The sequence below is a fragment of the Blastococcus saxobsidens genome (genome assembly GCF_010682065.1).
Classification (GTDB): Bacteria; Actinomycetota; Actinomycetes; order Mycobacteriales; family Geodermatophilaceae; genus Blastococcus; species Blastococcus saxobsidens_B.
Map to the genome: position 1 here is coordinate 340,000 of NZ_JAAGWG010000002.1, position 55,525 is coordinate 395,524.

Genomic DNA, 55,525 nt, shown 5'->3' on the forward strand with positions numbered 1-55,525 from the left:
GGCGCTCAAGGAGGTCACCTTCTCGCTGCACGTCACCGAGGAGGAGCGCGCCGTCCTCCGCGAGCGCACGATGCGCGAGGCGCGGGCCGCCGGCCGGCTGGAGCACCCGCACGTCACCACGGTCTACGACGTGGTCGAGGAGAGCGGCAAGCCCTGGCTCGTCATGAAGCACGTCGACGCCCGCAGCCTGCAGGAGATCCTGGAGGAGCAGGGGCCGCTGCCGCCCGCCGCAGCTGCCCGCATCGGGCTGGACGTGCTCGACGCGCTGGAGGCCGCGCACGAGATCGGCATCGTGCACCGGGACGTCAAGCCGGCCAACGTGCTGGTGGGCGAGGACGGCTCCGGCTGCCTCACCGACTTCGGGATCGCCACCACCACCGGGGACTCCAGCCTGACCACCCACGGCGCGCTGATCGGTTCGCCGTCCTACATGGCACCGGAACGCGCCTACGGCGACGAGCCGCGCCCGCCCGTCGACCTGTGGTCGCTGGGCGCCACGCTCTACGCCGCGGTGGAGGGCCGCCCACCCTTCGACCGGGGCGAGGCCATGGCCACGCTGATGAGCGTCGTGTCCGAGCACCCGGCCCCGATGCTCCGGGCCGGGCCCCTGGAGCCGGCCCTCCAGGGGCTGCTCACCAAGGACCCCGCCCAGCGGAGCACCGCCGCCACCGCCCGGTCGCAGCTCGCCGCGGTGGCCAGGGGGCGGGCGCCCGCAGCCGCGCCGTCGTCCCCGCCGTCCTCCCCACCGCCGTCGGCACCGTCGTCCCCGCCCCCGCCGGCACCGCCCGGACCGGTCCGGGGCAACTCGGTGGAGCGCATCGACGCGGCGGACCTCCTGGCGCTGGCGTCCGCCTCCCGCGCCCTCCTCGGCTCCGTGGCCCGCGACGCCCGTGATCAGGCCCGGCACATGGCCGACCGCCGGCGCGAACGCAAGGGCGGCCCGCCCCCGGTGGCCGAGCCGCGCCCCGCGCCTCCCCCGGCCCGCCGCAGGAGGCGGTTCAAGCGCCGCTGGGTGGTCGTGCCGGTCCTCACCACCGTGCTGGTCCTGCTGGTCCTGCTCATCGGCGCGGCGCTCGCCCTCGGCGCCTTCATCGACCTGTGACCGCCCGCGCGGATCGCCGCGGACTGCGGCAGGGTGGAGGCATGACCGAGACGCCGCAGCCCCGCGACATCGCGCTCGAGCAGGAGACGCCGGAGATGGCCGCCGACCTCGAGGCGCAGAGCGACACCTCCCAGGCACCGCAGGGCGACGAGGCGGACGTCGAGGGCCACCCCTCCTAGGCTCCGGCGTTCCTGGGCCCGGCTCGCCGAGGGCTCGGCCCGGCTCGTCAGCGCCCGGCGAGCTGCCTGGCGGGGATCCGCTGCCCGGCGACGTAGTAGAGCGTCGAGCCCTCCGGCACCGGGGTGTCCCAGGCCGGGCTGACCCGCAGGCCGTCGGGCCCCCGCAGCGCCAGCACGGTGGCACCGAAGGTCTGCCCGAACCAGATCTGGCAGTCACCGAAGGTGCGGTGCGCGAAACCGGCCGGCACGGTCGAGGAGTAGGTGTTGCCGTGCCCGTGGCTGCTCATCAGGTCCGCGTAGACCTGGGTGATGCCCGGGTCGGTCGCCTCCTCGGTGAGCAGGAACGGCATGTGCCACTGCACCGCCTGCACGCCGGGGCTGACGTAGCGCAGCGTGTCCCGCCGCTCCAGGTCGCGCAGCGCCGCCACGAGGTGCACCCCCGGGTGCGCGTGGTCGACGGCGACCGCCACCGCGAGCGTCTCGTTGTCGTCCCGGACATCGATCACCACGGTGCGCGCGGACGGCACGCACGCCCGCTCCATGACGTCCACGTCGGTGAGGTCGCCGCGGACGAAGTGCACCGCCGGCTGGTCGGGCATCGGGTTCTCCAGGACGTCGTCCCAGGCGCACAGCGCCACCTCGGCGCGGCCCTCCGCGGTGAGCTCGGCGACGATCCGCTCGGTGCGCCCGGGCCAGTAGCCCAGCAGCACGACGTGGTCGGACAGGTCCAGGGGAACCACACCTCTCAGGCGCCGGCCCCGCAGTGACTGCAGGGCGTCGGACAGCCGGCTGAACAGCAGGGTCAGGGTGACGATGCCGCCCACGATCACGTAGGCGCCGACGACCCGTCCGCCGACCGAGCCGGGGAACACGTCGCCGTAGCCGACGGTCGCGGCCGTGACCAGGAAGTACCACCAGTAGGTGCCCACGGCGACGATGTCGCTGCCGGCCGGCTCCACCAGGGTCATCGCCAGCCAGCTGGTCAGGTAGACGAAGACGGCCACCGCCAGGGGCAGCCGCCAGCCGGTCAGGCGCCGCCGGAAGAACCGCGAGAAGCGGTGGAGCAGGAAGGGCAACGGACCTCCTGGGGCGGGATCGGGACGACGCAAGCTACCGCGGGCGGGCGGGCGGTGCAGCCATGATCACGCGCTCGGCGAGGTCCGCGAGCACCGCTGCGGGCTCGGCCAGGCACCGGTCGAGGTCGGGTTCCACGTCGGTGAGCGCGGAGGCGGCGGCGAAACCGGCCGCCTCCAGCCGGTCGGCAGGCAGCCGCACGGCACCGGCCAGCGCCACGCAGCGGACGCCGGCTGCCGCGGCCCGCCGCGCCACCTCGGCCGGCGCCTTGCCCCGCAGCGTCTGCTCGTCGAGCGTGCCCTCACCGGTGAGCACCAGGTCGGCGCCGCCCAGGGCCTCGTCCAGACGGATCAGGTCGCAGACCAGCTCGGCGCCGGAGACGACCCGGGCGCCGAGCAGCGCCATGGCCCCGGCGGCCGTGCCGCCCGCCGCCCCGGCCCCCGGACGGCGTTCCACCCACGCGCCGCTGGTGCGGGCCAGCAGCGACGCGTACCGGGCCAGGGCGGCGTCGAGGAGCTCGACGTCGTCCGGCGTCGCACCCTTCTGCGGGCCGAACACCGCCGCCGCCCCGGCCGGGCCGGTCAGCGGGTTGTCCACGTCGGTGGCGACGACGACCTCGGTCTCCCGGAGCCGGGGGTCGAGCCCGGCCGCGTCGATCCGCACCAGCGTCGCCAGCCCTCCGCCGCCGGGGCCGATCTCCGCGCCGGCGCCGTCCAGCAGCCGCGCCCCCAGGGCCTGCAACATCCCGGCGCCGCCGTCCGTGGTGGCGCTGCCGCCCAGACCGAGCACGATCCGCCGTGCGCCGTCGTCCAGGGCGGCGAGCACCAGCTCGCCCACTCCGCGGGTGCCGGCGGTGAGCGGCGCGGGCCGGGGAAGCAGGCCCAGCCCCGCCGCCGAGGCGAGCTCGAGCACCGCCGTCCCGCCGTCCACGGCGAACGTGGCCTCGACCCTCCGCCCGTCCGGTCCGCCGACCTGCGCCGTCCGGGGGTGCCAGCCGGCCCGCAGGGCGGCCGCCACCGTGCCCTCTCCCCCGTCGGCCACCGGACGCAGCACCAGCTCCGCGCCGGGCAGCACGCGACGGATGCCGGCGGCGATGGCTGCGGCGGCCTCGTCGGCCGGCAGGCTGCCCTTGAAGGAGTCCGGGGCGATGACGATGCGCACGCCGCGCAGCATGCCCCTCGTCGTCGTACTTTCGGGTGCGTGACTGCCGAGAGCCCAGACTTCTACGCCTTCGAGGACCTGCTCGAGCCCGCCGAGATCGAGATCCGCGACCGGGTGCGCGCCTTCGGCGAGAAGGAGGTCGTGCCCCGCATCAACGAGTACTGGGAGCGGGCGGAGTTCCCGTTCGAACTGGTGCCCCTGCTGGCCGAGACCGGCATCGTCGGCGGCACGATCGAGGGCTACGGCTGCCCGGGCATGAGCAACGTCGCCGCCGGGCTCGTCGCCGCCGAGCTGGCCCGCGCCGACGGCAGCGTCGGCACGTTCAACGGCGTGCACAGCTTCCTCGCCATGCAGTCGATCGCGCTGCTGGGCGACGAGGAGCAGCGCGAGCGGTTCCTGCCGCCCATGGCGCGGCTGGAGAAGATCGGCGCCTTCGGTCTCACCGAGCCCCAGCACGGGTCCGACGCCGTCGGCCTGGAGACCTCGGCCCGCCAGGACGGCGACTCCTTCGTCCTCAACGGTCAGAAGAAGTGGATCGGCAACGGCTCCATCGCCGACTTCGTGATCATCTGGGCGCGCGGTGAGGACGGCAAGGTCGGCGGCTACATCGTGGAGAAGGGGACGCCCGGCTACGAGGCCACCGTGATGACCGGCAAGACGGCGCTGCGCGCGGTGTGGCAGGCCGAGATCACGCTGACCGACGTCCGGGTGCCGGCGGAGAACAGGCTGGCCAACTGCCACTCGTTCAAGGACGTCTCCCAGGTGCTCGACCGCACCCGGTACACCGTGGCCTGGCGGGCCCTGGGGCTGGCGACCGCCTCCTACGAGCTGGCCCTGGCCCACGCGCTGGAGCGCGAGCAGTTCGGTCAGCCGATCGCCGGCTTCCAGCTGGTGCAGGACAAGCTCGCGCGGATGCTGGCCGAGATCACCTCGATGCAGCTGATGTGCTGGCGGCTGTCCAAGCTCGCCGACGAGGGCCGGATGACCGCGGCGATGGCCTCGCTGGCCAAGATGAACCACGCGGCCAAGGCGCGGGCCATCGTCGCCGACGCTCGCGACATCCTGGGCGGCGACGGGATCCTGATCGACCACCACGTCGCCCGGCACTTCGCCGACATGGAGGCGGTCTTCACGTTCGAGGGCACCGACTCGGTGCAGGCGCTGATCGTGGGGCGCGCGATCACCGGGCTGTCGGCGATCAGCGGGCGCAAGCCCGAGCAGCGCTGAACGTCATGGCGGTGGGGCCGGGGGCTCCACCGCCGTGACGCTCGGAGCGACGGTCAGCGGGCGCTGGTGAGCCGGTTGTCGACGGCGGTGATGCGGGCGCACTCCGGGCAGCCGGTGCGGCCGATGCCGACCCGCTCCCACTTCTGCGAGCCCCACACCTGCACGATCGCCCCGCACACGGCCAGCTCCACCTCGCCGTCCAGCTCCACCGGCGGACGGTGTGCCTCGACGGCGTGCCACGGGTAGGTCTGCTGGGCCTTCTCCGTGCCCGACCAGCGGTCGGGCCGGGCGAACCCCACGGCGTACGTGTTCACGGACACATCCATGCCCGCGCGCCCCGCCGGCCAATCCCCACGATCGGGCGAACACCCACGACCCGGACGCCGGACACCCGCCACGCTCCGCAGTCGGGATCGCCGCCGGGGGCCGGGCCGCCACCCGACCGGTGGAGCGCCCGGGCGCGCTACCGTCGAGGGCCGGAGGTGCATGCGGATGGATCCGGTCAGCCTGCTGGTGGGCGCCGCCCTGCTCGGCGCCGGCTTCGTCGCCGGGCGGCTGGGCCGCGGTCGGCGCACGTCCCCACCGCCACAGGTGACGCCGTTGTGCGGGTGCGGCCACACGCTGAGCCAGCACGACACGGAGAGCAACACCTGCTACGCCGAGCTCCGCCGCGACACCTACGACAAGCGTGGCCGCTGGTCGGGCCACAGCTGGGTGCCGTGCACGTGCCGGCGGTACGTCGGACCGCGGCCGATCGACGAGGTGTTCGTCCCGCGGGTGCTGCCGCCGGCCGACTGAGCCCACGACTGATCCGCAGCCCGCGCGGGCATCGAGAGCACGTGAGCCCTCGCCCCGCACCGCCCCGCGGCGCCCGCGCCGACAACCTGCTGGCCGTCACCGAGCCCGCCCGCGCCCTGGTCAGCGCCGGTGCGCTCGCCGCCGGCCTCCCGCTGCTGCGGCTGGCTCCCCGGGGTGACGGGCACCCGGTGCTGGTGCTCCCGGGCTGGCTGGCGTCCGACGCCTCCACCCGCACGCTGCGCCGCTGGCTCGGCGGCCTCGGCCATCCCACCGTGGGCTGGGACCTCGGCCGCAACCGGGGCCCACGACCGGAGGTGGTCGACGGCGTGCGGACCCTCGTCGAGCGGCTGGCCGACCGGCACGGCACCCGGGTGAGCATCGTGGGCCAGAGCCTGGGCGGGGTCTTCGCCCGCCGGCTGGCCGAGCGCAGCCCGCACCTGGTCCGCCAGGTCGTCTCGCTCGGCTCCCCGTTCGCCGGGGTCGCGCCCCGGAAGCGGCCGCCGTCGGGCGCCGGGATGTACCAGGCCTACCGCGAGCTGCGCGCCGTCGAGAAGGTGCGCCCGGCGCGGCCGCTCCCGGTGCCCAGCACCTCGGTCTACTCCCGGTGGGACGGGGTCGTCGACTGGCGGACCTGCCTGCAGCAGGAGGGGCCGACCAGCGAGAACGTGGCCGTGCACGCCAGCCACCTCGGCATGGGCATCGACCCGGCCGTGCTCTGGGTCGTCGCCGACCGGCTCGCCCAGCCCGAGGACGCCTGGCGCCCGTTCCGGCGCCCCACCCGCTTCGGCCTGCGCTCCCTCTTCCCGGAGGAGTGACCGCCCGCAGTCAGGTCCAGGTGGTCCCGGCGGCGAGCACGACGAGGGCCACGGTCGTCCCCGTCTCGACCACTGCACCGAAGACGTCGCCGTTCACGCCACCCAGCCGACGGGCCGCGTGCGCCGTGAGCGCCGCCGCGGCGGCCAGTGCGAGCAGCACCGCGGCGACGGCCCACCCGGCGTCGGCCGCCGAACCGCCGGCCAGCAGCCGCAGCCCGGCCGCCGCGACGACCAGCAGCACGGTGGCGGTCCAGCGCACCCCCGGCGAGCCGGCCCCGGCCACGAGCACCCCCAGCGAGGAGCCGGCCGCGGGCGGGCGCGCCGCGGCGTGCAGCACCGCGACCCGGCCGGTGGTCGTCGCCAGCAGCACGACGACGAGCCCCGCTCCCGGGGAGGACTCCCCGAGCACGGCCGCCAGCGCCCCGCCCTGCACGAGCAGACCGCAGACCAGCGCCGCGACCCCGAACGCGCCCACGTCGGGCCGCCGCATGATCGCCAGCGCCTGCTCGGCGGGACGTCCGCTGCCCAGCCCGTCGGCGAGGTCGGCCGCGCCGTCGAGGTGCAGGCCCCGGGTGAGCAGGGCGAGCGCGCCGACCACGAGCGCGGCGGCCAGCAGCGGCGCTCCCTGCTCCGCTCCCCGCCAGACGGCGAGCGCCGGCACGAACGCGAGCGCACCGAGGACGACCCCCACCACCGGCAGCCAGCGGAGCACCCCGGGGCCGGGCGTGCGGGCGGAGGCCGGCACCGGCAGCACGCTGAACACGCCGAGCGCCGCGAGCAGGCCGGTCACCGCAGCCGCTGCGGCAGTCCGGCGGTGAGCAGCCAGACGCGCTGCGAGGCCGCGGCGATGCGCGCGTTGAGGATGCCGAGCTCGTCGCGGTAGCGGCGTCCGGACGCGGTGGCCGGCACGACGCCGGAGCCCACCTCGTTGCTCACCGCCACGACCCTGCGCCGGGTGTCCACCCAGGCGGCGACGACGTCGTCGACGGCCCGCGCCAGCCGGGCGTCGGCGCCCTCGGCGTCGGTCCAGACGCCGCAGTCGTCCATGACCCGGGCCAGCCAGGTGGACAGGCAGTCGACCAGCACCGGCGGGCCGGCCTCACCGAGCACGCGCACCAGGTCGACGGTCTCCACGGTCCGCCAGTCCTCGGGCCGGCGGTCGCGGTGCAGCGCCACCCGCGCCGCCCACTCCGGGTCGCCGTCGTCCGCGGGCAGGCCGCAGGCGACGTAGTCGACCCGCCCCCGGGCCAGCAGTTGCTCGGCGTACCGCGACTTGCCCGAGCGAGCGCCACCGAGCACCAGGGTGCGGCGCGGACGGCGCAGGTTCACGACACCCGCCCGGCGGTGCGGCGGGCGCGCAGCGCGGTGAGCAGCAGCTGGGCGGCCAGCGCCGCGCCGACGCCCTCACCGGCGCGCAGCCGCAGGTCCAGCAGCGGCTCCAGCCCCAGCTCGGTGAGCACCTCGGCGTGCGCGCGCTCCCGGCTCCGCTGCCCGGCGACCAGCGCCGTCTGCGCGGCCGGTTCCAGCCGGACGGCGACGGCGGCCGCCACGGAGGTCACCAGGCCGTCGAGCACCACCGGCACGCCCGCCGCGGCGGCGCCGAGCGTGACGCCGGCCAGCACCGCGATCTCGGGGCCGCCCAGGGCGGCGAGGACGGTCAGCGGCTCGGCCAGCGCCGCACCGTGCTCACCGCGCGCACGGTCCAGGGCGGAGCGCACCACGGCGCGCTTGCGCTCCAGCATCGCGGCGTCGGCCCCGGCGCCGAGGCCGACGGCGTCGTCGGGGCGCAGGTCCAGCAGCCCGCAGGCCAGCGCGGCAGCCACCGTGGTGTTGCCGATGCCGACCTCGCCCAGACAGACCAGCCCGTGCCCGGCGAGCTCCCGGCCGAGCATCCGGCCCTCCTCCACCAGCGCCGCGGCAGCGGCGGGGGTGAGCGCGTCGGCGGTGACGAGGTCGCCCTGCGGATCGGGTGAGACGGCGGCGTGCGCCAGCACCCGCAGGCCGGCCTGGCGCGCGGTGGACGCCCCGAGGGACTCCCCCGTGCCGGTGGCGGCGAGGACGTCGGCGGTGACCGAGGCCGGATAGGCCGAGACGGCGTGCGCCGCGGCGACGGGATGGTCACCGGCGACCACGAGCAGCGTGCCACCGGCGGGCTCGGCGCCCGGCAGTGCGAGCACCCGGTCGACGGCGCGGTCCAGCACGCCCAGCGATCCCGGTACGGCCAGCAGGTCGTCACCGGTGTCGCGCGCCGCCACCACGGCCTCGGGCTGCGGGCCGGCCAGGTGCGACACGGGCGCCTCGGGGCTCCCGTCGGCCGGCCAGCGCTCGGCGAGCACGACGTCCTCCAGCGGCGCGCGGCTGGACCACCCGTGCCGCATCAGCCCCGGCTCCGGCGGGCGCTCGTCCGGCCAGCCCAGGCACAGCCAGCCGAGGGTCTCCACGCCCTCGGGCAGGTGCAGCAGCTCGGCGAGGTCGGCCGGCTGGAACAGCGTCACCCAGCCCATACCCAGGCCCGAGGCGCGGGCGGCCAGCCACATGTTCTGGATCGCGCAGGCGCAGCTCCACAGGTCCGCGTCCGGGAACGTCGCCCGGCCGAGCACGCCAGTGGCGTGCGTGCGGCGGTCGCAGGCGACGACGACGCCGACCGGGGCCTCGCGGATGCCCTCGAGCTGGAGGTCGAGCAGCCGGGCCCGCCGGTCGGGGGTGAGCTGCTCGGCCTGGCGCAGCCGTTCCCGGTCCGCGAGCACCGCGGCGCGGTCGCGGGTCTCCTGCCCGGTGACGACGACGAACCGCCACGGCTGCGAGTGCCCCACCGACGGTGCGCGGTGACCGGCCTCCAGGACGCCGCGCAGCACCTCGGGCGGCACCGGGTCGGGCCGGTAGCGGCGGATGTCGCGGCGGGCGCCGATCACGGTGTGCAGCGCCTCGACCGTCGCCGGGTCGAACGCCCAGCCCGACGGGTCGGCGGCCCGCTGGGCGGCGTGGGTCTGGTCACCGATCACCGGGACCGGCCGGGGCCAGGTCATGCCACCTCCTCGTCGCGTCTGGCGGAAACCCTCGCACGGCGGGCCGCGCGTGCGGGTGCCGGTTCCCCCCGCAGTGGAGGGTTCCACCCCCGCCGAGTGCGGCAGCAACGGTCCCGCGGCGCCGTGCCGCCATGCGGGTCGAGCCGCGCCACCGGACGTCGAGCCGCGCCGTGACGCGGCCTCAGGGCCGGTGGCGCGGCTCCACCTCCCGGTGTCTCCCGCCCCGGGCGCCGGGCCCTGGCTCCCCTGGGGGGAGGTGAGCTCCGTGCGCAACACCTCGGTGCCGGGCTCAGCCCTCGGTGCCGCCGAGCTCGGTCAGGGCCTGGCGCAGCGCCGCCACCCGGTCGGCACCGAGCGTGGCGGCCAGCGCCGACTCGTGCGCGCGCACCAGCCCCTCCCACCGCCGCAGCCGGTGCCGGCCGGGGTCGGACAGGTGGACGACGACCTTGCGGCCGTCGTCGGCGTGCGGCAGCCGGTAGGCCAGCGTCTGGTCGACGGCGGCGTCGACGAGCCGGGTGCAGGTGGGGGCCGGCAGGTGCAGCGCGGCGACCAGCTCCCCCATGGTGCGGCCGCCACCGGCCAGCGCCCGGAGCAGCCGGTAGCCGTCGAGCGTGGCGCCGTCCTCGGCGAGCGCGGCGGCGACCCCGCCGGCCACCCGGCGCTGGGTGACCGTCAGCAGCTCGACCAGGTCGTCGGTGACGTGCTCCGCGCGCGCCCCGGCGGCGCCGCGACCTCCCGGAAACATGGGGGCACCATACTTCTCTGCGTGTCCGGCTCCCCCCGCCCGCTGGACCCGTGGGAGCTCCTGCTCACGGGTCCCGAGACCGGCGTGCTGCACGTCGGGCTCGCGGTGCCGCTGTCGGGGCCGCTGGCGCTCACCGCGCCCTCGGCCCTGGACCTCGCGGGCCTGGCTGTCGACGAGGTGAACGCCGTCGGCGGGGTGGACGGCCGCGAGGTGCGGCTGGTGGCCGTCGACTCCGGTCGCGCGCCGGCGGTCGTGGCGGCCGAGGCGGCGGCGCTGTTCGAGGCGGGCGCCTTCGACGTCCTGGTCGGCTTCCACACCAGCGACGTCCACCGGGCCCTGGAACGGGTGCTGCCGCCCGGTGCCCGCTACGTCTACACCCCGCCGCACGAGGGCGGGCGGCAGCGGCCCGGGGTGCTCCGCACCGGCACCTCGCCGGGCGAGCAGCACGCCGCCGCGCTGGACTGGCTGGTGCGCCATCGCCGGGCCCGGCGCTGGGTGCTCCTGGGCACCGACTACGTCTGGCCGCGGGCCGTGCACCGGGCCGCGCACCGGGCGCTGGCCGGGACGGGAGCCGAGGTGGTCGGCGAGGCGCTGGTGCCCTTCGGGCCCACCGACATGGGGCCGCTGCTGGACCTCGTGCGGCGCACGCGTGCCGACGGCGTGCTGCTGAGCATGGTCGGGCGCGACCTGGTCACGTTCAACCGCGAGTTCGTCCGCGCCGGGCTCGACCGGCGGGTGGTGCGGCTGTCGGGCGCGCTGGAGGAGAACGGCCTCTACGCCGTGGGCGGCGACGGCACCGGCGAGCTCTACGCCTGCATGCCCTCGTTCGCCTCCGGCGGCGAGGGGCCCGACGAGGCGCAGCTGGCACTGGAGGAGCGGCACGCCACCCGCTCCGGGCCGAGCGCGCCGGTGGTCTGCGCCTACGCCCGCGGGCTCTACGACGGCGTCCGGCTGGCCGTCTCCCCCGGCGGCACGCGGCGCGGGTCGCGGCGCACCGCCCCCGCCCGGCTGGCCCTGGCCGAGGGTCTGACGCTGCGCGAGATCCCGGGTCTTCTCACCGCTTGAGACGGTACTTCCAGATGGAAGGAAACCGTCCTACTCTGCTGGCGCCCGGCACCGCACCGGGATGACACGGAGGAAACCGCGCATGAGCGAACCCCGCACCACCAACGGCCCCACCCTCGGCGGCGTGACGCCCGCCGCGAGCGAGCAGGGCGTGGAGTCCTTCGGCTACAAGCAGGAGCTGAAGCGCTCGCTGAGCTTCAGCGACCTGCTGGTCTACGGCCTGGTCTTCATGGTCCCGATCGCACCGTTCGGCATCTTCGGCGGCGTCTTCCAGGCCTCCGGCGGCATGGTGGCGCTGGCCTACGTCGTGGGCGGGCTGGCGATGGCCTTCACCGCCGCGTCCTACTCGCAGATGTCGCGCGCCTTCCCGATGGCCGGCTCCGTCTACACCTACGCCGGGCGCGGCATCGCCCGTCCGGTGGGCTTCATCGCCGGGTGGATGGTCCTGCTGGACTACCTGCTCATCCCTGGCCTGCTGTACCTGATCTCCGGCTTCGCGATGAACTCGATCGTGCCCGGGGTGCCGGTCTGGATCTGGGTCGTGGCGTTCGTCGTCCTGAACACGATCGTCAACTACTTCGGCATCGAGTTCACCGCCCGGGTGAACAAGATCGTGCTCGTCGCCGAGCTGGTCGTGCTGGCCGTCTTCCTCGTCCTCGGCGTCGTCGCGCTCTCCTCCGGCGAGGGGCGCGGGTGGGACCTCTCGCCGATCTACGACGCCGACACCTTCTCCCTGGAGCTGGTCTTCGGCGCGGTCTCCATCGCGGTGCTCAGCTTCCTGGGCTTCGACGCCATCTCCACCCTCGCCGAGGAGAACCGCGACTCCGCCCGCTCCCTCGGCAAGGCGATGATCGGCGCGCTGGTGCTCGCCGGGACGCTGTTCGTCGTCCAGACCTGGGTCGCCGCGCTGCTCGTGCCCGACCCGGACACCCTGATCGCCGAGGGCGACGCCGCCGGCACCGCCTTCTACGACGCCGCCGAGGTCGCCGGCGGCGCGTGGCTGGGCACGCTGACCGCCGTCGCCACCGCCATCGCGTGGGGCTTCGCCAACTCGCTGGTCGCCCAGGCCGCCACCTCGCGGCTGCTGTTCGCGATGGCCCGCGACCGCCAGCTGCCGAGCTTCCTCGCCACGGTGCACCCGGTCCGGCGCGTGCCGGTGAACGCCACGTTCCTGGTCGCCGCCATCTCCCTGGCGCTGGGCATCTACATGAGCACCCGCGACGACGGAATCACCCTGCTGTCCACGCTGGTCAACTTCGGCGCCCTGTCGGCCTTCCTGCTGCTGCACGTGTCGGTGGTGGTCCACTACGTCGGCCGGCTGGGCAGCCGGAACTGGTGGCTGCACCTGGTGGTGCCGGTCGTCGGGTTCGCGATCCTGGCCTACGTCGTCTACAACGCCCAGGTGGCCGCGCAGGAGCTCGGCTTCGTGTGGTTCGCCATCGGCATCGTGCTGCTGGTGTTCCTGCTGGCCACCGGACGCAAGCCCGAGCTCAAGACGGAGGAGAACCTGTGAGCCTGGAGGTCGTCGCCCTCGACCCGACCCCCGAGCAGTACCGCTACGTCTTCGGCGGTGCGCCGGAACCGCTGCTGCGGGTCCGGCCGGGCACGGTCGTCGAGCTGACCACCGAGGACTGCTTCGGCGGCCGGGTGACCAGCACCGGCGACCTGCCGAGTGCGGTCTGCGACTTCTCGCAGCTGAACCCGGTCACCGGCCCGATCCACGTCGAGGGCGCCGAGCCCGGCGACACGGTCGCGGTGCACTTCGTGGAGATCGCGCCGGCCCGCGACTGGGCGGTGTCCACGACGTTCCCGCACTTCGGGGCGCTCACCGCCACCCACAGCACGGCAATGCTGCACGACCCGCTCGAGGAGGTCGTGTGGGTCTACGAGGTGGACCGGGAGCGGGGCACCTGCCTCTTCCGGCCGCGCCGCGGCGGCCCGGAGGTCGAGCTGCCGCTCGACCCGATGCACGGCACCGTGGGCGTCGCGCCGGCCGGCGGCGAGGTGTTCGCCACCATCACCCCGGGGGCGCACGGCGGGAACATGGACACCCCGGAGCTGCGTGCGGGGGCGACGGCGTACTTCGGCGTCAACGTGCCCGGCGCACAGCTGGCCATCGGCGACGGGCACTGCCGGCAGGGCGAGGGCGAGGTGTGCGGCACCGCGGTCGAGGCGGCCATGCGCACCGTCGTCGTCGTCGACCTGATCAAGGGCACGGGCACCCCCTGGCCGCGGCTGGAGACCGACGACTTCATCATGTCGACCGGCTCCACCCGCCCGCTGGAGGACGCCTACCGGGTGAGCCAGCACGACCTGGTGACCTGGACCGCCGAGCTCACCGGATGGGACACGCTGGACGCCTACCAGCTGGTGAGCCAGGCCGGGCTCGCCCCGGTCGGCAACGTCGTGGACACGAACTACACGATGGTCGCGAAGCTGGCCAAGCAGTACCTGGGCCGCGAGGGCGTGACCGTCGCCGACGGCGTGCACGACCGGCTGCGGCAGACCGGGGCGGCCTACCTCGCCCAGCGCTGAGGCCGCCGGGGTCGTCGCCGTGTCGGCATGTCGACACGGCGACGACCCGACACGGCGACTCCTCGACAGGGCCGCCCCGCGCCCGGTCGTCAGCGACGCAGCGCGCGCAGCAGCTTCCCGACCCCGAGCGCGGCCGCACCCGCACCGGCCACCCACGGCCCGACCACGATCACCGGGTCCAGCAGGTGGTGGCGGGCGTCGGACCGCCCCTTCCGGGAGCCGACGCCGCCGCGGGTGAACTCGGCGCGCACCCCGGTCGCCGGCACGTCCGGACGCGTGGAGGCGAAGGACCGCAGGTGGCTGCCCCAGGCGTCCACCCGGTCGCCGGCGATGAGCAGCATCCAGTGCGCCAGCCGGCCCTCGCCGAAGCGGACGTAGGCGAGCCGGCGGATGGCGCCGGAGACTCCGTGCAGCGGCTGGGCGGTGCCGAAGACCGGGGTGACGAACGCGTGCTCGATGGAACGCTCGCGCCCCTCGGCACCGGGCTGCCGCTCGGGGAAGTCCCAGTGCGCGCCGGAGGTGCCCGGGGCGTACTGCAGCTTGGGGTTCGACGGGCGGTCGGCCGGGTCGAGGTCGGCGCCCCAGCCGGGGATGCGGGCCCGCAGCTCCTCCCGGCTCGGCGGCGGGGTGCGCTTGTCGCTGACGTAGACGGTGGGGACGCCGTCCTCGTGGTTCTCGGTCACGGTGGCTCCTCTCCTCAGGACGCGCTGGGCACGATGAGCGGCTTGATGCAGCCGTCGAGCTTGGCCGAGAACACGTGGTAGGCCTCGGCGATGTCCTCCAGCGGGAAGCGGTGGGTCACCATCTCCCGCGGCGTCAGGTGGCCGTTGCGCACGTGCTCGAACATCCGCGGCCACTGCCGCTTGACCGGGGTCTGGTTCATCCGCAGCGTCAGCCCCTTGTTCAGCGCGTCGCCGAACTTCACCAGGTTCGGGATCGGCCCGTAGGCGCCGACCACCGAGACGGTGCCGCCCTTGCGCACGCCGTCGATCGCCCAGTTGAGCGCGACCGGCGAGCCGCCCTGCAGCTTGAGCTTGGTCCCGGTCACCTGCATGAGGAGGTTGCCGTCGGCCTCCGCCCCCACCGCGTCGATGACGACGTCGGCCCCCAGGAAGTCGGTCTGCCGCTTCATCTCGACGACGACGTCGTCGATCTCGTCGTAGTTCCACACCTCGGCGTGCGCCATCGTCCGGGCCTTCTCCAGGCGCTCCGGCAGGTGGTCGACGACGATCACCCGGCCGGCCCCCATCAGCCACGAGGACTGCGCGGCGATCAGCCCGACCGGGCCGGCGCCCAGGACGACCACCGTGTCGCCCTCGACGATCTCGCCGAGCTGGGCACCGAAGTAGCCGGTCGCCGCCGCGTCGGTCAGCAGCACGGCGTCCTCGTCGTGCATCCAGTCGGGGATCTTCACCGGGCCGACGTCGGCGAAGGGCACCCGCACGTACTCGGCCTGGCCGCCGTCGTAGCCGCCGGTGGTGTGCGAGTAGCCGTAGATGCCACCGACCGCCGTCGCGTTCGGGTTGACGTTGTGGCAGTTGGAGTACAGGCCGCGGGTGCAGAACCAGCAGCTGCCGCAGAAGATGTTGAACGGCACCATCACCCGGTCGCCGACCTGCAGGTTCTGCACCGAGGGGCCGACCTGCTCCACGACGCCGATGAACTCGTGGCCGAACGTGTGCCCGACCCGGGTGTCCGGCATCAGGCCGTGGTAGAGGTGCAGGTCGGAGCCGCAGATCGCGGCCAGGGTGACCCGCACGATCGCGTCGTTCGGGTGCTCGATCGGGGGGATGTCCTTCTCCTCGACCCGGATCTTGTACGGGCCGCGGTACGTCATCGCTCGCATGCAGACTCCTGGAGGGGTGGCGCTCCGGGAACCACCACGGAGCTGCCGGTGCCGCCCCCGCTGCTGGAGGCGTCGCTCCCCCGTGTCTGTCCCTCCGGCGGCCCGGCTAACCCCTCTCCGCCCACCCCGTGCGGCCCCGCCGGAGGCGGCCGGGGTCAGCCCAGCGGCGGGAGGGCGGCCAGCAGGCGCACCGCATCCGCGCTCGCCGCGGCGTCGTGCACCCGCACACCCCAGGCACCGGCCCGTGCGGCCAGCACCGTCGTCGCCACCGTGGCGGCGTCGCGGCGGTCGGCCGGCCGGGGCCCGCCGTCGGCGTCGGCCAGGACCGCACCGAGGAAGCGCTTGCGGGAGGCGCCGACCAGCAGTGGGAACCCGAGACCGGTCAGCCGGTCCAGGGAGGCCAGCAGGGCCAGGTCGTGCGCCGGCAGCTTGGCGAACCCCAGCCCCGGGTCGAGCACCAGCCGCTGGGAGTCCACCCCGGCCGCCAGGGCGACGTCGACCCGCGCCAGCAGCTCCTCGCGCACCTGGTCCACGACGTCGCGGTACTCCGCGCCGGCGTACATCTGCCGGCTGGGGCCCCGCCAGTGCGTGAGCACCCACGGCACGCCCGTGGCCGCGACGACCTCGGCCATCGCCGGGTCCGCGAGCCCGCCGCTGACGTCGTTGACCAGCACCGCCCCGGCCTCGACCGCGGCCTCGGCGACCCGTGCGCGCATGGTGTCCACGCTGACCGCTACCCCGGCCGCGGCCAGCTCGGCGACGACCGGCCGCACCCGCCGGAGCTCCTCGTCCGCGTCCACCCGCCCGGCGCCCGGCCGGGTCGACTCGCCACCGACGTCGACGTAGTCGGCACCCGCCGCCGCGAGGGCCAGGCCGTGCTCGACGGCCACCCCGGTGGTCGACCAGAGCCCGCCGTCGGAGAACGAGTCGGGGGTGACGTTGAGGATGCCCACCACGACGCACCGGCCGTGCGGCGGGCGGACGATCGCCGGCGTCCGGGCGGCGGACGGTCGGGCGGCGGCCCTCATCAGCATCCGTCCGCTCCTCCTCCGCCGGGCCGGCTCCGCACAGCCGGGCCGGACTGCGACGGTAGGTCGACCGGTGCGTGCGGTGGATCCCGCGGATGACGTGCCCGGGGGCTCGTCCCCGTCGCGCCCGGGATGCGACGGATGACTCCCCCCGGACGTGCCCGTGGGGGTCCGCACCGCGGTGCGGACCCCCACGAGCCGACCGGTCAGGCCGGGAAGCCGACCGAGTGGGTGTCCATGAACTCCCGGAGACCCTCGATGCCCATCTCGCGGCCGAAGCCGCTGTGGTTGAACCCGCCGAAGGGCGCGCGCTCGTCGAGGAACGCCGCCCCGTGGCAGTTGACGAACGTGTACCCGGTGCGCAGCTGCGCGCCGATCTGCGCCGCCCGGTCCAGGTCCTCGGTCCACACCGACGAGCACAGGCCCGACCAGGTGTCGTTGGCGCGGGCCACCGCGTCCTCGACGTCGTCGAACGGCAGGATCGGCAGGGTCGGCCCGAACTGCTCCTCCCCGACGACGCGGGCGTCGTCGGACGGGTCGAGCACCAGGCTCGGCTTGAGGAAGTTGCCGACCGAGATGTCGGCACCGTCCACCGCCTCGCCGAACTCGCGCACCTCCGCGCCGGACTCGCGCGCCTGCGCGAGCAGCTCCAGCACGTACTCCTTCTGCCGGGTCTGGTGCAGCGGGCCCATCGTGACGCCCTCGTCCAGGCCGTGGCCCAGCTTGGTGGCCGACAGCAGGCCCGAGAGCCCCTCCACGACCTCGTCGTACCGGGAGCGGTGCACGTAGAGCCGCTTGGTCGCCATGCAGATCTGGCCGGTGGAGTCGAAGGTGCCGCCGAACATCTTCTGCAGCGCCTCCGGGCCGAGGTCGGCGTCGGGCAGCACGATGGCCGGGTCGTTGCCGCCCAGCTCCAGCGCCACCCGGGTCAGCGACTCCGACGCCATGGCCATGATCCGCTTGCCGCCGCCCGGGCTGCCGGTGAAGCAGACCTTCTTCACCCGGTCGTCCTGGATCAGCGCCGAGCCGATCTCGGCGTCGTGGCCGGTTACCACGTTCAGCACGCCGGGGGGCAGCAGCTCGGCCATCTTCTGCACCGTGCGGGTGGTGGCCAGCGGGGTGGTCGGCGGCGGCTTGACCACCACGGTGTTGCCGGCCACCAGGGCGTAGGGCAGGGACGCGCCGAGGATCGCCATCGGCCAGTTGAACGGCACGATGATCGTCACGACGCCCAGCGGCAGGTACGACACCTCCGTCCGCCACGGCGGCGCCGGCAGGGTGACCTTGTCCGCCACCCGCTCGGCCAGCCCTCCGGCGAGCTGGCAGCGGTGCGCGAACACGATCGAGTCGATGAACGACTCCATGCGGATCTTGCCGTTCTCGCGGGTCAGGATCTCCGCCGTCGCGTTCCGGTCGGCCTCGAGCGGGGCCAGCGCGGCGGTGATCATCTCCGCGCGCTCCTGCGGCGTGCGGGCGGCCCAGGCCGGGAAGGCGCGGTGCGCCGCGGCCACGGCCTCCTCGGCCTGCTTGGCGCTGGCGGCGCCGGCGTAGCCCACGACCGACCGGCCGTCGGACGGGTCGATCACCTGCAGGTGGTCATCGGTGCTGCGCACCTCGCCGGCGATGAACAGCTCGGTCCTGATCTCCGGCAACTGATCCAGAGACACCATTGTTCTCTCCTCGGATAGGGATCGGGACCTGCGTCCGCAGGCCACGTGTGGGGGCGTCCCGGGAGGACGCGGCGACGGCCCGGGAGCGTGCGCTCACCGGGTCCGTCCGGGGAGGTCCAGCCAGCCCGACGGCGTGACGACGGCGTCCACGGGCCGATCGTGCTCCTCGGCGGGCAGCTCGTCGACCACCTCGTCGTCGAACGCCAGCGTGACCAGCAGGGCGTCGGGGCGGGCGTGCACCAGCGCGCGGTCGTAGTAGCCGCCCCCGCGGCCGAGCCGGATCCCGGCGCGGTCCACCACCAGCGCCGGGACGACGACGACGTCGGCGGCACCGATGGCGGTGGCGTCGAGGCGGGGCCCGTCGGGCTCCATCAGGCCGAAGCGCCCGGGCAGGTGCCGCCCGGTGTCGACCGCCCAGTCCAGCTGCCGGCCCGTCGCCGGGATGACCGGCAGCAGCACCCGGGCGCCGAGCTCGGCGAAGACCGCGGGGATCCGGCCGTGCCCGGGCTCGGTCGGATCGGGCACGAACGCCGCCAGGGTGGCGGTCCCGGCCAGCCGGCCGACCAGGAGCTCGGCGATCGCGTCGGCGGCCGCCTCGCGCTCGGGCACCGGCCGGGCCACCCGGCGCGCCAGGTAGCCGGCGCGCAGGGCGGCCTTGGCGGCGGCCGGGTCGTCGCTCACCGGCTCCCCTGCCGCCCTCGGGTCGGCGGGCACGCCGGGCTCAGCGCCCCGCGCGGCTCAGCGCCGCGTCCAGCCGCGGGTACACCCGGCGGACGTTGCCCTCGAAGACCGCCGCGCGGCCGGCCTCGTCCAGCGCCCCGTTCGCGAACGCGGTCTCCACGTAGCGGCGGGTGTCGTCGAAGTAGTGGCCGGTGCGCGGGTCGATGCCGCGCACCGCGCCGACCATCTCCGAGCCGAAGAGGACGTTCCCGGTGTCGATCACGTCGAGCAGGAGGTCCAACCCCGGCTGGTGGTAGACGCAGGTGTCGAAGAAGACGTTGCCCATGACGCCTGCCTCCACCGGCGGTCGGCCGAGCATGTCGGCCAGGCCGCGGTAGCGCCCCCAGTGGTAGGGCACCGCTCCCCCGCCGTGCGGGATGACCAGGCGCAGCCCGGGCAGGTCGGTGAACAGGTCGCCCTGGATCAGCTGCATGAAGGCGGTGGTGTCGGCGTTGATGTAGTACGCGCCCGTGGCGTGGAAGACCGGGGTGGCCGACGCCGAGACGTGCACCATCGCCGGCACGTCGAGGGCGACCATCGCCTCGTAGAAGGGGTACCAGCTCCGGTCGGTCAGCGCCGGCGACGTCCAGTGGCCACCGCTGGGGTCGGGGTTGAGGTTGCACCCCACCATCCCCAGCTCCTCGACGCAGCGGCGGAGCTCGCCGATCGAGCCGGTGATGTCCGCGCCGGGCGACTGGGGCAGCTGGGCCACGCCGACGAACCGCTCGGGGAACAGCGTGGTGACCCGGTGGATCAGGTCGTTGCACCGGCGGGCCCACTCCAGGCTCACCGCGGCGTCACCGACGTGGTGGGCCATCGCCGAGGCACGGGGCGAGAAGAGCGTGACGTCGATGCCGCGCTCGTCCATCAGCCGCAGCTGGCTGCTCTCGATCGTCTCGCGGATCTCGTCGTCGCTGATCGACGGGTACGCGGGCGGGGCCGTGCCGGCCTGCCACGCCGCGACCTGCTCCTCCCGCCAGGCGGTGTGCGCGGCGGGCGCGGTCGTGTAGTGCCCGTGGCAGTCGATGATCATGGCTGCTCCGTCCTCCCGGGGCCCGTCGCGGCGGCCGTCGTCTGCTGGGTGGCCGTCGTCCGCTGGGTGGCCGCGGCGTCGCGGAGCTCGATCAGGAGGTCGCGCGCGGCGGGGGCGACCCGCGCCGGCACGCCCAGCTCCTCCAGCTGCTCGGTCGCCGCGGTCATCTCGTCGGCCCGCCGGCGGGCGTGCGTGTGGGTGCCGTCCACGAGCCGGTCCACGGTGCGCTCGTCGAAGCCCGCCAGCTCCGCGGCGATGTTGCCGCGCAGCCAGTCCGCGCAGCCCGCCGCCTCCGCGCCGCGCAGCGCCTCCACCACGGCGGCGGCCAGTCCCTTGTAGAAGACGCTGCGCAGCAGCTTGCGCGAGATCGCCGTCCCGGCCGGGCCGGGCTGCAGGGTGACGTCGGCGCCGAGGCCGGAGAACACCTCGAGGAACCGGTCGGCGCCGTCCCCGGACACGAGCATCGGCGTGCGCAGACCCTTGCCCGGCACCGGGGACATCAGGGCGACGTCGACCACGGGGACGTCGTGCGGCGCGGCCCGCTCCGCGAGCGCCACCTTGACCCCCGGGCTGGCGGTGTTGAGGTCGGCCCAGAGCGTGCCCGGGCGCAGCCCGGCGAGCGCGTTCTCCAGCGCGGTCATGGCGTCGTGCGAGCTGTTGACGCTGAGCACGATGTCGGCGCCGGCGACCGCGTCGGCCTCCGAGCCGCACGGCGCGACGCCGTCCACGGTCAGGCCCAGCGGGTCGTAGCCGCGCACGTCGGCGCCCGCGGCGACCAGGTCCCGGGCGATCTCCGAACCGGCCTCACCCAGGCCGAGCACCGCGACGGCCGCAGTCACTCCCGGACCTCGACCGGCGGCGTGCCGTGGGTGTGGAACGTGGAGATGGTCTGCAGACCCCACGCCTGCCCCTTCGCCCGCTCGGCCTCCGACCAGTCGACCGGCTGCCAGTCCGGCGCGAGCACCAGCCGGGCGGCGGGGTTGTCCAGCTCGATCCGGTTGCCGGCCGGCTCCCAGACGTAGAGGAAGAAGCTCTGCTGGATGGTGTGCTTGTGGGGCCCGGTCTCGATGTGCACGCCGTGCTCCAGCGCCAGGTCGGCGGCCCGGATGATGTCGTCGCGGCTGTCGACGGCGAAGGAGATGTGGTGCAGCCGGCCCGACGTGCCGGTCCGGTCCTTCGTCCAGACCGCGTTGTAGCCCTGGTTGGTGAAGGTGGTCCAGGTGCCGGCGATCTCACCGCTGTCCAGCACGATCTGCTCGGTGGTCATGGCGCCGAGGGTGTCGACGAAGAAGTCGCGGTTCTCCTGCGGGTTCACCCCGAGGTAGTTGATGTGGTCGATCCGCCGGACGCTGACACCGCGGCCGGGATAGGCCTGCGCCTGGTTCTTGAGCGCCGGCTTCAGGTCCCCCTCGGGCCGGTACCACTCGGTCTCGTAGTAGACGCCCATCTCGTGGCCGTCCGGGTCGGTGAAGACGTAGACCGGCCCGTAGCCCGGGTCGCCGTCCTGCCAGCCCTTGCCGAGACCGGTCCGCTCGATGGCCTCGACGCGGCGCTGCAGCGCCTCCGGCGTGCTGGCCCGGAAGTTCGTCCGGCCCACGCCCGGCTGCGGGGCGGCGGTCAGCTTGATGGTGGTGTTCTCGTAGTCGTCCCAGGCGCGCAGGAACACCGAGTCGCCGGAGGAGCCGTTCTCGGTCATCCCCAGGTACCGCACGAAGAAGTCCAGGCTCTCCTCCGGCTTGTGGGTCAGCAGCTCGATGTGGGCGAGGTGCGCGATGTCGTGCAGGGGTGGCATGGGAGCTCCTGGGAGTCGGGGCGTGCGAGAGATCGAGGGTCAGGCGCGCGGGAAGGCCGTCCCGTCGAAGAGCTTGCGGGCGGTGCGCACGACCGCGGACCGCTCGGCCCGCGGCGGGGTCCCGGAGGCGTCGACCACGACGTCGACGAGCAGGTGCCCCGTCGGGTGCTCCACGTCCACCTGCGAGGTGTCGGTCGGCCACGACCGGGTCAGCTCGTGGCCGACGGCGCCGGGCAGCCGCATGCCGGTGACCACGCTGACCGCCCCGAGCACGCCGATCGAGGAGTGCGGCTGGACGGGGATGAACGAGCGGGTGCACACCTGTCCGCCGTCGCGCGGCGGGGCCAGCAGGACCGTCTTGGGCACCGATGCGGTGGCGACGTCCCCCATGCCCATCAGCTGTGCGGCCTTGCGCCGGAAGGTGTCCACGCGCTCGAGCAGGCCTGTGTCGGCGGCGAGCTCCTCGTGCGACTCGTAGCCGGTCAGGCCGAACGCCTCGGCGAGGGCCAGGACGACCGGCATCCCGTTGTCGACGCAGGTGACCTCGATGCCCTCGACGGTGTCGCGGACGTGCCCGGTGGGCAGCAGCGCGCCGGTCGAGGAGCCCTCGGTGTCGGTGAAGGCGAGCACCACCGGCGCGGCCGTGCCGGGCACGCCGGCGATCGCGACCTCGCCGCGGTACTCCACCCGGCCGCCCGGCGTCGGGAAGGTGGCCACGGCGATGCTGCCGGAGTTCACCATCCGGATGCGCACGGTCGTCTCGTCGTCCGCGGCCGGGACCAGGCCGCGCTCGACGGCGAAGGGCCCCACGCCGGCGAGGATGTTGCCGCAGTTCTGCCGGTCGCTGACGGTCGCCTCGTCCACGCCGAGCTGCAGGAACAGGTAGTCGACGTCCACGTCCGGGTCCGCCGACCTCGAGACCACCGCGACCTTGCTGGTGAGCGTCGTCCCGCCGCCCAGGCCGTCGATCTGCCGCGGGTCGGGGGTGCCCATGAGCCGGAGCAGCAGGTCGTCGCGCTGCGCCGGGTCGGCCGGCAGGTGCTCGGCCTCGAAGTAGAGGCCGCGGGAGGTGCCGGCGCGCAGCATCGTGCAGCGGACACCTGAGTCGTCGTAGCTCACCTCTGGTCCTCCGCGTACTTCTCGTACGGGACGTACTCGATGCCGAAGTCCGCCAGCCGGTCGCGCAGGCCGTAGCGGTCCAGCCCGAGCTCCCCCTGCTGGAAGGCGGCGCGGCTGGCGGCCTCCTTGTCCAGCCGGGCCTGCGACGAGGTGAGCGCCCGGGGCACGTCGGCGCGGGGCACCACCATCACGCCGTCGTCGTCGGCCACCACGACGTCGCCCGGGTGGACGGTCTGCCCGCCGATGACGACCGGCACGTTGACCGCGCCGGCCGTGGCCTTCACCGAGCCCTGCGCGCTGACCGCCCGGGACCAGGCCGGGAAGCCCATCTCGCGCAGCTCGGCGACGTCGCGGACCCCGCTGGCCAGCACCACGCCCCGGACACCGCGCTGGGCGAGCGCCGTGGCGAACAGCTCGCCGAACAGCCCGTCGGTGGACGGCGAGTTGGTGGCGACGACGAGCACGTCGCCGGGGCGGCACTGCTCGACCGCCACGTGGATCATCAGGTTGTCCCCGGGCCAGCAGAGGACGGTGACGGCGGTGCCGCCGATCCGCGCGCCGGACCAGGCCGGGCGGAACTCGGGGCCCAGGTAGCCGACCCGGCCGAGCGCCTCGTGCACGGTGGCCACGCCGAACTCGCCGAGCTGCTGGGCATCCCCGGCGTCGGCGCGCGGCGGATCGGTGACGACGACGTTCCTCATGCTGTTCCTCCGGACGGGCTGGGCTCGGACAACGCGGTGATGACGCCGCGGAGGTGGGTGGTCGCCGCTGCCTCGGCGCGCTCGGGGTCGCGGGCGGTGATCGCGTCCACCAGCGCGGTGAGCCCGCTGAGGCTCACGCGGGGGCGGCCGGGCCGCAGCGAGAGCCGGAACTGGTGGCGCACCAGCTGGGCCTGCAGCCGGCCGACCAGGTCCGCCGCGATCGGGTGGCGGGCGGCCTCGGCGACCATGCCGTACAGCTGCTGGATGAGCTCCGAGTACTTCTGGACGTCGCCGGAGTCCACCGTCGCGGTCATGGTGCCCAGGTGGGCGCGCAACCGATCGGCCTCGGCGTCGGTGATCAGCTCCGCCGCCTTGCGGGCGAGCAGGCCCTCGAGCGGCACCCGGCACTCGGTGATGGCGATGGCCTCCTCGGTGGAGACCATCCGGACGCGGGCGCCCTTGTTCGGGATCCGCTCCACGAGCCCCTCGGCGGCCAGCGCGTCGATCGCCATGCGCGCGGCGCTGCGGCTCACCCCGGTCCGGCTGACCAGCTCGGCCTCGACCAGCCGGTACCCCGGCGGCATGTCACCGCGGGAGATCGCGACCCGAAGGGCGCGCTCCGCCATTTCCTGAGCCGCGGACGCCATGGCCGCACGTTAATCCACCGGAGCGGGATTGCCAACGATTCTGTACGCAATCGTCCGAACGCCGGTCCGCCGGGACCGGACGGCCCTCCGACAGCACCCCTGGGAGGAGCGACTAGGCCCGGACGGGCTCCGGGAGCAGCGCGTCGACGAGCTCCTGCACGTGGGCCCTGGCGGCAGCCTCGGCGGCCTCGGCCCGTCGCTCTCCGACGGCGTCGACCACCCGCGCCAGCCCGGCGACCGATCGCCCGGCCTGCCCGGGACGGAGCAGCAGCTGGAACTCGTGCCGCACGATCCGTCCCTCCAGCTGCGCCACCAGCGACGAGGCCATGGGGTGGTCCGCCAGCTCCCGCAGCAGCCGGTGGTGCTCCCGGACCAGCGTCGAGCACTCGAGCAGCTCCTGGTCGGCCACGGCTCGCTGCATCCGCAGGAGGTTGTCCCGCAGGTCGTCGGCCCGGCCACCCGTCGCGTTCTGCGCCGCCTTGTGCGCCAGGAGGCCGTCGAGGACCTGCCGGCACTCCAGGACGGCCACCGCCTCGGCCGTGGAGACGACCCGCACCCGCGCCCCGCGGTGGGGGATCCGCTCGACCAGCCCCTCGGCGATGAGCACGTCCAGGGCCAGCCGGGCGCTGTTGCGCGTCACCCCGTAGCGCTCCCCCAGCTCCGGCTCGACGAGCCACTGGCCCGGGGCGACGGCGCCGCGCACGATCTCGGCTCGGAGCCCCTGCTCGGCGATGCGCTTGGCGCGCACACCGCGGAGCAGGTGCGCGCCCTCGCCGGTCGAGTGGGCCACCGGCTCACCGTAGGGACCGCGGACGGGAGATCTCAAGGGATGGCCCGTTCCGATACGTCGCCGTCCCCCCCAGGGGGGCGCGACGAGCCGCCCCGGACGACGGAGGGGCGGCCCGTCCACGACGAACCGCCCCTCCGCATCACGCCGGGATCACCCGAAGGACTCGACCGTGTCGTAGCCCTTGCCGTTGAACTTCTGCACGTTCAGCGTCGAGACCGCGGGCTGACCGTCCTCGCTGGTGGTCACGGACGTGCCCTCCAGCATGAGCGGCGCCTGGAAGCCCTCGATGCCGCGCAGCGCCTCCATGAAGTTCTCACGGGTCGGCTCGGTCATCTCCGCGAACGCCTGCTCGAGGGTCGCGCCGACCATCCAGCTCCACTGGCAGTGCGGGAACGCCGGCGGGTCCTGGTAGTCGCCGTGCTCCTTGAGGGCCGCCAGGTAGGCCTGAACGTCCTCGTCCTGGGCGAAGGCCGGGCTGGCCGGCGCCTTCGCGAAGGAGACCGAGTAGATGCCGGGGTAGGCAGCGGCGCCGCCGGGCTCCAGGATCGCGCCGGGGCTGGAGGTGTTGGACGGCAGGAACCAGCTGGGCTTCCAGTTGAGCTGCTGCGCCTTCTGCAGCGCAGAGATCATCAGCGGGGTCACCGACATCGCGTTGAAGAAGACGTCGGCACCGCTGTTGGCGAGCTCGGTGAGCTGCGCGTCGACGGAGGTGTCGGTCGCCTCGTAGGTGAGCTCCTCGACGACCTCGATGTTGTCCGCACCCTCGATGGCCGACTTGAAGCCCTCGACGTAGCCCTCGCCGTAGTCGTCGTTCTGCGACAGGATCGCGACCTTGTGCTCCTCGGTCGAGGAGGCGAGCAGCTCGCCGAAGGCCTCGCCCTCGTTCTGGTAGATCGGCACGAAGCCGAGCTGCCAGGGGCTCTCGTCGGTGTCGCTGAACAGCGGGTCGCCGGTCATGACCAGCACCTGCGGCACCTCGTCGGCGATGGCCGCGTCACGCCAGGCGCGGTTCGTCGGCGTGCCCAGGCCCGCGGTCATCGCGAAGACCTCGTTCTTGAGCTGGTCGTAGTTGGCCTTGGCCTGCTGCGGGTCGTAGGTGTCGTCCAGCGCCCGGATGTCGACCGTGCGGGTCTTCCCGTCGCCGAACTCGACGCCGCCCTCGGCGTTCTTCGCACCGAAGTACGCCTTGACGCCGGCGACCGTGCAGGTGCCCGGACCGGCGGTGGCGCCGCTCAGCGGGGTGGTGATGCCGAGCGTGACCGACTCGTCGGTGATGCCGGGGCTGGCCGAGGCGCCGCCCTCGCCGCCGCCGTCGCCTTCACGACCACAGGCCGTGAGGGTCAGCGCGAGCGCCGAGACGACAGCGACACCGCGGGCAGTACGCGATCGAAAGTGCGTGTTCATGCGAGACCTTGCCTCTCTCTCTCAGATCCCTCCGCCGCGGTGCCCGACCCTGCGGTGGACGACGGAGTGGTTGGTGGGGCGCCCGGACCGCGGTCGGCGCCGGAGCGCCGGCGGCCGCGGGCCAGTACGCGGGGCAGCGACGCGAGGCCGCCGGGGAGGACGAAGAGGACGATCAGCAGGACCGCTCCCTGCAGCAGCGCCGTGAGGCTGGCGTCGACCGCGTTCGTCAGCTGCGGGACCAGCACGTACCAGGCCCCACCGAGGATCGAGCCCACGATGCTGCCGGCGCCGCCGATGACCATCGCGGCGAGCAGCTCGATGGAGTGCCCGAAGCTCATGGTCTCCGGCGAGGTGTACTGGATGACGAGCATGTAGAGGAAGCCGCTCACGCCGCCGATCAGCGAGGCGATCGTGAACGCCAGCACCTTGTACCGGTACGGCGAGATGCCCATCGAGGAGGCGACGTTCTCGTTGCCCTTGACGATCGCGAAGGCCCGGCCGTACTTGCCGCGCACGAGGTAGCGGGTCAGCAGGAAGACCACGCCGCCGATGACCAGCACGAGGTACAGCTGCCACTGGTCGTCGTAGAGCCCGGTCCACTCCGGCGTCTCGGCGAACCTCGCCGACAGCCCCTGGGAGCCGCCGGTGAACTCGCTCAGCCGCTTGGCGAGCGGCACGCCGACGATCGGCAGCGCGACGGTGACCATCGCGATCGCCAGCCCGCCCAGACGCGCCGCGGCGAGCGCCACGATCAGCCCGGCCACCGCGGGGATCAGGCAGGCCAGCACGAAGACCAGAACGATGTTCCAGTCGTTCTGGACGCCGTACGCCGTGACGTACGCGCCGACGCCGAGGAAGAAGATCTGCCCGAGCGAGACCTGGCCGGTGTAGCCCATCACGACGTTGAGCCCCAGCACGGCGACGGCGAAGACGCCGATGCGGGCGACCGTCTCGTTGGCGAACTCCGGCAGCACCAGGGGCAGGACGGCGAGCACGACGGCGACCACCAGCGGGAACGCCATGCGCACCCACGGGCGCTGCCGGAAGGACTGGCCGGCCGGGGACGGGGTGGACGGGGACGAGGTGGAGAGGGACGAGGCGGAGGCCATCACACACGCACCACGGTTTTCCGGCCGAACAGGCCCTGAGGTCGGACGATGAGCACGACGAAGAGGAGGATGAACGGCACCGCGACCTTGAGGTCGTAGCCGATGAACGGGACGTAGACCGCCGCCAGGTTCTCCAGGACGCCGATGATCCAGGCCGCGACGACGACGCCGACCGGGCTGGTGAGACCGCCGAGGATGACCGCGGCCAGCGCGTACACGAGGGCGTTGTCGAGCATCCCCGGCGTCAGCGTGAGCTGCGGCGCCACGAGCGCGCCGGCCACGGCGCCCAGCACCGCCGCCAGGCCCCACCCGACCATGAGCAGGCGTCCGACGGGGAGCCCGGAGAACGCCGCCGACTGCGGGTTGATCGCGACCGCCCGCAGCGCCAGGCCCAGCTTGGTGCCGACGAAGAGGGCCTGCAGCAGGATCATCGCCACGACGATGACGGCCGTGGTGCCGATCGAGCGGATGCTCACCGAGACACCCAGGAACGACACCGTGTCGAGCGGGAAGAGCGACGGGAACTGCTGGTTGTTGTACGTCCAGAGCCACCCGGCGATACCCGTGATCAGGGTGAGCAGGCCGATCGTGGCCACGACGGCGGTGTCGGGGTCACCCCGCTCGAACCGCCGCATCAGCCACCGCTCGACGACCGCGCCGAGGGCGAAGGAGAAGACGATCGACAGCAGGATGGCGACGATCAGCGGGAGGCCCTGGTTCGTCAGCCACCAGGCGAAGTACGCCGCGAGCACGGCCATGCCGCCCTGGGCGAAGTTGATCAGGCCGGTCGCCTGGTGGACGAGCACGATCGCGAGGGCGATCGCCGCGTAGACGGAGCCGGTGGACAGGCCGTCGACGACGAGTTGGATGAAGGTCCCCATGTCACCCTCCCAGGTAGGCGCGACGGATCTCGTCCATGCCCTTGAGCTCGGCGGACGTGCCGGTGAGCACGCTCCGTCCGGTCTCCAGGACCGTGGCGCCGTCGACGAGGTTCAGGGCGAGGTTGGCGTTCTGCTCGACCACGAGCATCGCGATGCCCGATTCGGTGCGCAGGCGCCGGATGGCGTCGTACACGTTCTTCGCGGTGCTCGGCGCGAGACCGAGCGAGGCCTCGTCGAGGAGCATCAGCCGCGGCTTGGACATGATCGCCCGCCCCACGGCGAGCATCTGCTGCTCACCGCCGGACAGCGCCGAGGCGTTCGACGTGATGCGCTCCTGCAGGTTCGGGAACAGGTCGAGGCAGTAGTCGATGTCCTGGTCGACGCCCTTGCGGTCCTTGCGCAGGTACGCGCCGACCCGCAGGTTGTCCCGGACGGTGAGGTCACCGAACGTGCCGCGCCCCTCGGGCACGTGCGCGATCCCGAGGGCGGCGACCTGGTCGGGCCGCAGGCCGCGGATGTCCTTGCCGTCGAAGACGATGCGGCCGCCGGTGCGGACGGTGGCGCTGATCGCGCGCAGGGTCGTCGTCTTCCCGGCGCCGTTGGCCCCGAGGATGCCGAACGCGCCGCCCTCCGGAACGCTCAGCGACACCCCCTCCAGCACCTGGACGGGGCCGTAGGACGCGGTGACGTCCTCCAGCTCAAGCAGCGTCATCGTCGGCGTCCTTCCCGATGTAGGCCTCGATGACCCGGGGGTCGGACTGCGCTTCGGCGGCCGTGCCCTCCATGAGCTTCGCGCCGTGGTCGAGCACGACGACCCGGTCGGTGAGGGCGGCGATCAGACCCATGTGGTGCTCGACGATGACGACGGTGATGTCGTCCTCGGAGCGCAGCCGCCGGACGGTGGCGATCAGCGTCTCCACCTCGGTGTGCGGCAGGCCGGCGGCGGGCTCGTCGAGCAGCAGCAGCTGCGGCTTCATGAGCAGCGCGCGGCAGAGCTCGATGCCCTTGTGCAGGCCGTGGGACAGCTCGTCGGCGGGCAGGTGCGCGGCCCAGCCGAGGCCGTTGCGCTCGAGGAGCTCGAGCGCCTCGGCGCGCAGCTCCTTCTCCGCACGCCGGGTGCGGGGGGTGCGCAGCGACCACTCCAGCGCTCCACCGGGGAGCCGGGTGTGCGCGCCGAGCAGCACGTTCTCCAGCACCGTCTCGTGCAGCTGCAGCGCCGGGTGCTGGAACGTCCGCGCCAGGCCGTGCCCGGCCAGCGTCGCGGGACGGGCACCCTGGACCTCCGCGCCGTCGATCCGCACGCTGCCCGAGGTGGGCTTGTAGTGCCCGCTGATGCAGTTGAACAACGAGGTCTTGCCTGCGCCGTTGGGCCCGACCAGGCCGAAGATCTGGCCCGGCTCGACGGTGAAGCTCACCTCCTGCAGCACCTTGATGCCGCCAAACTGCAGGCTCACGTCCTGCAGCACCAGCTCAGCCGCCATCGAGCACTTCTCCTGCCGTTCGGGTGTTGCGTGGGTCACGGACGTCAGCCCGCCCGGAACCTACGGACCCCGCCCGGGATTGACAACGATTTTGGTGGGAAAGTTGCCGGGCCGTCACCAACGCCCCCGGAGACCCGCCCGCCCCTCGCCCCTCGGCCACGCGCCGCCGCCCTCGACGCCGCATCAGGCGATCCGCTCGCCGCGGGGCAGCGCCACGGCACCGACGGCGACGAGCGCGGCCAGGCCCACCAGCACGGCCGACTGGGCCGCTCCCGGGGCGAGCGCGGTGCCCACCGCGACCACCAGCGGCGGGCCGAGCAGCTGGCCCACGCCCGACCCCTGGGTGACCAGGCCGATGGCCGCGCCGGCCGAGGCGGTGCCCGCCGAGACCGCGGCCAGGCCGGCGAAGAGCGCCGAGGGCACCAGCCCGGAGATGAACGAGAACGCCATCGCCGAGGCGATCCGCAGCCCCAGCGGGAGCGCCGGGTCGAGCACGCCCCACACGGTCACGGCCATCCCGGCGCACCCGGCGGGGATGACCCACCGCAGCGGCGCTCCGCGGTGCAGCAGGTAGGCCCCCAGGACGTTGGCCGGAGCGTTGACCAGGAAGACGACGGCGCCCACCAGGCCCGCGGCGGCGACCGACAACCCCGCGTCGGCGACCAGCGACGCCGGCAGCAGGCCCACCACGGCCAGGTACTGGGCCGAGTAGAGGGCGAAGGCGACGGCGATGACCACGACGGACGGCGAGCGGAGGGCACCCAGCAGCCCGCCGACCGACGCGCGCCCGCGGACCCCGGTGGGCGGGACCCGGCGCAGGACCGCCAGCAGGACGGCCGCCGCCAGGCAGGCGTCGACGACCGACGCCCCCCGCCAGCCCACGAGGCCGATCGCGGAGGGCACGAGCAGCGCCGCCAACCCCGAGCCCACCGGCATGTAGGCGCCCCAGCCGCCGGCGACGAGCCGCCGGTGCGCCGGTCCCGACACCTCGGCGAGCAGCGGGGGCGCCGCGAGGATCACCATGACCAGGCCCAGCCCCTCGCCGACCCGGGCGAGCAGCAGCCCCGTCAGGGAGTCGACCGCCGCACCGCCCAGGTCGGCGACGACGATCGCCAGCAGGCCGAGGCGGACCTGGCGGCCGAAGCCCAGCGTCTGCCCCAGCCAGCCGAGCAGGACCCCGCCGGCCGCGCTCAGGGCGCTGACCGTCGAGAGGTACCAGGCCGCGGTGGAGGGGCTGAGCCCGAACTCGTCCTGCAGGACCGGCAGCGCGGCCGCGGCCCCGCCGATCTGCGCGGCGGCGACGACGCCGGCGCCCATCAGGCAGGCCACGGCGCTCCAGGACGTGCGCTCGGCACCGGTCGCGACCGGAGCCGGCCCCCCGGAGCGCCCACCCGACGCCGCGCCGCCTGCTGCCCCGGTGGTCCGCACGCGGCCAATGTGGCCGATCCGGCCGTCGTCGTCACCCAGGGAGGCGCAGACCAGCCGGTGAATACGTCAAATGACCCGGACGTCGGGTCATCCGACGCACGCCGAGCGGCCGTATCGGCCGGTGGAGGGTGACGGATGCATGTGTCCTGGCACACCCTCGCCGCTCTACGCTGGGAACGACCGGATGATCACCCACTCGTTCGCCGGCGGATTGGCGGACCACATCCCGGGCGAGGGAAGCCTCGACCGACTCCGGAGCGACGCTCCCCGGCCGGATCGCCACCGCGAGCCGACCACCGGCCACCGAAGGCCATGGGCCGGCCCCACCGGCCCGCAGAAGTGACACCGACGAGAACGGACGGACATGACCGCGAAGAATCTCCAGGAGCTCCTCGACCAGAAGGGCGACACCGTCGGCCTGCTGCGCAACTCCCAGCTGGGCACCTACATCTACCCGGTGGTGCCGTCGGAGTTCACCAACTGGCGGCGTGAGCAGAAGGCGTGGCAGCAGACCGCCGTGCTCTTCGACCAGTCGCACCACATGTTCAACCTCTTCATGAAGGGCCCGGACGCCCTCAAGCTCATCTCCGACACCGGCATCAACAGCGTGGCCAACTTCCCGGTGAACATGGCCAAGCAGTTCGTCCCGGTCACCCCGGCCGGCAACGTCATCGGTGACGGCATCCTCTTCCACCTCGACGAGGACGAGTACGTCTACGTCGGCCGCGCGCCCGGCGCCAGCTGGCTGCAGTTCCAGGGCGAGACCGGCGGCTACGACGTCGAGATCCGCAACGACCCCCGTTCGCCGTCGCGGCCCTACGGCAAGGCCGTCAACCGCGACCTGTGGCGCTTCCAGATCCAGGGCCCCCGCGCCTGGGAGATCATCGAGAAGCTCAACGGCGGCACCGTGGAGCAGCTCAAGTTCTTCCGCATGGGCGAGATGACGATCGCCGGCGAGCGCGTGCGCACGCTGCGCCACGGCATGGCCGGCGCGCCGGGCCTGGAGATCTGGGGCCCCTACGAGAGCTACGACCGGATCCGCGAGGCCATCCTCGAGGCCGGCCGCGAGTTCGGCATGGAGCCCGTCGGCTCCCGCGCCTACTCGACCAACACCCTCGAGTCCGGCTGGATCCCCTCGCCGCTGCCGGCCATCTACACCGGTGAGGAGCTGCGCCCCTACCGCGAGTGGCTCGGCGCCGACAGCTACGAGGCCACCAACGCCATCGCCGGCAGCTTCACGTCGGACAACATCGAGGACTACTACACCAACCCGTGGGAGCTCGGTTACGGCTCCTTCGTGAAGTTCGACCACGACTTCATCGGTCGGGACGCCCTCGAGGCCCTGGACAAGGACGCCCAGCGTCGCAAGGTCACCCTGGAGTGGAACTCCGACGACCTCGCCAAGCTGCTGGCCTCCCCCGTGGAGGGCGCCAAGTACCAGTTCTTCGACCTGCCGAACGCCAACTACGGGTCGTCGAACTTCGACAAGGTGATCGACGCCGACGGCACCGTGCTGGGCGTCTCCATGTTCACCGGCATCTCGGCGAACGAGCAGAAGGGCCTGTCGCTGGCCACCATCAGCCCCGACGTGCCGCACGGCGCCGAGGTCAAGGTGGTCTGGGGCGAGCCCGACGGCGGCAGCGAGAAGACCACCGTCGAGCCGCACGAGCAGTTCGAGGTCCGCGCCATCGTCAGCCCGGTCCCCTACGCCAAGATGGCGCGGGAGACCTACCAGGGCGGCTGGCGCACCGACGGCAAGGCCTGATCGCACGACCCGGGGCCGGGTCGCGACCGCAGGGAGTCCTGCGGTCGCGGCCCGGCCCTCGTCGTACCGGCCCCCTCCCGGGGGATGCGGCCCCGCCGCCGGGCCGACGGCGGTCGGACGGGGGCCACAATGACGACGCCGGGGAGGCCGGCCAGGGCGGAGAGGAAGGGGCGGGCATGCAGCTGGACGTGCGGTCCGCCGCGGGGCAGCCCCCCGCGGGCGCCGCTCCCGGCGACGTGTTCGAGCACGCGCTGGAGGGACTGGCGGTCATCGACGCCGACGCCCGGTTCGTCGAGGCGAACCCCGCCGCCCGCGCGCTGTGCGGGCTGCCGGCCGGCCCGGTCACCGGGGTCCGCTCGCCGTTCCCCGCCCCCGCCTCCCTCTCCGCGGCCGGGGCCGGCAGCGCCGGCGAGTCCACCGTCGAGTGGCGGACCGGACCGGGCGCGCGCCGCGAGTTCGCCTACCTGGTCAACCAGGTGCCCGGCCGGGAGGAGTGGGTGGTGTCCTTCCGGGACGTCACCCTCAGCCGGCAACGGCAGCGACGGCTGGCCGCCATCGCCAAGGCGGCGTCCAGCGTGGCGACCAAGCGGTCCCTCGTCGGCACGCTCGAGGCGCTGGCCCGCGAGGTGGCGCGGACCGACTCGCTGGCCGGCGTGCAGGTGCTCACCGTGAACTCGACCGGCGACCGGCTGCACGTGATGGGCGCGGCCGGGTTCGTGCGGACGCCGGACTTCTTCGACAAGCTCGTGGAGTGCCGGGCCCGCGGTGCACGGCTGGCCATGCTGGACGCGCTGCAGAGCCGCACGCCGCTGGTGCTGGCCGACCGGTACGACGCGGTGATGCAGGACCCGGCGTGGGCCCCGCTGCACGAGATGATGGGCAACCCCCGGTGGGACTGGTTCGCCAGCGTCCCGCTCCTGGCCCGCGGCGAACCGGTCGGCATCCTGAACGCCTTCTTCGCGCCGGGGCAGACCGTCGGCGACACCGAGCTGGAGTTCCTGCTCGCCATGGCCGAGCAGGCCGCGATGGCCGTGGACCACGCCGCGCTCCTGGAACGCGAACGGGACGTCGCCAGCCGCGAGGCCCGCCAGCAGCTCGCCCGCGACCTGCACGACTCCGTCGTCCAGCAGGTCTTCTCGATGATGATGCAGGCCCGCTCGCTCGGGGTGCTGGTGGAGCGCGGGCTGCCCCCGGCCCCGGAGAAGATCGCCCAGGTGGCCGACGACCTCAGCAGCAGCGCCGAGGACGTGCTGGCCGACCTCCGCGGGATGGTGGTCGAACTGCGCCCGGCGACCGGCACCGGGCGCGGGCTGTCCTCCGCGCTGCGCAGCCTGCTCGAGACAACCGGCACCCGGACCGGTCTGGCCACCTCCCTGGACGTGGAGGACCCCGCCGGGGAGCTGACCGACCTGGACGCCGACCTGCTGGAGGACGTCTACCGGATCCTCGCCGAGGCGGTGCACAACAGCGTCAAGCACGCCTCCGCCAGCTCGATGCGCGTCCGCGTCGCGGTGACCACGCACGGCAGCCGGCGCCGTCTGGTCGCCGAGGTGCGCGACGACGGCTGCGGGATCGGCGAGGGAACCGGCGCCCGCGACGGGAACTCACCGGCCGGCGGCTTCGGCATGACCGCCATGCGGGAGCGCGCCGCCCGCTGGGGCGGCGTGGTCCGGGTGCGCGCCCTCCCCTCCGGTGGCACGCGGGTGCACCTGACCCTGCCGCTGCTGCCGTCCCTGCCCACGATGACCCCCGACTCCGAGGAGCCCACACCATGACCGCACCGCAGCCGATCCGGGTGCTGGTGGTCGACGACCACGCGGTCGTCCGCCGCGGCGTGGTGGCCTACCTCGAGGCGCTCGAGGACGTGGAGGTGGCCGGCGAGGCGGGCGACGGCCAGGAGGCGCTCGACGTCCTGGGCCGGGCCGCCTCGCACGGCGAGCTGCCCGACGTCGTCCTCATGGACCTGCAGATGCCCGGGATGGACGGCGTCACCGCGACCCAGGAGATCCTGCGCCGCTTCGCCGGCGTGCGCGTGGTCATCCTGACCAGCTTCGGTGAGGTCGAGCGGGTGCACGCCGCCCTCGAGCGGGGCGCGTCGGGCTACCTGCTCAAGGACGCCGGCCCGGCCGAGGTGCACGCGGCCCTGCGCGCGGCGGTCCGGGACGAGGTCTTCCTCGACGCGGCCGTGACCCGCCGCCTGACGCAGGAGATCCGCTCCCCCCGGACCGGGCTGGGAGTGCTCACGGCACGGGAGAAGGAGGTCCTCGTGCTCATCGCCGAGGGCCGGTCCAACAAGGACATCGCCCGGCACCTGGTCATCAGCGAGCGCACCGCACGGACCCACGTGAGCCACCTGCTGACGAAGATGGGGCTCACCTCGCGCACCCAGGCCGCGCTGCTGGCCGTCCGGGAGGGGCTCGTCCAGCCGCGGTGAGTCCGCGTCAGATGTCTCGCCGGCGGTGCGACGTCCGGCGACCGGAAAGCCGGGTCACCTGCGCGATCCGCGACCGGTCCCGGCCTCCTAGCGTCTCGGCCAGGAGGCGCCGCTCCCCCACCCGCGTCTCCTCCTCGCCCAGGGAGGACCGTGTGACCGTCCCGGAACCGGCCGAGCAGCCGCAGTGCCTGGAGGTGGTGTGCGAGGCCGCCGGGACCCTGCTGGAGGTGCCTCCGGGGACCTCGATCCTGGAGGCGGCGCGGCAGGCCGGCCTCGAGGTGACGGCCCCGTGCGCGGACGGCCTCTGCGGGGCGTGCGAGACCTGGGTGCTGGAGGGCCGGCCCGACCACCGCGACGGGCTGCTCACCGCCGAGGAACGGGCGTGCGGCGAGACCATGCTCATCTGCGTCTCGCGCGGCTCGTCCCGGCTGGTGCTGGACCTCTGAGCCCCAACGGCGGGTGCCGGGCCGCCGCCCGGTCACCCGCTCCGGGACGTCGCCGGGCCGGCCGGGCCGTCGGGACCGGGCAGCGCCCGGCCGATCCCCCGGGCGGTGGCCAGCAGCACCGGCACCGCGGAGGCCGCCCGGTCGTCGTTCGGCACGATGACCGACAGGGCCGCGACGACCTCGCCCAGGCCGTTGCGCACCGGCACGGCGATCCCCGTCGCGTCCTCGTGGACGTGCCCGGGCAGCAGCGCGTAGCCCTGCTGGCGCACCTGCGCCAGCACCGACCGCAGCCGCTCCGGAGAGGTGATCGTCGCCGGCGTCGCCGCCTCCAGGGGCCGGGCGAGCACCCGCTCCCGCACGTCGGGCGGGCCGTAGGCCAGCAGCACCACGCCGGAGGAGGAGAGGTGCAGCGGCAGCCGGCCGGCGATGCGGGAGAAGTTCACGACGGCGTCGCGTGCGGAGAGCCGCTCGACGAAGAGGACCTCCTCCCCCTCCCGGACGGCCAGCTGCGCGTGGTGGCCCACGACCGCGTGCAGGTCCTCCAGGAAGGGCATGGCCGCGTCCCGGAACGTGCGCGTCGGCGCGGCCCGCGACGCCAGCTCCCACAGGCGCATGCCGACGCGCACGCTGCCGTCCGGACCGCGGGCGAGCATCCCCTCGTCGACGAGCTGACCGACGATCCGCGAGGCGGTGGCGACGTGCAGCCCGGACCGCCGGGCGATCTCCGAGACCCGCAGCGTCGGCCGGTCCGCGGTGAAGGCGTCGAGCACCCGGACCGCCCGGGCCAGGGACGACTCACCGGTCGGGGTGCGGGACATGGCGGGAGTGTGCCAGACCCTCTCGACCATTGAGACGTTGTTTCCCACGTCACACGACCCGGGCGCACGCTCGGACCATGACCGCCACCACCCCCGCAAGGGCACCCCTGGCCGACGCCGTCGCCAGCCTGCGGGTCACGGGCAAGCAGGTGCAGGCCGACGGCGTGCTCACCCTCGAGCTCGCCGCGCCGTCGGGGAACCGCCTGCGCGACTGGACCCCGGGGTCGCACATCGACCTGATCCTGCCCAACGGGCTGACCCGGCAGTACTCGCTCTGCGGGAACCGGTGGGACGCCACCACCTACCGCGTGGGTGTGCTGCTGGAGCCGGGGAGCCGGGGCGGCTCGGCCTACGTGCACGAGCAGCTGCAGGTGGGCGACCTCGTGGGCGTGGGCGGGCCGCGCAACAACTTCCCGCTGGTGCCGTCGGAGCAGTACCTCTTCGTCGCCGGCGGCATCGGGATCACCCCGATCCTGCCGATGGTGCACCAGGCCGAGCTGCTGGGCGCCGACTGGCGGCTGCTGTACGGCGGGCGGCGGCGGAGCTCCATGGCCTTCCTCGACGAGCTGGCCGCCTACGGCGACCGGGTCCTGGTCCGCCCCGAGGACGAGTACGGCCTGCTCGACCTCCCCGGCTTCCTCGGCGCGCCGCGGGACGGCGTCCGCGTCTACTCCTGCGGACCCGCTCCCCTGCTCGCGGCGATGGAGCGGACCTGCGCCTACTGGCCGCCGCACAGCCTGCGGGTCGAGCGGTTCGTCGCCGACGACGCCGGCGCGCCGGCCCGGATCGCGCCGTTCGAGGTGGAGCTCGCACGCACCGGCACGACCGTGACCGTGACGCCCGACGTGACGGTCCTCGAGGCGCTCAACCGGGTCGGGATCGAGGTCCTCTCCTCCTGCCGGCGCGGCGTCTGCGGCACCTGCGAGACCACGGTGCTGGCCGGCCGGCCCGACCACCGCGACGCCCTCCTCGACGACGACGAGCGCCAGGCCGACGACTGCATGTACGTCTGCGTCTCCCGCTCCCGCGACGAGCGCCTCGTCCTCGACCTCTGACCCCCCGGCACTCCAGGAGCTCCCCGTGACCACCACCGTCCCTCCCGGCACCGCGGCCTCCGCCACCGGTGTCCCGCACAGCGACGTGGACCCGTTCGCCCACGACGTGCTCGAGGACCCGCTGCCGATGCACGCCGCGCTGCGCGAGGCCGGGCCGGTCGTGCACCTGGACCGGTACGACGTCTTCGCCCTCGCCCGGTACGACGACGTGCACGCCGCGCTGGTGGACTGGCAGGGCTTCCAGTCCTCGGCCGGCGTCGGGCTGTCCAACTTCCGCTACGAGGAGCCGTGGCGGCCGCCGAGCCTGCTGCTCGAGGCCGACCCGCCGCGGCACGACGCGCCGCGCCGGGTGCTGCAGAAGGTGCTCGGCCCGCGGGCGCTGCGCCGGCTGCGCGAGGGCTGGGCGGCCGACGCCGAGCTGCTCGTCGACGAGGTGCTGTCCCGCGCCACCGCCTTCGACGCGGTCGCAGAGCTGTCCACCGCCTTCCCGCTGCGCGTGTTCCCGGACGCCGTCGGCATCCCGAAGGGCGGCCGGGAGCGGCTGCTGCCCTACGGCAACCACGCGTTCAACGCCTTCGGCCCGGACAACGACCTGGTCGCCAAGGGGACGCCCCGGGTGGCGGAGCTGTCGGGCTGGGTCAACGCCCAGTGCCAGCGGGACGTGCTGTCCCCGGCCGGGTTCGGCGCGGACATCTGGGCCGCCAGCGACCGCGGCGACATCACCCCCGAGCAGGCGCCGCTGGTCGTCCGGTCGCTGCTGACCGCCGGCGTGGACACCACCGTGCACGCCATCTCCGCGATCCTCTACGCCTTCGCGACCCACCCCGACCAGTGGCAGCGGCTGCGCGAGGACCCGTCGCTGGCCCGCGTCGCCTTCGACGAGGCGGTGCGCTGGGAGTCACCGGTGCAGACCTTCTTCCGCACCGCGACGACGGACGTGCGGGTGCACGACGTGCTCATCCCCGAGGGCAGCAAGATCCTCATGTTCCTCGCCGCGGCCAACCGCGATCCGCGCCGGTGGGCCGACCCCGACCGCTACGACCTGTCCCGCGACCCGTCCGGGCACGTCGGCTTCGGCATGGGCATCCACCAGTGCGTCGGCCAGCACGTCGCCCGCCTGGAGGCGGAGTCGATCCTGACGGCGCTGGCCCGTCGGGTGGCGACCATCGAGCTCGACGGCCCTCCGGTGCGGCACCACAACAACACCCTGCGGGCGTGGGAGAGCCTGCCGGTGCGCCTCACCCTCGGCTGATCGGCACCGGCGCGGACGGCCGCCGCTACGTCGGATGTCGCGGACCGGTCACGTCCCGTCGCCCCCGGGACGCGTCATTCGCGGGATCCGGGGACCGGCCGGGATCCCTAGCTTGTGGATCACCGAGCCAGCCCACCCGGGCGCCACGTCGCCCGGTCCACGTCGACGGAAGGTCCTCACCCCATGACGTCCGAAAGCCTTGCCGCTGCCCTCGCTCGCGCCGGGAGCCCGGTCGAGCTGCTCCGCAACCTGAGCTTCCCGCCCAGCACCTTCCCGGTGCAGCCGGAGTTCACCAACTGGCGCTCGGAGCAGCGGTCCTGGGTGGAGAGCTGCGCACTGCTCGACCAGTCCCACCACATGACCGACCTGTTCGTCTCCGGCCCCGACGCGCTGCGGCTGCTCAGCGACCTCGCCGTCAACTCGTTCGCGAACTTCGGCGTCGGCAAGGCCAAGCAGTTCGTCGCGGTGAACCCCGAGGGGCACCTCATCGGCGACGCCATCCTGTTCCGCCTCGAGGACGAGCTGTTCGACCTCGTCGGTCACCCGATGGTCATCGACTGGGTGACCTTCCACCTCGAGCGCGGGGACTACGCGGCCACCGCCGAGCGCGACGACAACTCCGCCGTCCGCAGGTCGGGGCCGCCGAAGCTGTACCGCTACGAGCTGCAGGGACCGACGGCCGGCGCGCTCGTCGAGCAGGTGACCGGCGCCCCGCTGCCGGACGTGAAGTTCTTCAACATGGCCGAGTTCACCATCGCCGGCCGTCGCGTCCGCGCCCTGCGGCACGGCATGGCCGGCCAGCCCGGCTTCGAGCTCTTCGGCCCGTGGGAGGACGGGGACGCCGTCCTCGCCGCCCTGCTGGAGGCCGGGCAGGAGCACGGCCTGGTGCGCGTCGGCGCCAAGGCCTACTCCACGGCCAACCTGGAGTCCGGCTGGGTGCCCGCCCCCATGGCGGCGCTGTTCTCCGACGACCCGCTCATGGCGGAGTACCGCGAGTGGCTGCCGGCGGCGAAGGTCGGCTCGATCGGCGGGAGCATGGACTCCGCCGACATCCGCGACTACTGCCTCACCCCCTACGAGGTCGGGTACGGCAAGACGGTCCGGTTCGACCACGAGTTCGTCGGCCGGGAGGCCCTGGAGCGGATGGCGCAGGCGCCCTCGCGCACGAAGGTCACCCTCGTGTGGGACGCCGACGACGTCGCCGCGGCGATCGGCTCCCTGTTCCGGCCCGGGCCGGGGGCCAAGTACATGGAGCTGCCGAAGCTCCGGTACGCCACCCACCACGAGGACAAGGTGCTCGTGGACGGCCGGCAGGTCGGCCTGTCCCTCGACTGCGGCTACCTCGCCAACGAGCGCGCCACGGTGTCCCTCGCCGTCGTCGACGCGGAGTTCGCCGAGCCCGGCACCGAGGTGACCGTCGTGTGGGGCGAGCACCCGGTCTCGGCCAAGCCGGCCGTGGAGGACCACCGCCAGGTGGAGATCCGGGCCACGGTCGCCCCCGTGCCGTTCGTGGACTTCGCCCGCGAGGGCTACCGGACCCGCTGACCCGGGGGACGGCGCGGCGGCGGGCCCGGTCGCGGGTCCGCCGCCGGCGCCCGGCACCGCCCACGACAGATGACGTAGTCGCCGATGGTCGCTTCGGCGGCCGCGGCGGTGACATCGGACCGATCCGCCGTGATCCGGCTCTCACTAGCGTGGACCCGACAGTGCACCCGTCCGCGTGGTCGTCCCGCGCCGGACAAGGATCTCGGAGGAGGCGCGGCGTGACCAGCAGCGCGCGGCGGCGGACCCCGTCCGGGGACATGGCCCGATGAGCACGTTCGTCCTGGTCCACGGGGCCTGGCACGGCGGCTGGTGCTGGGACCGCGTGGCCCCGCTCCTGCGGGACGCCGGCCACGAGGTGCACGCCCCGACGCTGACCGGCCTGTCCGAGCGGGCGCACCTCCTCTCGCCGCTGGTCGGGCTGGAGACGCACGTCGAGGACGTCGTGCGGCTGATCGACGTCCTGGGCCTGACCGACGTCGTCCTCGTCGGCCACAGCTATGCCGGGCAGATCGTCACGGCCGTGGCCGACCGCCGTCCGGACGCCGTCGCGCAGCGGGTGTACCTGGACGCCTTCGTCGGTGCCGACGGCGAGGCGGCCCGCGACCTGCTCCCCGAGACCGTGGAGCACCACTGGGCCGAGTCGGCCGCCGAGCAGGGCTTCGGGTGGCTGGTGGCGGTGCGCAAGCTGTCGGTCCTCGGGGTCACCGAGCAGGCCGACGTCGACTGGCTGCTCCCGAAGCTCACGCCGCACCCCTGGAAGACCTACACCGACGCGCTGCGCCTGACCGGGGCGGCAGACCGGGTGCCCGCGGCCTTCATCGAGTGCGTGAGCTGGATGCGGGTGTTCGCCGGCCAGGCCGACCGGGCCCGCGAGCGGGGCTGGCCGGTGCACGAGCTGGACACCGGGCACGAGGCGATGGTGACCGCGCCGGCCGAGCTGGCCGCCGCGCTGCTCGAGATCGCCGGCCGACCGTCGGCCGCGCGGCGAGAGACGGGAGTCTGACGTGGAGTTCCTCGTCCGGTCGGAGAACCGGCTGCCGGCCGACACCCCCGCGGAGCGCCGCGAGGAGCTGCGCGCCGGGGAGCGCGCCCGCGCCATGGAGCTGCGGGCGGCGGGCATCCTGAAGCGGCTGTGGCGGGTGCCCGGCCGCAACGCGACGATCGGCCTCTACGAGGCCGAGGACCCGGCCGCCCTCCACGACGCCCTCATGTCGCTGCCCATGGCACCGTGGTTGGACGTCCACGTCGAGGCGCTGGCCACCCACCCCCAGGAGCGGACGTCGTGACGGCCGCCGCCCTGGCGGTCGCCCCGCCCTCCCCCACGAGCAAGGGATCCCCGATGAGCACGAACGAGACTGGCGGCCGGCTGAACGTGCCGGGCACGCCGATCTTCGACGGGCAGACCAGCCGGCGCGGGCTGCGCCTGAACAAGATGCTGATGAGCTTCCGCTCGGCGGAGAACCGCGAGCGCTTCGCCGCCGACGAGGCCGCCTACTGCGCGGAGTTCCAGCTCGCCCCCGAGCAGACGCAGGCCGTCCTCGACCGCGACTGGACGGCGATGATCGACCTCGGCGGCAGCATCTTCTACGTCTACAAGCTGGCCATGATGGACGGCCGGTCCATGCAGTACCTCGGTGGCGTGTTCACCGGCATGACCGAGGAGGAGTTCCTGGCGGAACTACGGGCGGGAGGCCGACGTGGCTGAGGTGATCTGGGGGCTGGCGACGTCCCACGTGCCGTCGATCGGCGCGGCGATGGACCGCGGCAAGACCGAGGACCCGAACTGGAAGGACCTCTTCGACGGGTACGCGCCGGCCCGGGCATGGCTGGCCGAGCACAAGCCCGATGTGGCGATCGTGGTCTACAACGACCACGCCAACGGCCTGGACCTGGACATCGTCCCGACCTTCGGGATCGGCACGGCGGACCACTACCGCGTGGCCGACGAGGGCTACGGCCCGCGCCAGGTCCCGGACGTGATCGGCGACCCGGAGCTCTCGCTGCACCTGCTGGAGAGCCTGGTCGACGAGAACTTCGACCTCACCGTCTTCCAGGAGCTCGAGGTCGACCACGGGCTCACCGTTCCGCTGTCGGTGTGGACACCGGAGCCCGGCGACGCCTGGCCGTGCCCGGTCGTGCCGATCCTGGTCAACGTCATCCAGTACCCGCAGCCCACCGCCGCGCGGTGCTACGCCCTCGGGCAGGCGCTGGGCCGGGCGATCCGCTCCTACGGCGACGACGTGACCGTCGGCGTCCTGGGCACCGGCGGCATGTCCCACCAGCTGGCCGGCGCCCGCGCGGGCTTCATCAACCCCGAGTTCGACAAGATGTGGCTCGAGAAGATCGAGAAGGACCCCGCCGCGCTGGCCGGTCTCAGCCGCGAGGAGCTCATCCGCGAGGCGGGCTCCGAGGGCATCGAACTGATCATGTGGCTGATCATGCGCGGCGCCATGGCCGACGAGGTCACCAAGGTGCACTCGCACTACTTCCTGCCGGCGTCGAACACCGCGGCCGGCATCGCGCTCTTCGACAACCGGGCTCCCCAGCCGGCCTGAGCGCCGACCCGAGCCCTCCACCAGCTGCCCGAGGAAAGGCCACCGTGAACCGAGCTCTGACCGTCCGGGACCCGAACACCCGCGCCACCCTGCGGCGCAGCTTCGAGACGCTCGGCTACGAGGTCATCCCCTTCAAGAAGACCCAGGAGCAGGTCCTGCAGCACGTCCCCAAGGACGTGCGGCTGACCGTCACCGCCTCCCCCGCCAAGGGCCAGGACGTGACGATCGACCTCACCGTCGCGCTGGCCGGCCACGGGTACCACGTGGCGCCGCACCTCTCGGCGCAGCAGGTCCAGAGCCGGGGCCACCTCGCCGACATCGTCGCCCGGTGCCGCGAGGCCGGGATCACCGACGTCTTCGTCGTCGGCGGGGACCCGACGGACACGCCCACCGAGTTCAAGGACGCGCACGCCCTGCTGGTCGCGCTGCACGAGCTCGACCACGGCTTCACCGACATCGGGATCGGTGGCCACCCGGAAGGGCACCCCTCGGTCAGCGAGGACGTGCTGTTCCAGGCGCTCAAGGACAAGGCGTCCCTGGCCAACCACATCAAGACCCAGATCGTGTTCGACCCGGCCGTGATCCTGCGCTGGGCCCGGGAACTGAAGCGGCGCGGCATCGACCTGCCGGTGCACGTCGGCGTCCCCGGCGCGGTCAGCCGGCAGAAGCTGCTGCGGGTCTCCGGCGGGCTCGGCATCGGGGAGTCGGCGAAGTTCCTGAAGAAGCAGCAGACCCTGCTCTGGCGCTTCTTCGTGCCCGGCGGCTACAACCCGGCCAAGATCATCAAGGGCCTCGCGCCGCACATGGGCAAGCCGGACAACACCATCACCGGTTTCCACGTGTTCACCTTCAACGACCTCGAGCCCACCGAGGAGTGGCGGAAGCAGACGATCCAGGGCCTCGCCTGAGACCCACGGTCGACGCCCCACCCACCCTGCCCGGCCCGGCGGCCGGTCCGACCCCGGAGAAGCCATGACCGCACCGATGCCGAACGCCTCCCCCCTCCCCCGCTCGACCCACCACGGTCGCGTCGACGCCGACCACGGCCGGCTCCTGGTCCAGTGCGCCGACCAGCCGGGGATCGTCTCGGCAGTCAGCACGTTCCTCACCAAGTCCGGCGCGAACATCGTGACGCTGGACCAGCACTCCACCGCCGAGGTGGGCGGCTGCTTCTTCCAGCGGACCGAGTTCCACCTGCCCGGGCTCGCCGCCGCCCGTGACGACCTGGAGCGCGCCTTCGCCGCCGAGGTCGCCGACCGGTTCGACATGGAGTTCCGGCTCAGCGAGGCGGCGCGGCCCAAGCGGGTCGCGATCATGGTCTCCAAGACCGACCACTGCGTGCTGGACCTGCTGTGGCGCAACCGCCGCGGCGAGCTGGACATGAACGTGGTCATGGTCATCTCCAACCACGCCGACCTGGCCGAGCAGGTCCGCCCGTTCGGGGTGCCCTACTTCCACATCCCGGCCACCCGGGCGAACCGCCCCGAGGCCGAGCAGCGCATGCTCGAGCTGCTCCGCGGCAACGTGGACCTGGTGGTGCTCGCCCGCTACATGCAGATCATCAGCGGCGACTTCCTCGACGGCGTCGGCTGCCCGCTGATCAACATCCACCACTCGTTCCTGCCCGCCTTCATCGGGGCCGGCCCGTACCAGAAGGCCAAGGACCGCGGCGTCAAGCTGATCGGGGCGACGGCGCACTACGTCACCCAGGACCTGGACGAGGGCCCGATCATCGAGCAGGACGTCGTCCGCGTGGACCACCGACACGCCACCGACGACCTGGTCCGGCTCGGTGCCGACGTCGAGCGTGCGGTGCTGTCGCGCGCCGTGCGGTGGCACCTGGAGGACCGCGTGGCCCGCCACGACAACACCACGATCGTCTTCTGAGGAGCGCGGCGATGACGGCAGAGCTGATCGACGGGACGGCGGTCGCGCGCCAGGTACGCGAGGACGTCGCGGCCGGCGTGCAGGAACTGCTCGCCGCGGGCGGCACCGCGCCGGGGCTGGCGACGGTGCTGATCGGGGACGACCCGGCCTCGGAGGTCTACGTCCGCAACAAGCGCCGGCTCTGCGTGGCCGTCGGCATGCAGGACCTGCACCGGCACCTGCCCGGGGACGTCGGCCAGGAGGAGGCGGCCGCCCTCATCGACGAGCTGGCCGCGGACCCGGCGGTGTCGGGCATCCTGCTGCAGCTGCCGGCCCCCAAGCACCTGGACTCCGAGGCGCTGCTGGCCCGGATCCCCGCCGAGAAGGACGTCGACGGGCTCACCACCGCCAACGCGGGCCTGCTGGCCCAGGGGCGGCCCGGGCTGCGGCCGTGCACCCCGTCGGGCGTCATGGTGCTGCTCGACCGGGCCGGCGTCGCGCTGGAGGGGGCCGAGGCCGTCGTCGTCGGCCGCTCGGTGCTGGTCGGCAAGCCGATGGCGCAGCTGCTGCTGGAGCGGAACGCCACGGTGACCATCTGCCACTCGCGGACCCGCGACCTCGCCGAGGTGTGCCGCCGGGCCGACGTGCTCGTCGTCGCCGCCGGCATCCCGGGGCTGGTCGGCGCCGACGGCGTGAAGCCCGGAGCCACCGTCATCGACGTGGGGATCCACCGCGGCGAGGACGGCCTGCACGGCGACGTCGACACCGCGGCGGTGGCCGAGGTGGCCGGCCGGATCACCCCCGTGCCCGGCGGCGTGGGGCCGATGACCATCGCGATGCTCCTGGCCAACACGCTGGAGGCGGCGAAGGCCCAGCAGGGGCGCGGCGACTGATGGACCCGTCCCCGGTCGCGCCGGGGAGGGCCCGGGCGCGGGCCCCCGAGGAGCAGCCGCCTCCCGACGGCCCCTGGGCACGCTTCGACGACCTGCGGGCCGGGACGGCGCTGCTCTGCCCACCGCCGTACCGGGTGCTCAGCACCACGCGGCCCGACGAGGTCGCCGGCGTGCTGCAGGAGGTGCACGACGCGACCGAGGCGGGCGCCTGGGCGTTCGGGTTCGTGTCCTACGAGGCGGCCTCCGGGCTGGACGACGGCCTGCCCGGAGCCCACGTGCCCGGGGAGCCGCCGCTGGTCTGGTTCGGGCTGTGCGCCGAGCCCCGCCCGGTGGCCCCGGTCGGCGAGGTCCCCGAGGACCCCCGCGCGCCGGTCTCGTGGCAGCCGGACTGGACCGACGACGAGCACGCCCGCGCGGTGTCGACGGTCCGCGAGCACATCGCCGCCGGCGAGACCTACCAGTGCAACCTCACCGACCGGCTGCGGACCCGGGACGCCGGGGACCCCGCGGCGCTCTACGCCCGGCTCGCCCTCGCCCAGCGCGGGGCGCACAACGCCTACCTCGACCTGGGCCGGTTCGCCGTCGCCAGTGCCAGCCCGGAGCTGTTCTTCGAGTGGACCGGCGCGCGGGTGCGCACCCGCCCGATGAAGGGCACCGCCGCGCGGGGGCGGACGACGGCCGAGGACCGGGAGCAGAGCCGCCTGCTGCGGGCCAGCAGCAAGGAGCAGGCGGAGAACCTGATGATCGTCGACCTGCTGCGCAACGACCTCGGCCGCATCGCCGAGGTCGGCAGCGTGACCGTCGACGAACTGTTCTCCCTGGAGCGCTACCCGACGGTGTGGCAGATGACCTCGGAGGTCAGCGCCCGGCTGCGGCCCGGGGTCGGGCTGACCGGGATCTTCCGGGCGCTGTTCCCCTGCGGCTCGGTGACCGGCGCACCCAAGCAGCGCACGATGCGGCTCGTAGCGGAGCTGGAGCCGACCCCGCGCGGGGTCTACTGCGGCGCCATCGGGCTGGTCGCCCCGCCGACCGCCGCCTTCCGCGCGCGGTTCAGCGTCGCCATCCGGACCGCCGTCGTCGACCGCGCCACCGGGGCGGGCGTGTACGGCGCCGGTGGCGGGATCACCTGGGGCTCCGACCCGGCCCGGGAGCGCGCCGAGCTGCACGCCAAGGCCGCCGTCCTGGCCCATCCGGTGGCCGACCACCAGCTCCTGGAGACCCTGGCCTTCGTGCCCGGCGAGGGGCTCCGCAACGTGGAGCGCCACCTCGACCGGATGGCCGACTCGGCCGACTGGTCCGGCTTCCGGTTCGACCGGGACGCCGTCGCGGGGTCGCTGGGCTCCGCCGTGGCGGGCCGCGAGGAACCGGCCCGGGTGCGTGCGCTGCTGTTCCGGGACGGCCGGGTGCGGGTGGACGTCGGTCCCCTGCCGCCGCCGCCGGCCCGCCCGGTCCGGCTGGCCCTGGACGACGAGCCGGTCGACGCGGGCAGCCCCTGGCTGCAGCACAAGACCACCCGGCGCGAGGTCTACCGCTCCCGGGCGCTCCGCCACCCGGAGGCCGACGACGTCGTGCTGGTCAACCAGCGCGGCGAGCTGACCGAGACGACGATCGCCACCCTCGCGGTGCGGCTGGGCGAGCAGTGGTGGACCCCGCCGACCGGCTCGGGGTGCCTGCCCGGTGTCGAGCGGGCCCGGCTGCTGGAGCTGGGCCGTCTTCGGGAGCGGGTCCTCACCGTCGCCGACCTGCGGGCGGCCGAGGAGCTCGCCGTGGTGAGCTCGCTGCGCGGCTGGCGGACGGCGCTGCTGGCCCCCGCGGCGCCGGGCGGGGACCCCGCCGACCGACGGCTGCTCCCGCGGCCGGCCGCGGAGCCGGCGGCGCGCGGTTCGATCCTGCGCTCGCGCGGGCACAGGTGAGCCAGCCCCCTCCCCGACTCCCCAGCGAGGCCATCCCCGTGGATTCCCCCAGCACCGCGCCCTCCGCCGACGACGTCGACCGCCAGTCCCTCGGCGGGTTCCTCGGCCAGCTGGCCGCCCGCCTGGCCGCTCCCGGCGCCGGCGCGACCGCCGGGATCGAGGCGGCGCTCTCCGCGTCCCTCGTCGCGATGGTCGGCCGCTTCACCACCGACGAGGAGCACGCCGCCCTCGTGGGCGAGATCGTCGCCGAGGCCGACGCCCAGCGCGAGGCCTGCCTGGCAGCGGCGGCCGACGACGAGGCGGCGTTCTCCGCGGTCGCGGCGGCGATGAAGATGCCGCGGGACAGCGAGGAGGAGAAGGCGTCCCGGAAGCAGGCGATGGGTGCCGCCCAGCTCGACGCGGCCCAGCCGCCCCGGCGGATCATCGACATCGCGGTGGCGCTGACCTCGCTGGCCGAGCGGATCCTCCCGGTCGCCAACCGGAACCTGGTCAGCGACGTCGCCGCCGCGACCGCGGCCGCGTGTGCGGCGGCGACGACGGCACGGCTCGCCGTGGAGACCAACCTCGCCGGCATCGAGGACGACGGGGCCCGGCAGGAGCTGACCGACGCGGTCGCGGTCGTCGACGAGCTGACCGCCCGGGCCGATGCGGTCGAGGCGGAGGTCCGGCGGCTGATCGCCCGCTGACCCGTCGGCCGGCGGTCACGGCGGGCCCGGGCCCGCCGGGACCGTCAGACGCCGGCGAGCAGGAGCTCGTCGATCTGGCCCATGGCCTGCTGCATGCCCTCGGCCATGCCCATGGCGACCATCTGCTCCATCGCCTCGGTCGAGGGGAACCGCGACCGGACGGTCATGCGGGTGCCACCGTCGGTCTCCTGGAGCTCGACCCGCGCGGTCGTCACCGGCAGATCGGCCGCCGGGGTGCCGTGCTCGTCGGCGAACCCGTCCTCGAACTCCAGCCGGGTGGGCTCCTCGACCGCGGTGAAGCGCCACCAGCCGTGCGCCTTCTCCCCCTCGGGACCGGTCATGACGTAGGCAGCCGTTCCGCCCACCGTCAGCTCGTGGTCGGTGAAGGTGGCCGGCCAGGTCGGCGGCCCCCACCAGCGCTCCAGCTGCCGCGGGTCGGCCCAGACCTGCCACACGCGCGACGGCGGGGCGGGGAACTCGGCCACGATCGTGAAGGTCAGGTTCTCGACGTCGGACTGCGTGCTGACGACGGTCATCGTGCATCTCCTCCGGGGGCGGCGAGGAGGTCGTCGATGCGGCCGATGCGGGCCCGCCAGAGCTCCTCGAGTTCACCGAGCAGCCGGGCGGCCGCTCGAACCGTGCCGACGTCGCCGCGCACGATCTGCTCGCGGCCGCGACGCTCCTTGCTGACCAGCCGCGCTCTCTCGAGCACGGCCACGTGCTTCTGGACCGCGGCGAAGCTCATCTCGTAGTTCCGCGCGAGCGCCGACACCGACGACTCCCCGGCCATCACCCGCGTGACGATGTCGCGCCGGGTGGCATCGGCGAGCGCGGCGAAGATCCGGTCGACGCTCTCCTGGCCCAGCTGATATACAACCACAAGGTTGTACGTTAGTGCGGGCCGCTGTTCCGGCGCAAGACCCGCGCCGGCGGCAGCCCCGTGCCGTGCGGGCCCCGGAGGAAGGCTCGCCTAACCTGGCGGGGTGACGACGGCGGCGCTGCAGGACGACGCGCCGTCCGTCCCGGACCGCGACACCACCGGCGCGCGGTGGACCTGGCCCGAACTCCTGCCACCGCTGCTCGTGCTCCTCCTCGGCGCCGGGCTGCTGCTGGCCGGCCACGGCCTCTGGTTCGACGAGCTGTTCACCGCCGAGGTGGCCCGGTTGCCCCTGGCCGACATCGTCACCGCGATCGCCGAGGGCACCGGCACGACGAGCTACCTGGCCGGGGTGCCGCCGTCGTACAACGCCCCCTACTACGTCGTGACCCACGCCTGGGTGTCGCTGCCCGGGCTGGGGGGTGACACCTCGCTGCGCGTGCTCTCACTGCTCGCGACGGCCGGCGGGCTCGCCCTCGTCACCCGTGCGGTGAGCCGGCTGACCGGCCGCGCGACGGGGGTGCTCGCCGGCGTCGTCCTCGCCTGCAGCCCGTTGCTGCTGGAGCAGGCCGTCGAGGCGCGCAGCTACGGCCTGGCGGTGCTCGCCACCGGCGGCGCCGCGCTGGGCCTGGTCCGGTGGCTGCAGGAGCCGCCGCGCGGGCTGCTCCTGTTCGGTCTCGCCGGCGCCGGCATGGGCCTGGCGCACTGGTACGCGGTCACGGTGCTGGCCGCCTTCGTCGTCGCCGGGATCCTGCTCCGCGGACGGCGGGCGCTGCCGCTGGTGCTCACCGGCGCCGCGGCCGCGCTCCCGGTCGTCGCCCTCGTCGGGGTGAACCTGCTCAACGGCACCGGCGGGCGCAACGCCGAGCACCTCAACGACACCGGTGGCCGCCTGGTCGTCCTGGCGGTGGAGGCGTGGACGGCCACGTCCGGCCCGCTGCTGCTCCTCACGATCGTCCTGGCGGTGCTCGGGGCCGCCCGCGCCGGGGGGCTGCGGGTCGTGGCCACGGCGTGGGTCGTGGTGCCGCTGCTGCTGCTCGTGCTCGCCGAGCTGGTGCGCCCGGTCTTCCTCCCCCGCTACCTGCTGGCCGGCCTGCTCGGGCTCGGCGTCCTGGCCGCCGCCGGCGCGCTGAGCGCTCCCCGCGCTGCTCGCGGGCCACTGGCGGCGCTGCTCGTGGCCTGCTCGCTCCTGGCGTCGGCGCCGCTGTACGACCGCGAGCCGCGGGAGCGGGCCGACGACCTGGTCCGCGTGCTGGCCGAGCTGCACCGCCCGGGCGAGCCGGTGGTGGCCGCGGACATGCGGTCGGCGCTCGGCCTGGACCACTACGTCCGGACGCTGGCGCCGGAGCTGCGTGCCGAGCTGCGTCTGCCGCCGGACGACGCCCCCGCCGACGCGCGGGCGCTGTGGCTCGTCCGCCGCGTCATCGACGGCCGCTCCTCCCCCACCGACGACGACGAGATACTCGCCGAGGGCGGTTTCCGGCAGGTGGCGGAGCACTTCTTCGGCGGCGACAAGACCGATCTGGTCCTCCAGCGCTGGGTGCGCTGAGCCGGTCTCCCGGCGGCACCCCTGTTCAGCGCCGGCGCGCGGCCCAGTAGAGCGAGCGCGCCGACTGGCGCAGCCGGGCCCGGCCGGTCCACGCCGAGCTCCCCGTCGGCCGCTGGTCCCGCTCGACGGGCAGGCTGACCACCGGCACGCCGGCCCGGGCCACGCCCAGGACCACGCTGGGCGCTCCCTCCTCGGTCACGGCCGCCACGACGGCGTCCCGGACGGCGGCGTCCATGGCGAAGAACGCCCCGGCGTCCGCGGGCAGGCCGGTCAGCCGGGCGGCCAGGCGCCGGTGCACGGTGCCGGTGAGCCGACGGGAGAGCGACTCGTAGGCGCCCCGCCGGCCGGCGAACACCGCCCCGACGTCGCCCCGGGCCAGCCGGTCGAGCAGGAGGGGCACCGCCTCCGGCGGGTCCTGCAGGTCGGCGTCCAGGCAGACCCAGACGTCGGCCGCGGCCTCGGCGGCCAGGCCCTCGGCGATCGCGGCGTGCTGGCCGGCGTTGACGGTGAGCCCGGTGACGGCGATCCGCGCGTCCCCGGCGGCCAGCTCACCGGCGACGGCGGCGCTGTCGTCGGGCGAGGCGTCGATGACCAGGCGCAGCCGCCAGTCGCGCCCCTCCAGCGCGCCGGCCAGCCGCTCGGCCAGCGGGCGGAGGGTGTCCGCGTTGCGGTACACGGGCACGACCACCGCCACCCGGCCCGTCATGACTCCGCCCAGGTGCGGGCCAGCCCCTCCGCCAGGTCCACGGCCGGCTCCCAGCCGAGGAGCCGGCGTGCGGCGGAGGGGTCGGCGACCCAGTCGGCGGTGTCCCAGTCCCGGCCGGGGTGTGCCCCCGGCGCCGTCGCGACGGTGCGCCCGGTGACCCGCTCGGCGACGGCGACCAGCTCCTCGGTGCTGGTCTGCACCCCGGTGCCGATGTTGAGCACCGCGCCGGCCGGCAGCGACTCGTCGACCGCCGCGCGGACGCAGGCGTCGACGACGTCGCCCACCCACACCCAGTCGCGCCGGCTGATCGCCCCCGGCAGCGGCACGGTAGCGCCGCTGCGCGCCGCGGCGAGGACGACCGGCACCAGCCGGGTCGGGTGGTCGCCGGGGCCGTAGACCTGGAAGGCGCGCAGCACCGCGGACCGGACCCCCCGCTCCGCGGCGGCCGCCTGGAGCAGCATCGAGCCGGCCGCCTTGGTGGCGCCGAAGAAGCCGCGCGGGTGCAGGGCGGCGTCCTCGGTGAGCGGGTGCGGTGCGGCCGCGTACTCGGTCGAGGAACCCAGCCGCACCACCGCCCGGCAGCGGTCGGGCAGCGCGTCGACCAGCCAGGGGCTGGTGTTGACCAGCACCGTGTCGGCCCGCTCGCGCACGGTCGCCTTGCGCCGCGCGGCGGCCAGGGAGAACACCACGTCCGGCTCGGCCGACCGGACCGCGGCCGCGGCCGCCGCCGGGTCGGTCAGGTCGACGTCGGCCCGGGTCAGCCCGACGACGTCCCAGCCGTCCGCCGTGAGCCGGGTGACCAGGTGCCGGCCGACGAAGCCGCCGGCGCCGGTGACGAGGGCTCTCACGCCGGCTGCGCGGCGACCGCCGGCTCCCGCTCGGGGGCCGGCATCCCCGCCGTCGTCACGGCCGCCACGAACTCCTGCCGCAGCCCGGCCGCCTCCCCCGGGTGCAGGCGGCGCAGCCCGGCCACGCTCGCCAGCAGCCGGGGCACCTCGACGAAGGGGTCGCGGTCGGCCATGTCGGCGGTGAAGGACCGGCGCAGGAAGGTGAAGTCCGCGCCGAGCCGGACGAGCTCGGCGGCCAGCAGGTCGCTGGAGACCGGGAAGCCACGGCCCGGCAGGGTCAGCCCGCCCACCCCGAACTGCCCGTCGACGTGGCTGCGCACCGCGTCGACGGTGCCGTCGACCAGCGGCCGGAACAGCTCCCGGGAGCCGCGGTCGATGCGCAGGTCGTTGAGCCCGACGTAGATCCGGGCCAGCGGCCGGGCGGCCAGCTCCGCGGCCCGGTCGACGGCGCCCTGGGTCTCGATCAGGATGCCGAGGCCGCAGCGGCCGGCGACGAGGTCGAGGGTGCGGTCGACCTCCTCGGGGGTGCGGACCATCGGCAGCAGGAGCTCGTCGGCGCCGCGGGCGATCGCCTCGTCGACCTCCAGGCCGGTCCACGGCCCGTAGCCGTTGACCCGGCAGAGCAGCCGGCCGTCGGTGGCCGCCCGCATGCGGGCCAGGTCCTCGGCGGTGTCGGCGTTGATCTGGGTGCCCTCGCCCTCCTGGCGCCGGGCCTTGCCGCGGCGTTCCCAGTCCACGACGATCCCGGCCGCGCCGGCGCTCACGACGTCGGCTCCCCAGCGGGGATCGACGGTGAAGAGGAAGAGGTCCACGGAGCGCAGCTTAGGCTTCCCTAACTGATCGATCGCCACCCCCCGCCGGGGCGCGCCGGACGGAGTCAGGCGACCGGCTCGCTGGCCGTCGCCCCGGCCGGAAAGGCCAGCGCGGTGCCCCGCACGGTGATCGACACGTCGTCACCGGCGGCCGGCAGGTCGGCGCCGTCGAGCCGGGCGCTCACGCGCACGCCGCCGGGGAGGTCGAGCCACACCCGCGAGTCGTGGCCGTAGTAGTCGACGCTGCGCACCCGCGCGGTCGGACCGTCGGGCCGCGGCGCGGCCAGCCGCAGCTGCTCGGGCCGCAGCAGGATCCGCGCCGGCCCATCCGGCACGGCCACCGCGGCCGCCTCGTAGGGCAGTTCGCCGAGCGCGGAGGACGCAAGCCCGCCCCGCAGCTTTGCGTCCAGCACCACGGCCTCGCCGACGAAGGTGGCGACGTCGAGGTCGCCGGGCCGGCGGTAGAGGGTGCGCGGGTCGGTGAGCTGCACGAGCCGGCCGCCGCGGAGCACCGCCACCTGGTCGGCCATCGACAGCGCCTCGGCCTGGTCGTGCGTGACCAGGACGGCGGTGGCGCCGGTGGCGGTCAGCGCGGCCGACACCGCCACCCGGGTCTCCTCGCGCAGGGCGGCGTCCAGCGAGGAGAACGGCTCGTCGAGCAGCACGAGGGACGGCCGGGGGGCCAGCGCGCGGGCCAGCGCCACCCGCTGCTGCTGCCCGCCGGAGAGCTGGTGCGGTGAGCGCTCGGCCAGCGCGGCGTGCAGCCCGACCAGCTCCAGCAGCTCACGAACCCGCACGCCGTCGCGGCGCTGCCCGCGAGGCAGGCCGAAGCTGATGTTGCCGGCGACGGTGAGGTGCGGGAACAGCCCGCCCTCCTGCGGGACGAACCCGATCCCGCGCCGCCGGGCGGGGACGCTGCGCCCGCCACCGGCCACCACCCGCTCCCCCAGCACCACCGTGCCGGAGTCCGGGTCGTCGAAGCCGGCGATCAGGCGCAGCAGGGTGGTCTTGCCGCAGCCGGACGGCCCGAGCAGCGCGATGAAGCTGCCCTCGGGGACGTGCAGGTCCACGCCGGTCAGCACCGGTGTGGCGGCGAAGGACTTGGTGATGCCGTGCACGGTCAGGGAGCTCACGTGGTCAGACCTCGTCGGGCGTCGGAGGAGAGCAGGACGGTGGCGGGTGCGGACAGCAGCACCATGACCACCGCGTAGGGGGCGGCGGCGCCGTACTCCAGGGCGCTGCTCGCCGACCAGAACGCCGTGGCCAGCGTCGTCGTCCCGGTCGGGGCCAGCAGCAGGGTCGCGGTGAGCTCGGTGACGACGGCGAGGAACACCAGGGCGGCACCGGCGCCGATGCCGGGGGCGAGCAGCGGGAGGGTGACCCGGCGCAACCGGTCGCCCGCACCGGAGCCGAGGGAGGCGGCGACGTCGTCGTAGAGCGGCGTCGTCTGCTCCACCGCCGACCGGACCGTGACGATGGCGCGCGGCAGGAAGAGGATCGCGTACGCCGCCAGCAGCACGGGCACGGTCTGGTAGAGCCAGGGCGTGGCCCGGACGCTGAGGGTCACCAGCGCGAGGGCGACGACGATGCCGGGGACGGCGCTGCCGAGGTAGGTGCTGCGCTCCAGCAGCGTGCTGAGCCGGCCGCGGGCGCGGACCGCGAGCCACCCGGTCGGCAGCGCCAGCGCCGTCGTCCCCACCGCGGCGGCGGCGGCCAGGGCCAGCGTCGTCCCGGTCGTCCCGGCCAGGGCAGCCCAGTCGAGCGGGGTCGCGGCACCGGCGAGCATCCAGTAGCCCAGGCTGCCCAGCGGCACGAGCAGGGCGAGCGCGACGAGCGCACCCAGCCCGGCGAGGACCGGGGCGGTGAACGAGCCGAGCGCGACCGGGCGCACCGGGCGGGCGGCGCCGCGGCCGGTGCGCGCGTAGCCCCGCCGGCCGCGCAGCCGCAGCTCGGCGACCAGCAGCACCAGGCACAGCAGCACGAGGACCCCGGCGAGCATGGTGGCGCCGGGGCCGTTGAAGGTCGCGCGGTACTGGTCGTAGATGGCCGTGGTGAACGTCGGGTACCGCAGCATCTGCAGCGCGCCGAACTCGGCCAGCAGGTGCAGGGCGACCAGCAGGCTCCCGCCG

General features: G+C 74.4%; 58 protein-coding genes (2 of these 58 running past the window's edge). 25 read left to right on the forward strand and 33 right to left on the reverse strand.

The window, feature by feature from the left end:
- Nucleotides 1-1,102, forward strand: partial view of a serine/threonine-protein kinase gene (locus GCU60_RS02725; RefSeq protein WP_345770343.1) — the 3' portion only. It extends 125 nt beyond the left edge of the window; the window shows 1,102 of its 1,227 coding nt (coding positions 126-1,227); its start codon lies off the left edge, out of view; it ends in the stop codon at nt 1,100-1,102.
- A gap of 41 nt (nt 1,103-1,143) precedes the next feature.
- Nucleotides 1,144-1,281 (forward strand): hypothetical protein, encoded by a 138-nt coding sequence (locus GCU60_RS19760; protein ID WP_204261228.1) that lies wholly within the window; start codon nt 1,144-1,146, stop codon nt 1,279-1,281.
- 47 nt (nt 1,282-1,328) lie between these two features.
- Here the strand turns inward: GCU60_RS19760 and GCU60_RS02730 are convergent, their stop codons facing one another.
- Nucleotides 1,329-2,357 carry an ion channel gene (locus GCU60_RS02730; RefSeq protein WP_163202071.1) on the reverse strand — a complete coding sequence of 343 codons (1,029 nt, stop codon included), beginning with the start codon at nt 2,355-2,357 and terminating at the stop codon, nt 1,329-1,331.
- A 34-nt stretch (nt 2,358-2,391) separates the two neighbouring features.
- A complete protein-coding gene (locus GCU60_RS02735; RefSeq protein ID WP_345770345.1) occupies nt 2,392-3,516 on the reverse strand; it encodes a glycerate kinase in 1,125 nt (374 codons plus the stop codon).
- 39 nt (nt 3,517-3,555) lie between these two features.
- Here GCU60_RS02735 and GCU60_RS02740 point away from each other — a divergent pair, with 39 nt between their 5' ends.
- A complete protein-coding gene (locus tag GCU60_RS02740) occupies nt 3,556-4,743 on the forward strand; it encodes an acyl-CoA dehydrogenase family protein (RefSeq protein WP_163202073.1) in 1,188 nt (395 codons plus the stop codon).
- A 53-nt stretch (nt 4,744-4,796) separates the two neighbouring features.
- Here the strand turns inward: GCU60_RS02740 and GCU60_RS02745 are convergent, their stop codons facing one another.
- The gene (locus tag GCU60_RS02745) at nt 4,797-5,057 is read right to left on the reverse strand and encodes a hypothetical protein (RefSeq protein WP_104527928.1); all 261 of its coding nucleotides are present in this window, start codon (nt 5,055-5,057) and stop codon (nt 4,797-4,799) included.
- A gap of 178 nt (nt 5,058-5,235) precedes the next feature.
- On the opposite strand from GCU60_RS02745, the gene GCU60_RS02750 reads away from it, so the two are divergent.
- Both GCU60_RS02750 and GCU60_RS02755 read left to right on the forward strand, forming a co-directional pair.
- The gene (locus GCU60_RS02750) at nt 5,236-5,541 is read left to right on the forward strand and encodes a hypothetical protein (RefSeq protein ID WP_163202074.1); all 306 of its coding nucleotides are present in this window, start codon (nt 5,236-5,238) and stop codon (nt 5,539-5,541) included.
- Between the two features lie 41 nt (nt 5,542-5,582).
- Complete coding sequence (locus GCU60_RS02755; protein WP_345770346.1) at nt 5,583-6,356, forward strand: lipase family alpha/beta hydrolase; 774 nt, start codon at nt 5,583-5,585, stop codon at nt 6,354-6,356.
- 10 nt (nt 6,357-6,366) lie between these two features.
- On the opposite strand, the gene GCU60_RS02760 is transcribed toward GCU60_RS02755, so the two are convergent.
- From GCU60_RS02760 to GCU60_RS02775, 4 genes are all read right to left on the reverse strand, one after another.
- Nucleotides 6,367-7,146 (reverse strand): adenosylcobinamide-GDP ribazoletransferase, encoded by a 780-nt coding sequence (locus GCU60_RS02760; RefSeq protein WP_204261230.1) that lies wholly within the window; start codon nt 7,144-7,146, stop codon nt 6,367-6,369.
- Nucleotides 7,143-7,685: a bifunctional adenosylcobinamide kinase/adenosylcobinamide-phosphate guanylyltransferase gene (locus GCU60_RS02765; protein ID WP_345770347.1), complete on the reverse strand. Its 543-nt coding sequence runs from the start codon at nt 7,683-7,685 to the stop codon at nt 7,143-7,145. Before GCU60_RS02765 ends, GCU60_RS02760 begins: the two co-directional genes overlap by 4 nt.
- The gene (gene bluB / locus GCU60_RS20870; protein WP_163202075.1) at nt 7,682-9,382 is read right to left on the reverse strand and encodes a 5,6-dimethylbenzimidazole synthase; all 1,701 of its coding nucleotides are present in this window, start codon (nt 9,380-9,382) and stop codon (nt 7,682-7,684) included. Before bluB ends, GCU60_RS02765 begins: the two co-directional genes overlap by 4 nt.
- A gap of 289 nt (nt 9,383-9,671) precedes the next feature.
- Nucleotides 9,672-10,127, reverse strand: coding sequence for a MarR family winged helix-turn-helix transcriptional regulator (locus tag GCU60_RS02775; RefSeq protein ID WP_163202076.1), 456 nt, complete (start codon nt 10,125-10,127; stop codon nt 9,672-9,674).
- Between the two features lie 21 nt (nt 10,128-10,148).
- Here GCU60_RS02775 and GCU60_RS02780 point away from each other — a divergent pair, with 21 nt between their 5' ends.
- From GCU60_RS02780 to GCU60_RS02790, 3 genes are all read left to right on the forward strand, one after another.
- On the forward strand, nt 10,149-11,192 hold the full coding sequence (locus GCU60_RS02780; RefSeq protein ID WP_163202077.1) for an ABC transporter substrate-binding protein: 1,044 nt from the start codon (nt 10,149-10,151) through the stop codon (nt 11,190-11,192).
- 82 nt (nt 11,193-11,274) lie between these two features.
- On the forward strand, nt 11,275-12,705 hold the full coding sequence (locus GCU60_RS02785; RefSeq protein WP_163202078.1) for an APC family permease: 1,431 nt from the start codon (nt 11,275-11,277) through the stop codon (nt 12,703-12,705).
- Nucleotides 12,702-13,727: an acetamidase/formamidase family protein gene (locus GCU60_RS02790; protein ID WP_163202079.1), complete on the forward strand. Its 1,026-nt coding sequence runs from the start codon at nt 12,702-12,704 to the stop codon at nt 13,725-13,727. Before GCU60_RS02785 ends, GCU60_RS02790 begins: the two co-directional genes overlap by 4 nt.
- Before the next feature lie 89 nt (nt 13,728-13,816).
- On the opposite strand, the gene GCU60_RS02795 is transcribed toward GCU60_RS02790, so the two are convergent.
- The 18 genes from GCU60_RS02795 to GCU60_RS02880 all read right to left on the reverse strand — a co-directional run bounded on the left by GCU60_RS02795 (nt 13,817) and on the right by GCU60_RS02880 (nt 31,376).
- On the reverse strand, nt 13,817-14,410 hold the full coding sequence (locus GCU60_RS02795) for a hypothetical protein (protein ID WP_345770348.1): 594 nt from the start codon (nt 14,408-14,410) through the stop codon (nt 13,817-13,819).
- A 14-nt stretch (nt 14,411-14,424) separates the two neighbouring features.
- Complete coding sequence (locus tag GCU60_RS02800) at nt 14,425-15,573, reverse strand: zinc-dependent alcohol dehydrogenase (protein WP_163202080.1); 1,149 nt, start codon at nt 15,571-15,573, stop codon at nt 14,425-14,427.
- A 155-nt stretch (nt 15,574-15,728) separates the two neighbouring features.
- Nucleotides 15,729-16,607 (reverse strand): dihydropteroate synthase, encoded by an 879-nt coding sequence (folP, locus tag GCU60_RS02805; protein ID WP_239520287.1) that lies wholly within the window; start codon nt 16,605-16,607, stop codon nt 15,729-15,731.
- A 200-nt stretch (nt 16,608-16,807) separates the two neighbouring features.
- Entirely contained in the window at nt 16,808-18,271 is a 1,464-nt protein-coding gene (locus GCU60_RS02810; RefSeq protein WP_163202081.1) for an aldehyde dehydrogenase family protein, read from the reverse strand.
- A 93-nt stretch (nt 18,272-18,364) separates the two neighbouring features.
- Nucleotides 18,365-18,952 carry a 5-formyltetrahydrofolate cyclo-ligase gene (locus GCU60_RS02815; RefSeq protein WP_163202082.1) on the reverse strand — a complete coding sequence of 196 codons (588 nt, stop codon included), beginning with the start codon at nt 18,950-18,952 and terminating at the stop codon, nt 18,365-18,367.
- 40 nt (nt 18,953-18,992) lie between these two features.
- Entirely contained in the window at nt 18,993-20,024 is a 1,032-nt protein-coding gene (locus GCU60_RS02820; protein WP_163202083.1) for an amidohydrolase family protein, read from the reverse strand.
- The gene (locus GCU60_RS02825; RefSeq protein WP_345770349.1) at nt 20,021-20,863 is read right to left on the reverse strand and encodes a DUF1932 domain-containing protein; all 843 of its coding nucleotides are present in this window, start codon (nt 20,861-20,863) and stop codon (nt 20,021-20,023) included. The genes GCU60_RS02820 and GCU60_RS02825 overlap by 4 nt, the downstream gene beginning before the upstream one ends.
- Nucleotides 20,860-21,816 (reverse strand): VOC family protein, encoded by a 957-nt coding sequence (locus tag GCU60_RS02830; RefSeq protein ID WP_163202084.1) that lies wholly within the window; start codon nt 21,814-21,816, stop codon nt 20,860-20,862. Before GCU60_RS02830 ends, GCU60_RS02825 begins: the two co-directional genes overlap by 4 nt.
- A gap of 39 nt (nt 21,817-21,855) precedes the next feature.
- Nucleotides 21,856-22,935 (reverse strand): 4-oxalomesaconate tautomerase, encoded by a 1,080-nt coding sequence (locus GCU60_RS02835; RefSeq protein WP_163202085.1) that lies wholly within the window; start codon nt 22,933-22,935, stop codon nt 21,856-21,858.
- A complete protein-coding gene (locus GCU60_RS02840; RefSeq protein WP_163202086.1) occupies nt 22,932-23,636 on the reverse strand; it encodes a 4-carboxy-4-hydroxy-2-oxoadipate aldolase/oxaloacetate decarboxylase in 705 nt (234 codons plus the stop codon). The genes GCU60_RS02835 and GCU60_RS02840 overlap by 4 nt, the downstream gene beginning before the upstream one ends.
- Nucleotides 23,633-24,283, reverse strand: coding sequence for a GntR family transcriptional regulator (locus GCU60_RS02845; protein WP_163202087.1), 651 nt, complete (start codon nt 24,281-24,283; stop codon nt 23,633-23,635). The genes GCU60_RS02840 and GCU60_RS02845 overlap by 4 nt, the downstream gene beginning before the upstream one ends.
- Nucleotides 24,284-24,395: 112 nt before the next feature.
- On the reverse strand, nt 24,396-25,073 hold the full coding sequence (locus GCU60_RS02850) for a GntR family transcriptional regulator (protein ID WP_345770350.1): 678 nt from the start codon (nt 25,071-25,073) through the stop codon (nt 24,396-24,398).
- Nucleotides 25,074-25,223: 150 nt separating this feature from the next.
- The gene (locus tag GCU60_RS02855) at nt 25,224-26,477 is read right to left on the reverse strand and encodes an ABC transporter substrate-binding protein (protein WP_163202088.1); all 1,254 of its coding nucleotides are present in this window, start codon (nt 26,475-26,477) and stop codon (nt 25,224-25,226) included.
- On the reverse strand, nt 26,474-27,586 hold the full coding sequence (locus tag GCU60_RS02860; RefSeq protein ID WP_163202089.1) for a branched-chain amino acid ABC transporter permease: 1,113 nt from the start codon (nt 27,584-27,586) through the stop codon (nt 26,474-26,476). The genes GCU60_RS02855 and GCU60_RS02860 overlap by 4 nt, the downstream gene beginning before the upstream one ends.
- Nucleotides 27,586-28,467 (reverse strand): branched-chain amino acid ABC transporter permease, encoded by an 882-nt coding sequence (locus GCU60_RS02865; RefSeq protein WP_163202090.1) that lies wholly within the window; start codon nt 28,465-28,467, stop codon nt 27,586-27,588. Before GCU60_RS02865 ends, GCU60_RS02860 begins: the two co-directional genes overlap by 1 nt.
- 1 nt (nt 28,468) lies before the next feature.
- The gene (locus tag GCU60_RS02870) at nt 28,469-29,179 is read right to left on the reverse strand and encodes an ABC transporter ATP-binding protein (RefSeq protein WP_163202091.1); all 711 of its coding nucleotides are present in this window, start codon (nt 29,177-29,179) and stop codon (nt 28,469-28,471) included.
- The gene (locus GCU60_RS02875) at nt 29,166-29,948 is read right to left on the reverse strand and encodes an ABC transporter ATP-binding protein (RefSeq protein WP_163202092.1); all 783 of its coding nucleotides are present in this window, start codon (nt 29,946-29,948) and stop codon (nt 29,166-29,168) included. The genes GCU60_RS02870 and GCU60_RS02875 overlap by 14 nt, the downstream gene beginning before the upstream one ends.
- Nucleotides 29,949-30,131: 183 nt before the next feature.
- The gene (locus GCU60_RS02880; protein ID WP_163202093.1) at nt 30,132-31,376 is read right to left on the reverse strand and encodes an MFS transporter; all 1,245 of its coding nucleotides are present in this window, start codon (nt 31,374-31,376) and stop codon (nt 30,132-30,134) included.
- Between the two features lie 364 nt (nt 31,377-31,740).
- Between GCU60_RS02880 and ligM the strand changes: the two genes are divergently transcribed.
- The 4 genes from ligM (at nt 31,741) to GCU60_RS02900 (ending at nt 36,021) form a co-directional block, all read left to right on the forward strand.
- Entirely contained in the window at nt 31,741-33,141 is a 1,401-nt protein-coding gene (ligM, locus tag GCU60_RS02885; RefSeq protein ID WP_163202094.1) for a vanillate/3-O-methylgallate O-demethylase, read from the forward strand.
- A gap of 176 nt (nt 33,142-33,317) precedes the next feature.
- A complete protein-coding gene (locus GCU60_RS02890) occupies nt 33,318-34,916 on the forward strand; it encodes a PAS domain-containing sensor histidine kinase (RefSeq protein WP_163202095.1) in 1,599 nt (532 codons plus the stop codon).
- Nucleotides 34,913-35,575, forward strand: coding sequence for a response regulator (locus GCU60_RS02895; RefSeq protein ID WP_163202096.1), 663 nt, complete (start codon nt 34,913-34,915; stop codon nt 35,573-35,575). The genes GCU60_RS02890 and GCU60_RS02895 overlap by 4 nt, the downstream gene beginning before the upstream one ends.
- A 152-nt stretch (nt 35,576-35,727) precedes the next feature.
- Nucleotides 35,728-36,021 carry a 2Fe-2S iron-sulfur cluster-binding protein gene (locus GCU60_RS02900; protein WP_345770351.1) on the forward strand — a complete coding sequence of 98 codons (294 nt, stop codon included), beginning with the start codon at nt 35,728-35,730 and terminating at the stop codon, nt 36,019-36,021.
- A 32-nt stretch (nt 36,022-36,053) separates the two neighbouring features.
- Here GCU60_RS02900 and GCU60_RS02905 read toward each other — a convergent pair whose 3' ends face one another.
- On the reverse strand, nt 36,054-36,839 hold the full coding sequence (locus GCU60_RS02905) for an IclR family transcriptional regulator (protein ID WP_163202098.1): 786 nt from the start codon (nt 36,837-36,839) through the stop codon (nt 36,054-36,056).
- 77 nt (nt 36,840-36,916) lie between these two features.
- Here GCU60_RS02905 and GCU60_RS02910 point away from each other — a divergent pair, with 77 nt between their 5' ends.
- The 12 genes from GCU60_RS02910 (at nt 36,917) to GCU60_RS02965 (ending at nt 48,604) form a co-directional block, all read left to right on the forward strand.
- The gene (locus tag GCU60_RS02910) at nt 36,917-37,894 is read left to right on the forward strand and encodes a PDR/VanB family oxidoreductase (RefSeq protein WP_163202099.1); all 978 of its coding nucleotides are present in this window, start codon (nt 36,917-36,919) and stop codon (nt 37,892-37,894) included.
- Nucleotides 37,895-37,919: 25 nt separating this feature from the next.
- Nucleotides 37,920-39,146 carry a cytochrome P450 gene (locus tag GCU60_RS02915; protein ID WP_345770352.1) on the forward strand — a complete coding sequence of 409 codons (1,227 nt, stop codon included), beginning with the start codon at nt 37,920-37,922 and terminating at the stop codon, nt 39,144-39,146.
- 183 nt (nt 39,147-39,329) lie between these two features.
- Nucleotides 39,330-40,691: an aminomethyl transferase family protein gene (locus GCU60_RS02920; RefSeq protein ID WP_163202100.1), complete on the forward strand. Its 1,362-nt coding sequence runs from the start codon at nt 39,330-39,332 to the stop codon at nt 40,689-40,691.
- A gap of 265 nt (nt 40,692-40,956) precedes the next feature.
- Complete coding sequence (locus GCU60_RS02925; protein WP_163202101.1) at nt 40,957-41,694, forward strand: alpha/beta hydrolase; 738 nt, start codon at nt 40,957-40,959, stop codon at nt 41,692-41,694.
- A gap of 1 nt (nt 41,695) precedes the next feature.
- On the forward strand, nt 41,696-41,977 hold the full coding sequence (locus tag GCU60_RS02930) for a muconolactone Delta-isomerase family protein (protein ID WP_163202102.1): 282 nt from the start codon (nt 41,696-41,698) through the stop codon (nt 41,975-41,977).
- A 53-nt stretch (nt 41,978-42,030) separates the two neighbouring features.
- Nucleotides 42,031-42,396, forward strand: coding sequence for a protocatechuate 4,5-dioxygenase subunit alpha (gene ligA, locus GCU60_RS02935; RefSeq protein ID WP_163202103.1), 366 nt, complete (start codon nt 42,031-42,033; stop codon nt 42,394-42,396).
- Nucleotides 42,389-43,246, forward strand: a complete 858-nt coding sequence (locus GCU60_RS02940; protein ID WP_163202104.1) for a class III extradiol dioxygenase subunit beta — start codon at nt 42,389-42,391, stop codon at nt 43,244-43,246. Before ligA ends, GCU60_RS02940 begins: the two co-directional genes overlap by 8 nt.
- 44 nt (nt 43,247-43,290) lie before the next feature.
- The gene (locus tag GCU60_RS02945; RefSeq protein WP_163202105.1) at nt 43,291-44,154 is read left to right on the forward strand and encodes a methylenetetrahydrofolate reductase; all 864 of its coding nucleotides are present in this window, start codon (nt 43,291-43,293) and stop codon (nt 44,152-44,154) included.
- 64 nt (nt 44,155-44,218) lie between these two features.
- Nucleotides 44,219-45,133 carry a formyltetrahydrofolate deformylase gene (purU, locus tag GCU60_RS02950; protein ID WP_239520288.1) on the forward strand — a complete coding sequence of 305 codons (915 nt, stop codon included), beginning with the start codon at nt 44,219-44,221 and terminating at the stop codon, nt 45,131-45,133.
- An 11-nt stretch (nt 45,134-45,144) separates the two neighbouring features.
- Entirely contained in the window at nt 45,145-46,005 is an 861-nt protein-coding gene (gene folD, locus GCU60_RS02955; protein ID WP_163202106.1) for a bifunctional methylenetetrahydrofolate dehydrogenase/methenyltetrahydrofolate cyclohydrolase FolD, read from the forward strand.
- Nucleotides 46,005-47,918: an aminodeoxychorismate synthase component I gene (gene pabB, locus GCU60_RS02960; RefSeq protein ID WP_163202107.1), complete on the forward strand. Its 1,914-nt coding sequence runs from the start codon at nt 46,005-46,007 to the stop codon at nt 47,916-47,918. The genes folD and pabB overlap by 1 nt, the downstream gene beginning before the upstream one ends.
- A gap of 38 nt (nt 47,919-47,956) precedes the next feature.
- Complete coding sequence (locus tag GCU60_RS02965; RefSeq protein WP_163202108.1) at nt 47,957-48,604, forward strand: cyclodeaminase/cyclohydrolase family protein; 648 nt, start codon at nt 47,957-47,959, stop codon at nt 48,602-48,604.
- Between the two features lie 44 nt (nt 48,605-48,648).
- Here GCU60_RS02965 and GCU60_RS19765 read toward each other — a convergent pair whose 3' ends face one another.
- Together GCU60_RS19765 and GCU60_RS19770 are read right to left on the reverse strand one after the other, a co-directional pair.
- Nucleotides 48,649-49,140, reverse strand: a complete 492-nt coding sequence (locus GCU60_RS19765) for an SRPBCC family protein (protein WP_204261231.1) — start codon at nt 49,138-49,140, stop codon at nt 48,649-48,651.
- Nucleotides 49,137-49,484 carry a metalloregulator ArsR/SmtB family transcription factor gene (locus GCU60_RS19770; RefSeq protein WP_204261232.1) on the reverse strand — a complete coding sequence of 116 codons (348 nt, stop codon included), beginning with the start codon at nt 49,482-49,484 and terminating at the stop codon, nt 49,137-49,139. The genes GCU60_RS19765 and GCU60_RS19770 overlap by 4 nt, the downstream gene beginning before the upstream one ends.
- Before the next feature lie 103 nt (nt 49,485-49,587).
- On the opposite strand from GCU60_RS19770, the gene GCU60_RS02975 reads away from it, so the two are divergent.
- Complete coding sequence (locus GCU60_RS02975) at nt 49,588-51,030, forward strand: glycosyltransferase family 39 protein (RefSeq protein ID WP_345770353.1); 1,443 nt, start codon at nt 49,588-49,590, stop codon at nt 51,028-51,030.
- A 25-nt stretch (nt 51,031-51,055) separates the two neighbouring features.
- Here GCU60_RS02975 and GCU60_RS02980 read toward each other — a convergent pair whose 3' ends face one another.
- From GCU60_RS02980 to GCU60_RS03000, 5 genes are all read right to left on the reverse strand, one after another.
- A complete protein-coding gene (locus GCU60_RS02980; protein WP_163202109.1) occupies nt 51,056-51,736 on the reverse strand; it encodes a glycosyltransferase in 681 nt (226 codons plus the stop codon).
- Nucleotides 51,733-52,584, reverse strand: a complete 852-nt coding sequence (locus tag GCU60_RS02985) for an NAD-dependent epimerase/dehydratase family protein (RefSeq protein WP_163202110.1) — start codon at nt 52,582-52,584, stop codon at nt 51,733-51,735. The genes GCU60_RS02980 and GCU60_RS02985 overlap by 4 nt, the downstream gene beginning before the upstream one ends.
- Nucleotides 52,581-53,396, reverse strand: coding sequence for an aldolase/citrate lyase family protein (locus GCU60_RS02990; RefSeq protein WP_163202111.1), 816 nt, complete (start codon nt 53,394-53,396; stop codon nt 52,581-52,583). Before GCU60_RS02990 ends, GCU60_RS02985 begins: the two co-directional genes overlap by 4 nt.
- A gap of 65 nt (nt 53,397-53,461) precedes the next feature.
- Nucleotides 53,462-54,529: an ATP-binding cassette domain-containing protein gene (locus GCU60_RS02995; protein ID WP_163202112.1), complete on the reverse strand. Its 1,068-nt coding sequence runs from the start codon at nt 54,527-54,529 to the stop codon at nt 53,462-53,464.
- On the reverse strand, nt 54,526-55,525 hold the 3' portion of the coding sequence (locus tag GCU60_RS03000) for an ABC transporter permease subunit (protein WP_163202113.1). Its footprint extends 596 nt past the window's final position; the window shows 1,000 of its 1,596 coding nt (coding positions 597-1,596); its start codon lies off the right edge, out of view; its stop codon occupies nt 54,526-54,528. Before GCU60_RS03000 ends, GCU60_RS02995 begins: the two co-directional genes overlap by 4 nt.

What these genes read in the sequence shown, in the direction of transcription:
- folD (WP_163202106.1), top strand. Translation starts at nt 45,145, where the DNA reads ATGACGGCAGAGCTGATCGACGGGACGGCGGTCGCGCGCCAGGTACGC.
- GCU60_RS02810 (WP_163202081.1), bottom strand. Translation starts at nt 18,271, where the DNA reads ATGGTGTCTCTGGATCAGTTGCCGGAGATCAGGACCGAGCTGTTCATC.
- GCU60_RS02800 (WP_163202080.1), bottom strand. Translation starts at nt 15,573, where the DNA reads ATGCGAGCGATGACGTACCGCGGCCCGTACAAGATCCGGGTCGAGGAG.
- GCU60_RS02845 (WP_163202087.1), bottom strand. Translation starts at nt 24,283, where the DNA reads ATGGCGTCCGCGGCTCAGGAAATGGCGGAGCGCGCCCTTCGGGTCGCG.
- ligM (WP_163202094.1), top strand. Translation starts at nt 31,741, where the DNA reads ATGACCGCGAAGAATCTCCAGGAGCTCCTCGACCAGAAGGGCGACACC.
- GCU60_RS02890 (WP_163202095.1), top strand. Translation starts at nt 33,318, where the DNA reads ATGCAGCTGGACGTGCGGTCCGCCGCGGGGCAGCCCCCCGCGGGCGCC.
- GCU60_RS02910 (WP_163202099.1), top strand. Translation starts at nt 36,917, where the DNA reads ATGACCGCCACCACCCCCGCAAGGGCACCCCTGGCCGACGCCGTCGCC.
- purU (WP_239520288.1), top strand. Translation starts at nt 44,219, where the DNA reads ATGACCGCACCGATGCCGAACGCCTCCCCCCTCCCCCGCTCGACCCAC.
- GCU60_RS19765 (WP_204261231.1), bottom strand. Translation starts at nt 49,140, where the DNA reads ATGACCGTCGTCAGCACGCAGTCCGACGTCGAGAACCTGACCTTCACG.
- GCU60_RS02925 (WP_163202101.1), top strand. Translation starts at nt 40,957, where the DNA reads ATGAGCACGTTCGTCCTGGTCCACGGGGCCTGGCACGGCGGCTGGTGC.
- GCU60_RS02895 (WP_163202096.1), top strand. Translation starts at nt 34,913, where the DNA reads ATGACCGCACCGCAGCCGATCCGGGTGCTGGTGGTCGACGACCACGCG.
- GCU60_RS02865 (WP_163202090.1), bottom strand. Translation starts at nt 28,467, where the DNA reads ATGGGGACCTTCATCCAACTCGTCGTCGACGGCCTGTCCACCGGCTCC.
- GCU60_RS02750 (WP_163202074.1), top strand. Translation starts at nt 5,236, where the DNA reads ATGGATCCGGTCAGCCTGCTGGTGGGCGCCGCCCTGCTCGGCGCCGGC.
- pabB (WP_163202107.1), top strand. Translation starts at nt 46,005, where the DNA reads ATGGACCCGTCCCCGGTCGCGCCGGGGAGGGCCCGGGCGCGGGCCCCC.
- GCU60_RS02920 (WP_163202100.1), top strand. Translation starts at nt 39,330, where the DNA reads ATGACGTCCGAAAGCCTTGCCGCTGCCCTCGCTCGCGCCGGGAGCCCG.
- folP (WP_239520287.1), bottom strand. Translation starts at nt 16,607, where the DNA reads ATGCTGATGAGGGCCGCCGCCCGACCGTCCGCCGCCCGGACGCCGGCG.
- GCU60_RS02830 (WP_163202084.1), bottom strand. Translation starts at nt 21,816, where the DNA reads ATGCCACCCCTGCACGACATCGCGCACCTCGCCCACATCGAGCTGCTG.
- bluB (WP_163202075.1), bottom strand. Translation starts at nt 9,382, where the DNA reads ATGACCTGGCCCCGGCCGGTCCCGGTGATCGGTGACCAGACCCACGCC.
- GCU60_RS02855 (WP_163202088.1), bottom strand. Translation starts at nt 26,477, where the DNA reads ATGAACACGCACTTTCGATCGCGTACTGCCCGCGGTGTCGCTGTCGTC.
- GCU60_RS02785 (WP_163202078.1), top strand. Translation starts at nt 11,275, where the DNA reads ATGAGCGAACCCCGCACCACCAACGGCCCCACCCTCGGCGGCGTGACG.
- GCU60_RS02840 (WP_163202086.1), bottom strand. Translation starts at nt 23,636, where the DNA reads ATGAGGAACGTCGTCGTCACCGATCCGCCGCGCGCCGACGCCGGGGAT.
- GCU60_RS02820 (WP_163202083.1), bottom strand. Translation starts at nt 20,024, where the DNA reads ATGATCATCGACTGCCACGGGCACTACACGACCGCGCCCGCCGCGCAC.
- GCU60_RS02775 (WP_163202076.1), bottom strand. Translation starts at nt 10,127, where the DNA reads ATGTTTCCGGGAGGTCGCGGCGCCGCCGGGGCGCGCGCGGAGCACGTC.
- ligA (WP_163202103.1), top strand. Translation starts at nt 42,031, where the DNA reads ATGAGCACGAACGAGACTGGCGGCCGGCTGAACGTGCCGGGCACGCCG.
- GCU60_RS02870 (WP_163202091.1), bottom strand. Translation starts at nt 29,179, where the DNA reads ATGACGCTGCTTGAGCTGGAGGACGTCACCGCGTCCTACGGCCCCGTC.
- GCU60_RS02875 (WP_163202092.1), bottom strand. Translation starts at nt 29,948, where the DNA reads ATGGCGGCTGAGCTGGTGCTGCAGGACGTGAGCCTGCAGTTTGGCGGC.
- GCU60_RS02905 (WP_163202098.1), bottom strand. Translation starts at nt 36,839, where the DNA reads ATGTCCCGCACCCCGACCGGTGAGTCGTCCCTGGCCCGGGCGGTCCGG.
- GCU60_RS02980 (WP_163202109.1), bottom strand. Translation starts at nt 51,736, where the DNA reads ATGACGGGCCGGGTGGCGGTGGTCGTGCCCGTGTACCGCAACGCGGAC.
- GCU60_RS02860 (WP_163202089.1), bottom strand. Translation starts at nt 27,586, where the DNA reads ATGGCCTCCGCCTCGTCCCTCTCCACCTCGTCCCCGTCCACCCCGTCC.
- GCU60_RS19760 (WP_204261228.1), top strand. Translation starts at nt 1,144, where the DNA reads ATGACCGAGACGCCGCAGCCCCGCGACATCGCGCTCGAGCAGGAGACG.